Genomic DNA, 57,671 nt, shown 5'->3' with positions numbered 1-57,671 from the left:
CTTCTTTCTGGTCTTGTGTGTCAAAGAGCAGCTGGAAAGATTTGCGTTCCAGCGTCAGTCCGGCATGTAAAGGAACATCCTGGCTCAGCAAGACATTTTCTTTGATCTGCTCCAGTGCAATCGGTGGCAACTGGGCAATCTGCTGTGCCATTTTTAGTGCTGTTGGGAAGGTCTCCTGATCCTCAGTCATCTGTGAAACCAGTCCCATCCTTAAAGCTTCTTCAGCAGGGATCAGACAACCTGTCATAATCATGCGCATGGCTTGAAACTTGCCGACAGCGCGCACCAGTCGTTGCGTTCCACCGGCCCCGGGCATTAAGCCAACTTTGATTTCCGGTTGGCCAAACTGTGCACTTTTCCCGGCGATAATTATGTCGGCATGCATGGCCAGTTCACAGCCACCCCCTAAAGCAAAGCCATTGACTGCGGCGATCACCGGTTTGGGGCATTGTGCAATCTGCTGCCAGTAACGTTCGGTATGACGTAAATAAATCTCAATGGATTTGGCCTGTGCCATTTCATTGAGGTCTGCTCCAGCGGCAAATACGCTTTCACTTCCTGTTAAGACAATCACTCTGACTGCATCATTTAGGCTTTGTTCTGCAAAAGCTTGTGCCAATTGCTGGCGAACAGCGGTATTCAACGCATTTTTGACCTCTGGGCGATGGATCCGTATCACGGCAATGGCAGGATGCGATAAATCTATTTGTACGAATTGGCTATCCATTATTATAAAAATTCCGTATAGCAAAAATTATTTTCAATAAAAATTAATCTAGATTGCGGTTAGATACAACCTGTTTTTTGCAAATTGAGTCAGTTGAGAGAGAAAATATTGCAAATATTTGGAATTTTATTTTGCTTAACGAAATTTACCTTAATTTCTGTCTTGTTTTTTAATTTTTATATTGATATGGTATTTCGTATAACGAAACATAATATTATTTTGTTGGAGAGATGCAGGAGCGCATCGGAGACAACAATAAAGACATCACAAAGAATAAAGGAGTAAAAGATGATCCGTGATCCGCAGATGCTAGAGCAACTGTTAGCGACAATCCGAGACTTCGTCGACCATGAATTACGTCCGAACGAGCATATTGTGGAGGAATCTGAAGCGATTCCTGAGCCGATTGTGCAACAGATGCGTGAGATGGGACTATTTGGCCTGACCATCCCTGAAGAATATGGTGGTTTAGGTCTGACCATGGAAGAGGAAGTTTTGGTGGCACAGGAGCTGGGTCATACTTCAGCGGCGTTTCGCTCCCTGATTGGCACCAATAATGGTATCGGCTCAAGCGGCATTATTATTGATGGTACAGAAGCACAGAAACAAAAATATTTACCCCGTTATGCCAGTGGTGAAATTATCGGTTCTTTTTGTCTGACTGAACCGGATTCAGGTTCTGATGCCGCAGCATTAAAAACCACAGCTATTAAAGAGGGCGACTATTATGTCCTGAATGGCACCAAACGTTTTATCACCAATGCACCGCGTGCTGCGACCTTCACAGTCATGGCACGTACGAATCCTGAAATCAAGGGTGCAGCGGGGATTTCAGCTTTTCTGGTTGAGGCTGGAACGCCAGGTTTATCTTTAGGCAAAATCGATAAAAAAATGGGGCAGAAAGGCTCTTATACCTGTGACGTGATTTTTGATAATTGTCGCGTACATCAGGATCAACTGATTGGTGGAGTTGAGGGTGTGGGTTTTAAAACGGCCATGAAAGTGCTGGATAAAGGCCGTTTACATATTGCTGCCTACAGTGTGGGGATGGCAGAACGGATGCTGGATGATGCACTGCATTATGCCATTGAGCGTAAACAGTTCGGTCAGCCGATTGCCAATTTTCAGCTGATTCAAGCCATGCTGGCAGATTCTAAAACCGAGATTTATGCAGCGAAATGCATGGTGCTCGATGCGGCACGTCGCCGTGATGAGGGAGAAAGTATTGTAACTGAAGCCTCTTGTGCCAAGATGTTTGCCACTGAAATGTGTGGTCGCGTTGCAGATCGTTGTTTGCAAATTCATGGCGGTGCCGGATATATCAGTGAATACTCGATTGAACGTTTTTATCGGGACGTGCGTCTATTCCGTCTATACGAGGGTACTACGCAGATTCAGCAACTGATCATTGCCCGCGATATGATTAAAGCAGCTAGCGCTTAACTCTCCAAAAATTCGAGACATGAACAAGGAATAAAAAATGAAAGCAATAGAATTTAACTGGCAGGATCCTTTTTTACTTGAGCAACAACTAACCGAAGAAGAACGCATGATCCGGGATACGGCCTATGCGTATTGTCAGGATAAATTAATGCCGCGTGTTTTGGAGCAGTTCCGTCACGAAAAAACCGATGCCCGTATTTTCCGTGAAATGGGCGAATTGGGTTTGTTGGGTCCAACCATTCCGGAGCAGTATGGTGGCGCGGGTCTCAACTATGTCAGTTATGGTCTGATTGCCCGTGAAATTGAGCGTGTTGATTCTGGCTATCGTTCTATGGCTAGCGTACAAAGCTCTCTGGTGATGGTGCCAATCAATGAATTTGGGACAGAACAACAAAAGCAAAAATATTTACCGAAATTGGCGACAGGTGAATTTATTGGCTGCTTTGGTTTAACTGAACCGGATTACGGCTCAGATCCGGGCAGCATGATTACCCGTGCCAAAAAAGTCGATGGCGGTTATCGCCTGACCGGTGCAAAAATGTGGATTACCAACAGTCCAATTGCCGACGTATTTGTCGTCTGGGCTAAAGAAGTGTCTGCTGAAGGCAATGTCGGGCCAATTCGTGGTTTTATCCTGGAAAAAGGCTGGGAAGGATTATCGGCGCCGGCCATTCATGGCAAAGTGGGCTTACGTGCTTCGATTACCGGTGAAATTGTCATGGATAATGTGTTTGTACCGGAAGAAAATGCTTTCCCTGAGATTCGTGGACTAAAAGGTCCATTTACCTGTCTGAACAGTGCACGTTATGGCATTGCCTGGGGTGCCATGGGCGCGGCAGAGTTTTGCTGGCACACGGCGCATCAATACACCATGGATCGTAAACAGTTTGGTCGACCACTGGCGGCCAATCAGCTGATCCAGAAAAAACTAGCGGATATGCAGACGGAAATCGCCCTGGGCTTGCAGGTCGCACTGCGTTTTGGCCGGATGAAAGATGAAGGTATTGCTTCGGTTGAGGGAACATCACTGATCAAACGCAATAACTGTGGTAAGGCTTTGGATATTGCGCGTTTGGCTCGGGATATGATGGGAGGCAACGGGATCAGTGACGAGTTTGGTGTGGCGCGACATCTGGTGAATCTGGAAGTGGTGAATACTTATGAAGGTACACACGATATTCATGCCCTGATTTTAGGCCGGGCGCAAACGGGAATTGCTGCTTTCTGTAATTAAATTTTCTGAACTTTGCTTTTGCTCCAGAGAATATGCTTTGACCGGCGTATTCTCTTTTTTTTAGAATAAAATTTTGTTATACGAAATATTTGGTATGGCCAGTTTCTTTTATCAACTGGCTTTTTTTATTTTTTTAAATATTTGTATTTTAAATAATATTTATTTTTTAATGGATGTTTTTTAGGGGCTTTGGGGGTGAACTGAGTTTGTTTTAACCAGTATGGGATTGTTTCTTATAATACCCAGTAGGAGCATAAAATTTACAAAAAATGATGCTGGTGAAGATAAATATGTAACATTTAATTTCATAAATAAAGGTTATATTTAATTAATATTAATAAAATACAATAACTTATAAAATTAATATTTTTAATTATTTATTTCGTATAGTGAAACATTAATATTGATAATTGAAATTAATTTTCTTGTTCAGTATGTTTGAGACATACATAAGAAGATTGAATATTAATTCAGTAAATAAGGAAAAAGAGATGAAAGGATTGCAAGATAAAGTCATTATTGTAACCGGTGGTGCAGGTGGAATTGGTTCTGCAACATGCAAACGCTTAGCCCAGGAAGGGGCCAAAGTCGCAGTATTTGATATGAATATGGCTGCAGCAGAAGCCTTGGTGGCTGAAATCCAGAATGCACAGGGCCAGGCTTTAGCGGTGCAATGTGATATTACCAATCGTGAAATGGTGGATCAGGCTGTGGCCAAAACGCAAGCCGAGCTTGGGCCGGTAGATGGTCTGGTTAACAATGCCGGTTGGGATGTTTTCAAACCTTTCCTTAAAACCAATGCCAATGAATGGGATCGTTTGATCCAGATTAACCTGGTGGGCATGCTGAACATGCACCATGCCGTATTGCCGGGTATGGTTGAACGCAATGCGGGTCGTATTGTGAATATTGCTTCTGATGCCGCACGAGTCGGTTCTTCCGGCGAGGCTGTTTATGCGGCGTGTAAAGGCGGTTTGTTATCGTTCTCTAAAACACTGGCACGTGAGCATTCTCGTCATAACATCAACATCAACGTGATCTGCCCGGGGCCAACAGACACCGCACTGCTTGCAGGTGTTACGGAAGGTGCATCGAATCCAGAAAAACTACGTGAAGCCTTTATTCGTGCCATTCCTTTGGGCCGTTTGGGCCAGCCGGAAGATCTGGCTTCTTCGATTGCCTTTTTCCTGAGTGATGATGCCAGCTTTATCACCGGTCAGGTACTGAGTGTATCTGGTGGTTTGACCATGAATGGTTAAGCCCAGTCTGAATTAATTTACAAAAACTTAAAAACGATAAAATTACAGGAAGTGAACAACATGAATTTTGAAGACATTTTATATGAAGTAAAAAATGGCGTGGCATGGATCACCATTAACCGTCCAGAAAAAATGAATGCCTTCCGTGGCCAAACCTGTGATGAAATTATCAAAGCTTTGAATAAAGCCGGCTATGACCGTGATGTGGGCGCGATTGTATTGACTGGTGCGGGCGAAAAAGCCTTCTGTACCGGTGGAGATCAGTCTGCGCACAATGGTAACTATGATGGCCGTGGCACCATTGGCTTACCGATGGAAGAATTGCATACGGCGATTCGTGATGTACCTAAGCCAGTAATTGCGCGTGTACAAGGCTATGCGATCGGTGGCGGCAACGTACTGGCAACGATTTGTGATCTGACGATCTGTTCAGAAAAAGCGATTTTTGGTCAGGTGGGCCCGAAAATGGGTTCAGTAGATCCTGGTTATGGGACTGCATTCCTGGCGCGTGTGGTGGGCGAGAAGAAAGCACGTGAAATCTGGTATATGTGCCGCCGTTATTCCGGCCCAGAAGCCGTTGAAATCGGTTTGGCCAATAAATGCGTACCAGCTGATCAACTAGATGCTGAGGTTCAAGCATGGGGTGAAGAGCTCTGCCAACGCAGCCCAACTGCTTTGGCGATTGCGAAACGCAGCTTTAACATGGACACTGCACATCAGGCAGGTATTGCGGGCATGGGTATGTATGCCTTGAAACTCTACTACGACACTGAAGAGTCGCGTGAAGGCGTGAATGCCCTGAAAGAAAAACGCCAACCTGAATTCCGCAAATACTACAAATAATAAGGAGCCAGTCCATGAGTAAAAATCCTTATATTGATGAAGATTTAGAATTTCTTGCGGAAACAGCAGAAAAATTTGCCCAAAAATATGTGGCACCGGGCTTTTTAGAGCGTGATCAGACCCGTGTTTTAGACCGTGCTTTGATGAAGCAAATGGGAGAACTGGGTTTTATTGCGCCTGAGTTGCCGGAAGAATATGGCGGTCAAGGTTTGGGCTGCTTGGCAGCGGGTGTGATCCATGAAGCGATTGCCAAAGCGGATCTCAGTTTTTCCTATATCAATTTGCTGGCGTCTCTCAACGGACAGATTCTAGCTCAACATGGTCAGCCGGAAGTGGTTCGTCCATGGCTAGAAAAACTTACTGCGGGTGAGGCGATTTTCGCGATTGGATTGACCGAGCCACGTGGCGGTTCGGATGCAGCCAATTTGCGTTTGAAAATCGAACGTGATGGTGATGAATATGTCATCAATGGCGAAAAAACCTCGATTTCGGCTGCCGATCAGGCCGATGCTGCGGTGATTTTTGGCCGTACCGGTTCAATTGAATCCGGGGCACATGGGGTAACTGCATTGTTGGTACCGATGGATTTGCCTGGCATCACCACCACACGTTTCGACTGCCATGGTCAGCGTGCGATTGGTCGCGGTTCAATTTTCTTTGATAACGTGCGCGTGCCGGTGAATCATCGTCTGGGTGAAGAGAACAAAGGTTTTGTTCAGGTGATGCAGGGCTTTGACTTTTCACGTGCCTTGATCGGTTTGCAGGTGTTAGCCGTGGCACGTGTTTCACTGGATGAAACCTGGGCTTATGCGGCGCAGCGTGAAGCGTTTGGTAAGCCGTTAACAGCGTTTCAGGGTGTATCCCATCCTTTAGCCGATTATGAAACGCAGGTGGAAGCTGCTCGTTTATTGTGCCTACAGACCTTATGGTTAAAAGATCATGATCTGCCACATACTGCAGAAGCGGGCATGTGCAAATGGTGGGGGCCAAAACTGGCCTATGATGTGGTTCATCAGTGTTTACTCACGTTTGGTCATGCCGGTTATGATCGCGGGGTGATGGAACAGCGCCTACGTGATGTCATGGGCTTCCAGATTGGTGATGGAACTGCGCAGATTATGAAAACCATTATTGCGCGTGACAAGGCTGGTCGTAAGGCAGTACCTGCTTAATCAATATATTGCAACATGCATCGCATGCTCAGCCGTTCAAGGTAGAAAAGAACAGCTGAGCATTGTTTCGGTTTGCCGGATGGCAATCTATGGATGAGTGGATGCGAAAAGCAACAGGATAATTATAATTAGGAGTAATGGAATGGATTTCGATGCAGTACTATTGGCACCGCGCCGGGAACAAATGTTGCAACAGGGTTATTGGGTGAATAAAACCATTTTGCAATCTTTAAATGAGGCGGTACATCAACATCCCGACAAAATCGCCCTGGTCAGTTATAAGACTGAACAACAAACTGAAAAAAGCTTGACCTATCGGGAAATGCTGCATACAGCGAACCGGGTTGCTCTGGGCCTCAAACGTTTAGGTGTCCAAAAGCAGGACATAGTTTCTTGCCAGTTGCCCAACTGGTGGGAATTTACCATTTTGTATATTGCCTGTCGCCGTATTGGTGCCGTGTTAAATCCATTAATGCCAATTTTCCGTGAACGTGAACTTAGCTTTATGCTGAAGCATACGGAAAGTAAGGTGTTAATCGTGCCAAAAACCTTCCGTAAATTTGATCACGAGCAGCTTGCCTACCAGTTGCAAAAAAATATCGATACGCTTGAGCATATTGTGGTGATTGGGGGAGAGGGCGACAACAGTTTTGAAAAGCTGATGCTTAATCATGGACTGGATCAGGATCCACAAATCCTCAACACCTTGAATGATGTCAGCATCACGGCTGATGATATTGCGCAATTGATGTTTACCTCAGGAACTACGGGTGAACCGAAAGGTGTGATGCATACGGCCAATACCTTATTTGCCAATATCGTTCCCTATGCTAAACGTCTGCATTTGGGACCTGATGATGTGATCTTAATGGCTTCGCCGATGGCCCATCAAACCGGCTTTATGTATGGTCTGATTATGCCGGTCTTGTTGAAAGCCAAAGCGGTGTTGCAGGATGTATGGGACGTCAACAAAGCGATTGACCTAATTCATGAGCATCAGGTGAGCTTCACGATGGCTTCAACCCCCTTCTTGAATGATTTATCTATCGGAGTTGCTGAAACGCATCAAACAGTGGAAAGTTTAAAACTGTTCCTTTGCGCAGGTGCCCCGATTCCAAGTGCACTGGTACAAAAAGCCCGCCAGAATCTGGGCGTGAAAGTGATTTCCGCCTGGGGCATGACCGAGTGTGGTGCAGTGACCCTGACACGACCAGAAGATGATGATGAACGTTCGTTCAATACCGATGGGCTGCCATTACCGGGTGTTGAACTCAAAATCGTAGATGAGCATGGTCATACCTTACCAGCAAACCATTCTGGCAGCCTGATGATCCGCAGCTGTTCGAATTTTGGTGGTTATCTCAAGCGTCCACATTTGAATGAAACTGATGCCGATGGCTGGTTTGATACCGGTGATATTGCCACTCAGGATGAGCAGGGCTATATCCGGATTTGTGGTCGCAAAAAAGATGTGATTATCCGGGGCGGTGAAAATATTCCTGTGTCCGAGATCGAATCTCTGCTGTATAAACACCCGGATATCGCCATGGTCGCTTTAGTCCCTTACGCCGACGATCGTCTCGGTGAGCGAGCCTGTGCAGTGGTTAAACTGAAAGAGAGTAGTGTCAAATTGCAGTTATCGGACATAGTCAATTTCTTGAAAGCGCAGAATTTGGCCATTCAATATATTCCTGAGCGTCTGGAAGTCTGGGATGCCTTACCAATGACACCATCAGGTAAAATCCAGAAATTCAAAATCCGCGAGATCTTGGCTCAGCAGGCTGAACAGGCTGCTGTCTAAGCGAATCAAGCCTCTCAATTATTATTCAAGAGAATTCAACCCTGAAGTGTGTGCCTTGCACACGCTTTGGGTCAAATCATGTCTTGAAAAGTGCAAAAATAAAAAATAACGGCAGATAAACATTCCATCAGAATAAAAAAGTAGCCATCCTTTGGCTAGTCATTGCGGTGTACGAAGCAATGGCCTGTCGTGAAGGTGCAAGGGCGGTGAGTAAAAAAGAAATATGGAGCATGAAGCAATTTAAATGTCACTGAAGTCAAACCCCTTTGGTCAGGGGGAGGGGCTGTAATTCTTCACTGCATCGTCTCAGTTACAACAGTTACATATATTAAGTCCGTCAAGCAGTATGCCATCAGGCATTGAAGTCAATTTTTAAGGTTATATTCGTGCCGATGCTACTTACCAAGTAGAAGGAGCATCTACGCAATTTTTTATTCTGTGGCGGAGATCAGTACGAGCATCTGAAATTATTCATCGCTGAATATACTTGAAAAATGATGTTTTTGGTGATGATTAATACAAGAACTAAGTGTCTGATGATTTGGAATATATCTGATTTATAAATCGTTACATTTAACTTTTCACTCTAAATCCTTAAAAAAATTATGTATTTTAAGTAAATGAAAATATTGTAATTCATCTTTTGTGTTAAAGGCTTGTTGCTTTTTTATGCATTTGCTAAATTGCATCACATAACAACAATAACAAAGGAAGCTCTCACCATGACCTCACTCCATTCAACTGAATTTTCTCCTTTATTGGGTTTGCCGTTTTCGATTGCTCATGATGACCTCATTGCAGCGAAATCCAGCATCCAGTACTTCCGTTTTATTCAACAGTCTATGCGTCTGATTCAGCGTACCTATGCCAGTCTGCTTAAAACGGAACAGTTGGATAAAGCACAGCAACGTTTACAGCATCTACATCAGGCCATTCTGGATTTAACGGCACATCTCGATGGAGTCGAGAGCCAATGGTATCAGGACCTGATGAAATGGATGGATACCATCATGCGTGAAGCACATACCCATTTTTATATCCAGCATTATTTACTCAGTCTTGAGCAGGCTGCTGAGTCGAAATGTCCATTAGTGGTACAACAGTATGTGCAGCGCGGTTTGGATATCTTAATGACAGGTCTGGATGATCTGTACGCAAATCATGCACTGTTGCAGCAATATCTACAGTTGCATGGCTGGAAAACAGCCAGTGGCTTATAAGTAAACTGAGTTCAGGCCAGAGAAAATCCCACAATTCACCAACTGTGCCTAGTATCCATAAACCTGAAAAGTTATGATGCGATTTTCGAAGTTGTTGGATCACTGCAATGAAAATTGTCGCGGATGAAAATCTGGCTTTTACCGAATATTTCTTTTCAGCGTTTGGAGAAATCCAGCAACGTCCCGGACGAACCCTGACCCATGCGGATGTGCAAGATGCGCAGGCTTTACTGGTTCGTTCGGTAACACCCGTCAATCGTGCACTGATTCAGTATACGGCTTTACAGTTTGTGGGTAGTGCCACCATCGGTACGGATCATTTAGAGATTCCTGCTTTACAACAACAGCAGATTCAGTGGGCCAATGCTGCGGGTTGTAATGCACAGGCAGTTGCCGAATATGTCATTACGGCTTTAAACCATGTCCGCCCGGAATTATTAAAAAATAAACCTGCCTTTACTTTAGGAATTGTCGGCCTGGGCAACGTGGGAACACGTCTGGCAAAAATGGCACAGTTACTGGGCTGGAACGTGCTGGGCTATGACCCGTTGGTGTCGCGTGAACAGATCAATCAGGTTGAATTTGAACAGCTACTGACTGAAAGTGATGCGATTTCCATTCATGTGCCACTGACCAAAACAGGGCCTTATCCAACCTATCATTTATTCGATACTCAAACTTTGGCAAAAATTCCGGCACAGACCATTCTAATTAATAGTGCGCGTGGTTCGGTGATTGCTGAACAAGCCTTGTTAGACGATATTCAACGTACTCAGCGCACGGTGATTCTGGATGTGTTTGAACATGAACCGATCATTTCAGCACAGTTGCTTGATGCGGTTACGCTGGTCACACCGCATATTGCGGGCTACAGTCTGGAAGGCAAGGCACGCGGTACAGAAATGATTTATCAGGCCTTCTGTGCACATTTTGGCTTTAGGGCGGATAAGCATTTTGAAAGCCAGTTACCCGGCTGCAGCAATTTATTTACCGGACAGAATTTACATGATGTGCTGATTCAGCATTTACCTGAAATTTATGATATTGCCCGTGATGATGCAGCCCTGCGTGCCTGTTTAAAAGACGGTTTTGTAGAGCAGCCTGCTTTTGATCAGCTACGTAAGACATACCCGCTGCGCCGTGAGTGGTCTGCTTATGGAGGACCACAGGCATGATGGATTATCAACCGACCTGTGATCTGGCGGCTATGCAGGCACGGGCCAAAATGTATGCGCGGATTCGCCAGTTTTTTGCCGAGCGTAACGTGCTTGAAGTGGAAACTCCCATTTTATCGCAAGCGGGTGTGACGGATGTGCATTTGGCTTCGGTCGCAGCTCAGCGTCATGTGGCGGGGCAGTTGCAAACCCATTATTTACAGACTTCGCCAGAATTTGCAATGAAACGCTTGCTGGCTAGTGGCAGCGGGCCGATTTATCAAATCTGTAAAGTCTTTCGTGACGATGAGCATGGCCGCAAGCACAACAGTGAATTCAGTATGCTAGAGTGGTATCGTCCGGGTTTTAGCTTGAAAGAGCTGATGTTTGAAACGACGGATCTGCTATCTGTCTGTTTGCAAGAGCGCTTTAGTGAGTTGCGTCCGCTGGTGCTGAGTTATAAACACGCTTTCCAAGACCGTCTGGATCTCAACCCTTTACAGGCGACGTTAAAACAGCTTAAAGACACTGCAAATAGAGTCGGACTGAATTTGGATTTGGGTGAGGATCGTTTGGGTTATATTGATTTGTTATTTTCCCATTTTGTTGAGCCAAGTCTGGGGTTCGATACGCCGGTTTTTCTGACCGACTTTCCACCGGAATTGGCATCTTTGGCCAAAGTGAAGCAGGATGAAGATGGCGAGTGGGTGGCTGCCCGTTTCGAGCTGTATATTGAAGGCCTGGAGCTGGCAAATGCTTATGATGAGCTGGTCGATGCAGAGGTGTTGCGTCAGCGTTTTGAGCAGGATAACCAGAGCCGCGCTGACTTGGGCCTTACCATCATGCCTGTGGATGAATATCTATTGGCGGCCTTACCGCAAGTACCGGCAACCTCGGGCATTGCTTTGGGGCTGGATCGCTTGTTGATGGTGGCAATGCAACAATCACGTTTAGATAAAGTCATTACTTTCCCTGCACATTTAGCCTAAGCAGTTATGAACGTGCTTTTTAGTGACAAAAGATTGATTGTATTAAACAGGCAATTTGCAAAAAAACAAAATAAAGGGAGCAAACTGCTCCCTTGATCATCAGCTAGGATTACGCGTTTTTCGGCTCTGGTGGGGTTAGGCCAAATTGCAAATAGGCCTGGTTGGTGGCAATGCGGCCACGCGCGGTACGCATCACATAACCTTGCTGAATCAGATAGGGTTCAATCACGTCTTCTAGTGTCCCAGAATCTTCCGCCATAGCCGCAGCCAAAGCTTCAACCCCAGCGGGTCCACCATCAAAACGCTCCAGTAGCATACTCAGATAACGCCGGTCGAGCGTGTCGAGCCCAGATTTATCCACCTTTAACATATCCAGTGCACGTTGTGCCATGTCCTGGGTCACTTCTCCAGTACCTTTGACTTGTGCATAGTCTCGCACCCGACGTAGCAGGCGGTTAGCGATACGCGGTGTACCTCGCGAGCGACGTGCGACTTCCGTGGCACCTGCTGCGGTCATCGGCACATCCATCAGACTCGCAGAACGCGCGACAATATGGGTTAAATCTTCAACCGAATAAAACTCCAGTCGTTGCACAATCCCGAAACGATCCCGTAACGGAGAGGTCAGCAGACCGGCACGGGTGGTCGCAGCGACCAAAGTAAACGGGGGTAAATCCAGTTTAATCGAACGCGCTGCAGGACCTTCGCCGATCATGATGTCCAACTGGTAGTCTTCCATGGCTGGATACAGAATTTCTTCAATCACTGGTGAAAGGCGATGGATTTCATCAATAAACAGCACATCACCCTCTTCGAGATTGGTTAGCATGGCCGCTAGATCACCGGCACGCTCCAAAACGGGTCCTGAGGTGGATTTGAGATTTCCTCCCATTTCCCGCGCAATAATATTGGCTAGGGTGGTTTTACCCAGACCTGGCGGGCCAAAAATCAGGGTATGATCCAGTGCTTCACCACGGCCACGCGCTGCGCCAATAAAAATTTCCATCTGTTCACGTACCACCGGCTGACCAATATAGTCATCGAGTGAGGTCGGACGAATGGCACGATCAAAATGATCTTCTGGGCGTTCAATGCCCGTGATTAAACGGTCTTGCATAGAATACTTACTTCATCATCGATTTAAGCGCGGCACGAATAATATCGGCAGATTCGGTGAAATCGCCCTTCGCTGCAGCAACGGCTTTTTGTGCTTCGGCAGGTTTATAGCCCAAGGATTGTAACGCTGCTTCCGCTTCGGCAACGGCTGAATTGGCAGTAAACTGGATTTGTGCAATGGTATTGGTATTCTGATTGCTGCCATGAGAAAGCGCTTTAAAACGATCACGTAATTCAATCAACAGGCGTTCCGCGGTTTTTTTGCCGACCCCCGGGACTTTGATCAAGGTATTCACGTCATCATGTTCAATACTGTGAATCAGCAGATCCACACTCAAGGTAGATAAGATCCCAAGCGCCATTCTTGGACCTACACCATTGACTTTTAATAGGGTTCGGAAAATAGTTTTTTCTTGTGCATCGCTAAAGCCAAACAGCTGTTGTGCATCTTCACGGACCACTAAATGGGTCCACAAGGTGACTTTCTGGCCTTTTTGCAGCTGGCAAAAAGTCGATAGCGGCGTGTCAATTTCATAGCCGACGCCGTTGACGTTCAATAATACTGTCGGTGCTTCGAGTGCAAACACTTCACCGATTAAACAACCGATCATTTGATTTCGATCTTCCTAAAATTAGATAAATGCAACCCGACGTCCTTGCAGAACCTGAGCCAGTTCATAGGCTTGATGATCAGAAAATTTACTGATGATATCCAGCACTTGCATGATGTTCTGATAATGATTGTGCTGAAAATTGGCACCAAATTGCTGCAGGATGGACATGAGTCGCTGTTCTTTAAAGCTTAAAGACTTTTCTGGCAAGGTTAAAGGAATAAACGCATCTAAAATATGCTGCAAGCTCATATGTGCGACAATTTCCAGATCGGATTTCTGTCGATGCTCGAAAATTTTCTCTCGTGCCATATTTTTTGCACGCTGGATGCCAAGAGCAATATCGGGAGAGCAATACTGTAATAATCCCCCTTCGAGTCTCCCGGACAAAATTTCATAATGGTGTTTGGCAAATGCACTGGTGACTTCTTCAACGAGACGTTTCATGACCCGACCACGCAGTGCAGCAATTTTTTGCTGCCAGGTACTGTGTGGCAGATTTAATTCAGCAGGCAGACCATAATCACCGAGTAAATTCAGGAACACCGGTTCGACTTCCTCATAACTCAGCATATGCAGAATAATGCCATCTTCGAGATCAATCAGTGCATAACAAATATCATCCGCCGCTTCCAGTAGATAGGTCAAAGGATGGCGGCAGTAGTGATAGTCTCCAAGCTGAATTAAACCCAATTGTTCAGCAATTTGTTGCAAAGTCTCTTTTTCTGACTGATAGCAGCCAAATTTGGCCCGTTGATGGGACGGCCGATCACCTTGCGAGGCAATGGTTTTGGAGAGCCAAGGGTACTTGAGATAGGCGCCGAGCGTGGCATGGGTGAGACGCATGCCACCATCGTCTGGATGGTAATCAATTTTGGTGAGCAAGCGTAAGCCTTGTGCATTGCCTTCAAATTGGCGTACATCCGCTTCTTCTTCCGGGGAGAGTTCCTTCAGGAAATCACGGTGTGAAGCATCATCAAACCATTCACGAATGGCATACTCGCCGGCATGACCAAACGGAGGATTGCCAATATCATGCGCCAGACAGGCGGCCTGAATAATCGCCCCTACATCGGCCGGAGTAATCCACATCGGTAATTCGGTTTTGATTTTTTCCGCGGCCAGCATGCCGAGGGAACGACCAATACAGGACACTTCTAGAGAATGGGTGAGACGAGTATGAATGCCATCGTGCTGGGTTAAGGGGTGGACCTGGGTTTTACGGTTCAGTTGCCGGAAACTTTGCGAGAAAACAATACGATCATAATCTTTGTGAAAAGGGCTGCGTGCCAGTTCATTACTACTTTTTTTACTGCCTAGACGAACTGCAGAAAGCAGTTCCAACCAACGCATTTGGGTCATTTATATTTATTCAATCGAAATAAAATAGATCATGCCAAAATTTGATGACGATCTCTAGAGTGTAACGTCACAATATGTCGTGTAAAAGTAAACAAAAAGGTAAATGAGAATACTTTAAAAAATTCAATAAATTTATCTATTTACAGAAAGGATGGGATGGTTGATCATGACAGTCATCCTATCAATATGAGCAAGTATTGTGCGTCATTCTTATCATTTGGAAAAACATTTCCTTGAACGTGCAGGATGGTTACGTGCCGCAGTTTTAGGTGCAAATGACGGAATTATTTCCGTGACCAGTTTGGTAGTGGGGATGGCGGCGAGTGGTGCCAGCACACAAACCTTGTTAGTTACCTGCGTGGCCGGACTGATTTCTGGTGCTGCTTCCATGGCCGCTGGAGAATATATTTCCGTAAAGTCGCAGCAGGACATTGAAAAAAATGACCTGTTGATGGAAAGCCGTGCACTGGAACGGCATCCAGAAGAAGAATTACAGGAACTGACACATATTTATATCGAGCGTGGTCTGGAACCTGAGTTGGCGGCTGAAGTTGCCAAGCAGCTTACTGCGTATAACGCACTGGAAGCACATGCACGGGATGAAATCGGGATTATCGAACATACCGCAGCACAACCGTTACAGGCTGCAGGTTCCTCGGCCTTGGCGTTTACCGTGGGATCACTTTTTCCACTGGTGGCCATTTTACTGCTGCCGGAACAGGCACTGGAACAAAGCATCATGCTGGTGGGCGTGATTACCTTGGGGCTGATGGGGGCCTTGGCCAGCTATGTCGGCGGCGTCAGTGCCTGGCGTGGTGCGATCCGGGTGATGATTTGGGGGGTGATCGCCATGCTATTTAGTTACTGGGTGGGCTCTTTGTTTCAGGTTGCACCAGTATAATTTGAGCTAAATCTTTGTTTTTACTTGTTGGGTAGGAAAATGCCAGTTTTTTTCCTGCCCGAATCACTAGCTCAAAATGACCTTTCACAGTAGAATATGCGTTCTCTCTAAGTCACATTGCGGTAAGGTCCAAAAGACTTGCCCGTGGAGCCAAAATCAGCATGTTTATCGTGGCCGGTGCACCAGCACATTCTTCTTTTAAGAAAACTCAACTATTAACACGTTTAGCGTCAATTAGTTCTGTTCAATCAATAGAAAGCCAATGGGTTTATCTGTTTGATCAAGCGCTCAACGAGCAGCAATATCAATCTGCTTTACAGCTTTTGAACGATGGTACCGTTTTTGAACTGCGTCAGGCAGCGAGTGATGAAATCCAGATTCTGGTTACACCGCGTGTAGGTACGATTTCACCGTGGTCTTCTAAAGCGACCGATATCTTCCAAAACTGTAACACCCCCGTACACCGTTTGGAACGTGGCGTGTTGTATACGCTTAAAGGCGTGACTGAGCTTTCTAAAGAAGTTTTACTGGCTTTACACGACCGCATGACAGAAAACGTGTTTAACCAGATTGACGATGCCAAGGCCTTGTTCACTGAAACTGCACCGAAGCCTTTAAATGCGATTGATATTTTAGGTCAGGGCAAAGATGCTTTGGTGAAAGCCAATAATGAATTTGGCTTTGCTTTATCTGAAGAAGAAATTGATTATTTGACCCGTGCCTTTACTGAGCTGGGCCGTAACCCGAATGACATTGAATTGATGATGTTTGCGCAGGCCAACTCTGAGCACTGCCGTCACAAAATATTCGGTTCTGAATGGACCATCGATGGTGAAAAACAGCCACTATCTTTGTTCCAGATGATCAAAAATACCTACAAAGAATCACCAACAGATGTCTTGTCAGCCTATAAAGACAACGCATCCGTGATTGTTGGTTATGACACCCAGCGTTTCTATCCAAAACAGGATGAAAGCGGTCATTACGTGTATAAATACAAGAGCCAAGCGGCTCACATCCTGATGAAGGTGGAAACCCATAACCACCCAACAGCGATTTCCCCATTTGCGGGTGCAGCGACGGGTTCAGGCGGTGAAATCCGTGATGAAGGTGCAACCGGTCGTGGTGGTAAGCCAAAAGCTGGTTTAACCGGTTTTACCGTATCGAACCTGAATATTCCTGGTTTTGAACAGCCGTGGGAAGAAAATTACGGCAAGCCATCGCGTATGGCATCTCCGCTACAAATCATGATCGAAGGCCCATTGGGCGGTGCTGCGTTCAATAACGAATTTGGCCGCCCAAATCTGAATGGTTATTTCCGTACCTTTGAACAAAACGTCAATGGTGAAGTGAAAGGCTTCCACAAACCGATCATGATTGCCGGTGGTTACGGTAACATCCGTCCAGATCACGTGGAAAAAGATGCAATCCAGCCAGGTGACTTGCTGATCGTTCTGGGTGGTCCAGCCATGTTGATCGGTTTAGGTGGTGGTGCAGCGTCTTCTGTAGACAGCGGTACGATGGGTGAAAGCCTGGATTTCGCGTCAGTACAACGTGAAAACCCGGAAATGGAACGTCGTTGCCAAGAAGTCATTGATACCTGTTGGCGCATGGAAGACTTTAACCCAGTGGTTTCCATTCATGACGTGGGGGCCGGTGGTTTATCTAATGCAATGCCAGAACTGGTTAATGATCATGAACTTGGTGCGATCCTGAACCTGCGCAAGATTCCTTCGCTTGAGCCAGGCATGTCGCCAATGGAAATCTGGTCGAATGAAGCACAAGAACGTTATGTCTTGGCGATCCGTCCAGAATCGTTGGAACTGTTTGAATCGATCTGTGCGCGTGAACGTTGTCCGTTTGCGGTGTTGGGTGAGGCGACTGAAGCTCGTCAATTAACCGTACAAGATCCGTTGTTTAATAACAACCCGGTGGATATCCCGATGCAGGTCATGCTCGGTGGTACGCCACGCATGCAGCGTTCGTATGAAACTCAGCCACGTCAAGGCAATGACTTTGATGCAGCACAAGTGGATTTGAAAGATGCGATCTTCCGCGTGTTGAAAAACCCGACGGTTGCATCAAAATCCTTCTTGATCACCATTGGTGACCGTTCGATTACCGGTATGGTGGCACGTGACCAGTTTGTCGGCCGTTGGCAGGTACCAGTTGCCGATGCTGCTGTTACTACAACGAGCTTGCAAGGTTTCACTGGTGAAGCCATGGCGATGGGTGAACGTCCACCAGTGGCATTGTTGAATCCGGCTGCATCTGCACGTTTGGCCGTGGCAGAAGCGATTTCCAACATTATGTGTGCCAACATTGAACAGATCAGCGACATCAAATTGTCTGCGAACTGGATGGCAGCAGCCGGTCAGAAAGGTGAAGATCAGGCCTTGTTTGAAGGCGTGAAAGCCATCGGTATGGAAATGTGTCCAGCATTGGGTATCGCAATTCCAGTCGGTAAAGACTCTTTATCCATGCGTACCACCTGGACTGACAATGGCGAAGACAAATCAGTGACTTCGCCAATGACAGGTGTGATTACGGCATTTGCACCAGTCAATGACGTTCGTAAGACATTGACGCCTGAATTAAAAGCAGGCCAAGATTCAGTACTGGTTCGTATTGATCTATCGCGCGGTCAGTTCCGTTTGGGCGGTTCGATCCTGGCGCAAGTATATAAAGCGATTGGTACGACCACTCCGGATGTCGATAGTTTTGACGAATTCAAAGCGTTCTTTGCTTTAGTTCAAGACTGGAACAACCGTGGTCTGATCCAGGCCTACCATGACATCGGTGATGGTGGTTTGCTGGCGACTGTGGCGGAAATGATGTTTGCTTCCCGTCTAGGTGTAGCGCTTGAAGATCAATCTGTTGCTGGCCTGTTTGCTGAAGAAATTGGCGCTGTATTGCAAATCAAGGCAGCCGACTGGGATGCTTTACAAGCTGAAATTGCAGCGTCTGCACTTAATGGTGCAATTGCAGTCGTAGGTCGTGTGAATGACACAGATCAATTGTCTGTGAATGGTTTAGTGCTTGAGCGTGCTGAATTGCAACAAGCTTGGGCTGAAGTGTCGCACCAGATCCAGCGTTTACGTGATAATGTGGAAACTGCCGATCAAGAATTTGCTCTAATTGCAGACAAAAACCATAAAGGTCTGATCGCACAGCCAACGTTTGATCTGAATGAAGAAATCGAAGCACCATATCTAAATCTGCGCCGTCCAAACATGGCGGTATTGCGTGAACAGGGTATTAATGGTCATGTCGAAATGGCAGCCGCTTTCGATAAAGTCGGCTTCAATACTGTCGATGTGCATATGAGCGATTTGCTTGCTGGTCGTGTCAGTCTGGATGACTTCCAAGGTCTGGTAACCTGTGGTGGCTTCTCATATGGTGACGTACTCGGTGCAGGCGGTGGTTGGGCGAAATCGGTGCTGTTCAATGCCAAATTGCGTGACCAGTTTGAAAAATTCTTCAACCGTGAAGAAACTTTCTCTCTCGGTGTATGTAATGGTTGTCAAATGTTGTCACAGCTTGCACCGCTGATTCCAGGTGCTGAAGCATGGCCACGTTTCCATCGTAATACTTCAGAAGTATTCGAAGCGCGTGCTGTGAACGTCCGTGTTGAGAAATCAGTCTCGATCATGCTTGAAGGTATGGAAGGTTCGATTCTACCAATCGCCGTGGCGCATGGTGAAGGTCGTGTGGTTGCGCCAGAAGCTAATTTGGCGAGTTTGAACGCTGCGAACCAAGTGGTATTACGTTATGTAGATAGCCATGGCAATCCGACTCAACATTATCCGTTGAACCCGAATGGTTCTCCAGATGCGATTACTGGCGTGACGTCAAAAGATGGTCGTGCAACGATTATGATGCCACACCCTGAGCGTAACTTCCGCGCGATCCAGCATTCATGGAAACCAGAAGACTGGGATCAAGATGGTGCTTGGTTACGTATGTTCCGTAACGCACGTAAATTTATCGGTTAATTGTCCTGATAAAAAACAGAAAGCCACCTTCGGGTGGCTTTTTTGCTTTTAACATATCGAAGCAAGGATTAATTTTCTGTTACGGTTGGTGTGGTTTTTGCTTCGAACTTCATCATACTTTAAGCAAAGGTAAATTGGTAAACGCTAGAAGTCAGCGTATATTGGTTTCGTTGTAACTATGAATAAAAGCAAAAATTTCAATCAAGATAATAACAATGAGAGGACTGGAGTATGAAAAATAACAAAATATCCGATCAGCCCACGCGATGCTCCACAGGTTGGCTTTGGTTTGCTGGCGTGATCAGTGTGCAGGTTCTGTTGATTATTATGGGCTATTTGTTGAAATTTACCTGATCTTGATCGTTCTGACTGGTATTGAACGCGATTCTCCGTTATAGAACAGGGAAGATGATCATGGGAAAAATGAGATGTTGAAGCTGATTTACTATGTACCAGAATCTCATCTGGAGTCGACCAAACAGGCGATTTTTACTGCAGGTGCGGGCGGAATTGGCAATTATGAACAATGTGCCTGGCAGGTGTTGGGTGTGGGACAATTCAAACCGGTCAAGGGTGCCAATCCATTTATTGGTGAGTTAAATGCCTTAGAGCAAGTGCCGGAATGGCGCGTGGAAACGATCGTGTCTGAAGAGCATGCTTCATCTGTGGCAAAAGCACTCAAGGCAAGCCATCCTTATGAAGAGCCTGCCTTTGAATTTATCCAGTTACTGAGCGTAGATTGAGTGACTGATTTTAAATTTTCTGGATAAATAACTCACGTTCAAAACGGTACTGTGGATAGAACACTCCATCCGCGGCACGTTCACCGGCTGCAATTACCATCACTGGATATTGCTGGTCATTTAAGCCGATAATTTTACGCAACAGTGGTTCATCAAAACCTTCCATCATGCAGCTGTCAAAACCATAAGCGCGTAATGCTAAAACCAGGTTTTCACAGGCGAGGGCAGTGCTCTTGCTGGCCCAGAGTTTGGCATCAGCCGGGCTAAATGCTGAAACGGGCAGTTGTTTATCCAAGGTACGTGCTACAGAAAAGGCGACTTTCTTAAAGTGACCAAAACTGTTCAGGTAGCCGGTTTTATAGTTATATGGGATCAGGCGGTAATATTTTTTTACGGCAGCCGGTGCTTCGGGGAAAGGGAATTCACTGATGTTCTTTTTCGCCATTTCATCAATGCGGTCGGTACGCGCCACACAAACAATGAGTTCTGCCGCTGTTTGTGCTGCCAATTGGCCTAGGCAGGCTTTGACCAATTGCTTTTTCTTGTGCGCTGATTGCACCACATAAAAGGTCCATGGTTGTAAATTGGATGAATTCGGTGCAAGCAGGGCTAAATTCAGACACTCATCCAAAATATGCTCAGGAATCGGTTTTTCAGTAAATTTACGTACCGAACGACGGCTTTGGATCACTTTTTTAAAGTTATCGACATCGATATCTTGTGGGGCAGCTTCGTAATAACGTTCTTTAGCGGTATCGGAATTTGACATGGTAATCGACGTAAAATAGAGAGGATCAGTGATCTTAGCATCAAACCGGATTTCGATGGATGACTGAGATGGATGTTAATCATCCAGTCATTCTGTGGATTCTTCATTTAGTTAAATTGGCTGAAATCCGGCTTGCGTTTTTGCATAAAGGCTTGTACGGCTTCTCTCATTTCTGGCGATGAAACCCGTTGCATAAAAATCTCAGCTTCATGATCAATACAGGTCAAAATCTCTGCTAAATCATGTTTCATCAGCGCTTTGGTTTGTTTTAACGAGGCCAAGGGGAGTGAGGCCAGCTTCTGTGCTTTCATTTGCGCATAAGCGTAGACATCGCTTTCAATCGAATTGATCAGGCCGATTTGCATTGCCTTGGTGCTGTTAAATTTTTCTGCGGTAAACAGCAATTCTGCAGCTTGATGGTAACCGGCACGCTGTACCAGCAATTTGCTTGAAGCACCTTCTGGCGAGAGTCCCAAGCTGACAAAAGGTAGCTGGAACAACGCACTTTCATCGCTATAAGCTAAGTCTGTATGTAATAAAATGGTGACACCAATGCCAATAGCCACACCTCGTACGGCAGCAATGAGCGGTTTAGAAAAACGTGCAGCAGCTTTAAGTAACACAAAGGGAGGAGCATCTCCAGCTTTGCCTTGTAGCGGGGACTGAACGAATTTCATAAAGTCCTGCATATCATTGCCTGCGGTAAAATCAGCCGTTGCACCGCGCAAAATGACCACGCGAACCTCTTGGGATTGGTCAGCTTCATCAAGCGCCTGGGCAATCCATAAATACAGTTCGCCATACAGAGCATTTTTGCTTTCCGGCCGCTGGATGGCTAAAGTCAGAACCCCGTGAGCTAATTCCGCATGTAAATGTGGATGGGGCTGTTGAATACAGCGCAGTGTCATCGTACTATCCTTGCTTTCATCTATTGTTCAAATTATGCGACTCATTATGGCGCAGAATAAAAAATTCTGTAGTAACTGATGAGTTCATAAAAATTTTTCTAGCACTATGAAGCCAGCATTCGACTATCTCGTTTTTATTGGACGTTTTCAACCGTTCCATCTTGCTCATCTGCAAACGGTCCATTTGGCCTTGCAGCAAAGTCAGCAGGTGATTTTGGCTTTGGGTTCGGCACAGGCTGAACGCAATATCAAGAATCCATTTTCGGCCTCTGAACGTGAACAGATGATTCTGTCCAATTTCCCGATTGATGAACAGGAGCGTATCCGTTTTGTCCACGTCATTGATGTCTACAACGATGAAAAATGGGTAAAACAGGTGAAAGATCTGGTGGCTTGTATAGTAGAAACGGATGCCAAAATAGGCCTGATTGGACATTTTAAGGATGAATCTTCGTATTATCTCAATCTTTTTCCTGAATGGACCATGGTAGAACTCGACAGTTTGCATGGAGCAATTTCAGCCACGCCGATGCGGGAAGCCTATTACCGTGGTGAGATTCAAACGGAAGCATTTCCTGCAGGCACGATTCAGTTTTTACAGAATTTTCAAAAAACGCCCATTTACCAACAATTGCAGCACAAATACCGGACGCAAGATAAAAGCAATCTTGCTGAATCCTGAGTATGCTCATTAGTCGAGGCAAGATCTTGCACTGACTGGGGCGTGAGTGGGATGAAGCTCAGAATGAGATTAGCCATTACTTGTATGCTCAGTGTATTTAGCCTAAGCGTCATGATACAGGCGAATGCCCAAGCATGGACGCTGACCCCAAAAACCAGATAGGGTTTAATATTCGTTCTATAGGGTTTTCTCTGGTAAAAGGTCAGTTTGCCCAGTTTTAGTCGAATATGAAATTTGATCCTACCACGCCACAAAATGCCTCGGCTCAGTTGGTGCTGCAGATGAATAGCGTTTGCCTGAATAAATCGGGACTGAAAGATCTGTTGTTGGGAGAGGGGGTCTTTTTTGTAGAACAGTATCCAACAGCGAGGTTCAACAGCCGTGAATTTATTGTCTTAGGTAATCATCAATATGATATTAAAGGCGATCTCACTTTGCGAGGAATCACCCAACCGGTAACGCTGAAGACAAGGTTAAAACCTAATAGTAATGATCCACAACTGCTGGATGTGGACGTTAAAACTGTGGTGAAGCGTGGGGATTTCGGGATGAAAAAAGCCTTTGCAGGGATTGGGGAAAAGTAAATATACAAGTATCCGGGCAGTGGCAGGCCAAATAAGTCTTACTGGCTATTCTATCGCTAGAACGTTTATCACGATTTAGTCAATAAAAAAGTAGGCAGGTAAATATGATCTACCTGCCTATCTTTTCGTTTTTTGCAATGATCAATTTAGCTGGTTTGCAGCGATTTTAAATCTTCTAGCACTTGTTCGGCATGGCCAGCTGCTTTCACTTTACGATAGCTTTTGACCAGTTCATCTTTGTGGAAAATAAAGGTCGAACGTTCGATGCCCATGACCTGCTTGCCGTACATATTTTTTTCTTTAATTACATCGAAGTGCTTACATAACACTTCTTCTTTGTCGCTGATCAAATCAATACTGAGTGCCTGCTTTTCGGTAAAGTTCTGATGAGATTTCACCGAGTCACGTGATACCCCAATGATCGTAGCACCTAAAGCTGTAAACTGCTCTTTCATGCTCGTAAAATCAAGCGCCTGTGTAGTACAGCCCGGAGTGGAGTCTTTGGGATAAAAGTAGACAATCAGCCAGTCAGAGGCAATGTCATTTAAGTTGATTTCGCCGTTGGTTGCTGGAAAAATCTGATCCGGTAAGGTGATGTGTTCAGTCATCTGTTTGATCCTTTATGCGCCGACAGAATCGTTAAGTTCAAGAGGTAAAAAAGCATATTCGCCATGATACAGAATTTCACCTGAACGTACAGGAATCGCATTTTTAAATATTGGCCCATCAATCACTGTTGTGTGAAATTCGCCTCCTTCACCACAAGGATCAATGCCGCGCTGTTCCAGTTGCAGGATATATTCATGCGTCAGGATTTTCCCTAGATCATCTGCGGTCATGCCTAGCTTTAAATTCACTGTGACAATCACGCTTTTGAAACCGAGTTGGATAAATTCATCAATCACTTCACGATGTGGCCGTTGCCAGAGCGGCATACTGAGTTTAAGGCCCGCTTGCCGAGCCACACGCTCATGCCAGCAACCATGTTCAGGCATATCTAAATCGCCGGTGACTAAAACGTCTGCATCTTGTGTTTTGGCTTGAGTCAATAAATCCAGAAATTTGGCTTCATAATCATTCCAGCTCGATGATGCACTAATCACTGGAAGATTAAGGGCGTCGGCCTGTGCCTGAATAATCGCTCTGCTCATGGCATGTGAGCGGGAACGCAGACCGTTGTCTTCCAGCATAATGATCAGACCAAGGGCCTCACCCACTTGCATAGCCTTATATAGAGCCAATGTGCTGTCTTTACCACCACTGAACGACACAACGAATTTGTGCTGTTCAGCGTTAGTTTTCCATTCATGTTGCATGGTTGTTCAACTTTATAAATAAAAAGCCTGCAAAAGCAGGCTTTATGGAGCAAAAAAGATTATTTTTTCGCTTGCGCCGATTTCATGGCTTCTTCGCTTAAGGTTTTTAATTTGCCAGTCAGCTGTGGGCCAAAGCAGGCTTGTAAGTCACGGTTTTGTTTTTGCACAAATGCGAGCGTTGCCGGGCTTTTTTTCTGGTTGATGGCGCTTTGGATTTCCCATTTTTGTGCATTGGTCAATTTACCATCTGCTTCAACTGCACAGCTACAGTATTTGCTGGCTTCTGCAGCAGTCAGTTTTTTACCTTTGGCAGTTTCTTCTTTACAGACATTAATCAGTGCCGCTTTGACATTGGTACTTTTGTACGCTTCCTGAATTTTGTTGGTTTCTGCATGTGTTGTGCCAGCCATCAAAGCGGCAGCAGAAACCAGTGTGGATAAAATAATTTTTGCTTTTAACTGTTTCATAATGAAGTACCTGGTTATTGCGGTCTATAACGTGTCGGGTCCGGCACACCTGCATCTAGAAAACCTTGTTTACGTAGACGGCAGCTATCACACTTGCCACAAGCACGTCCTTGCTCGTCTGCCTGATAGCAGGAGACAGTTTGACTGTAGTCTACGCCATGTTCAATGCCTAAACGTATAATATTCGCTTTGGATAAATGTAACAAAGGTGTTTCAAACTTAAGTGGTTTGCCTTCTACACCGGCTTTAGTGGCCAACTGTGCCATACGGGCAAAGGCCTCAATAAATTCCGGACGACAGTCTGGATAACCTGAATAATCCACCGCGTTAATGCCAATCACAATGGCTTCTGCATCAAACACTTCTGCAGCTGCCAAGGCATAAGATAAGAAAATGGTATTGCGTGCCGGTACATAAGTGACCGGGATGCCTTCCTGTTCCTGTTCAGGCACATCAATATTATGGTCGGTCAGTGCAGAACCGCCCAAATTGCCTAGGTCAATATTAATAACGCGATGTTCAACACCTGCACGCTGCGTGAGGGCTTTTGCCGCATCCAGTTCGGTAGTGGAACGTTGACCATACATAAAACTGAGGGCGATACACTCATAACGTGCTTGCGCCCAAGCTAAACAGGTGGTTGAGTCTAAGCCGCCAGATAACAGAACAATGGCACGAGGGCGCATACGATACTCCAATGTTATAAGTGAGGAAGGATTAACGACCGGTTTCGTCATTCCACAATAATTTATGCAATTGTAGCTGGAAGCGAACAGGGAGATGGTCTTGTAAAATCCACTGAGCCAGATCACGTGCGAGTGCAGGCAGTTTTACCGCATTTTTTTCTACCGCAAAGGCAGGGGAGAACCACACCGTGGACACTTTATCCTGTAATTGGTGGTTCTGTACCTGCTGTTTCGACCATTCATAATCTTCGCGGTTACAGATTACGAATTTGATCTGGTCATGAGCGGTCAAATATTCAAGGTTACTGAGCAGATTGCGCTGTTCTTCACCGGAGGTCGGAGTTTTTAAATCCAGGACTTTGGATACACGCGGATCAACTTTTGATACATCCAGTGCCCCGCTGGTTTCGAGCGAAACTTGGCAACCCAGATCGCACAAGCGGCTTAACAATGGCAAGCAGTTGGGTTGTGCTAAAGGTTCACCGCCTGTCACACAAATATACGGGGTCTGATAAGACAAAGCTGTTTGAATAATGTCTTCCAAGGATTGCCGTTCACCACCTTCAAAGGAATAGGTGGTATCGCAATAACTACAGCGGAGTGGGCAACCGGTTAAACGGATAAAGACCGTCGGTAAGCCTGCAGTATTTGCTTCGCCTTGCAGAGAATAAAAAATCTCGGTAATACGCAAGCCCGCAGCCGGATCAGAAACAGGAATGGCACTAGAGCGTAAAGAAGTCATCATTCAAATACCGCAGAGTTAAAAAACAAAAATCCCTACGGTCATGACAACCGTAGAGACAAGGAGCGATTGAAGCTCCGAGGAACGATAAAGTTCCGCAACAGAATAAATTAGTCGTCGCGAAGCAAATCGTTCAAGCTGGTTTTAGCACGGGTTTGCGCATCTACTTTTTTCACGATGATCGCAGCATACAGGCTGTAAGTACCACATTTAGACGGAAGGCTACCCGCAACCACAACAGAACCCGCAGGTACACGGCCGTAATGGATTTCACCCGTAGCGCGGTCATAAATCTTGGTCGATTGACCAATGAACACGCCCATTGAAATCACAGAACCTTCTTCAACAATCACGCCTTCCACGATTTCAGAACGTGCACCGATGAAGCAGTTGTCTTCAATAATGGTTGGGTTGGCTTGAAGTGGTTCAAGAACACCACCAATACCTACACCACCAGACAGGTGTACATTTTTACCGATTTGTGCACATGAACCGACAGTTGCCCAGGTATCCACCATGGTGCCTTCATCTACATAAGCACCGATGTTGACATAAGATGGCATCAACACCACGTTTTTCGCCTGGTAGCTACCTTTACGTGCAACAGCGGGTGGTACAACACGCACACCAGCTGCTTTGAATTGTTCTTCAGTCCAGCCAGAGAATTTAGTGTCTACTTTGTCATAGAAGCGAAGGTCGCATGACTCGATTGGTTTGTTATCGTTCAGTTTGAAAGATAATAAAACTGCTTTTTTCAACCACTGGTGAACAACCCATTCACCATCGATTTTTTCAGCTACACGAAGCGTGCCATTGTCTAAACCAGCGATTGCTTGCTCAACTGCTTCACGGATTTCTGCAGGACAGTCTGCTGCAGTAAAGTTAGCGCGGTCTTCAAATGCTTGCTCAATAATAGTCGAAAGCTGAGACATGATGTTCCTTCCAGAAAAATTTCTAAGATTTTACACTATTTGAATCGGGATAGACCGAAAAAAACCGAAGACTTTATTAAAATTAAATCAGCTGAACAGGAGAGTGTATTTTACGGGCTGATCGGTTTTACAAAAACTTCTGTACAGACAAGAAAAGTTAAAAGGTGTAGCAAAAAATAACATAAAGCACCTGATTTCGTTCTAAAAACCATGAAAAAGCTGCTTTAGCATGACCTTTATACAATATGGAACTGAAAACGAAAAAATCATTTTTCGAGGAGAGTGAACATGAATGTTTTACGATTAGTTGCACTATCGACTGCCTTAGGCACCATGGCCATGACAGCCAATGCTGCTGATGAAGAGATTATCAAAGAAGACGGCTCTCAATTTTCATTTTTTAAGCCTGCTTCTGTACGTGCTGAAGTTGGGACCACTGGCTATGGTGGTGCCATTACCTATAATGCCAATCCTTATGTCGGGGTGACACTGGGTTATAACGGTGGTGATATCTCTTGGGATGACGATGTTGAATATGATGATGTCAACTATGATGTCGATATGGACAACAACCTGACCTACTTAAATGCTGAAATCCGTCCGTGGGCCAATGCCTTTTATATGGCTGCCGGTGTAGGTTATGTGGATCAGGAGTATGGTTTGCGTGCCCGTTCCGATGGTAATCCGATTAAAATTGATGGACAGACGACGACTTATAACTCGCTTTCTGCTGATGTCAGTTATGACAATCAAATCGCACCGTATCTAGGTTTGGGTTATTCACCAGCGCTCAATGATCGCTGGGGGGTATTTGGGGAAATCGGGGCTTACTATACGGGTAACCCAAGTGTGACCAATGTAAAAACCAATGGTACAAGTTATGCAGGTGGCGATCCGGTACTAGATAACCATTTAGATGAAATCCGAAATGATGACAAATATGAATGGTTGCCCGTAGCTAAACTCGGCATTAACTACCGTTTTTAAACTTGTGAATTAAAAAAGGGCCAGTGAATGGCCCTTTTGTGATGGGGGGAGTTGAATTAGTCTTCTGGATAAGCGACTTTTTTCAGTGCCTTGATATCAGCTTCTGGTGAGCATAAGGAAATAAACTCGTAGCCATAACCGCGTAACAAATGCCCTTTGCGCACCGCAATCCAGGTGGTATTAACGCCGAAAATATCGGTTTTGATTTGCTTTAAACGGTAATCACGTTCCGGATCATAGGCGACATCATTGACAATCCCTACGCCCATACCCAGTTCGACATAGGTCTTGATCACATCAGCATCCAATGCAGACATCACCAGATCCACATCAATTCCAGCATCTTCAAAGGCCTTGTCGATTTTCGAACGACCGGTGAAACCACCATGATAGGTAATAATCGGATAATGGGCCAAATCTTCTAAGGTAATGTTTGGTACTTGGGTCAGGGGATGACTCTGCGGAACAATAATACTATGTTGCCAGTTATAGTAAGGCACGCTGGCCAGATTTTCTTCTGTAGTTAAAGATTCAGTGGCAATACCAATATCCGCTTCGCCCTGCAGCAACATTTCTGCGATTTCAACCGGGCTGGCCTGTTGCAGGACTAAATGCACTTTAGGAAAGGCTTTCTTGAACTGGTTGACAATCGGCGGTAACACATAACGTGCCTGCGTATGCGTGGTGGCAATCGTTAAAGTCCCTTCATCCACCTTGTTGAAATCATCTGCCAGACGTTTGATGTTATCGGCATCAACCAGCATGCGCTCAACGATGCTGAGCAGGGCCTGGCCGGGTTCCGTCAGACCTAAAAGACGTTTACCTTTGCGGATAAACAGTTGTACCCCCAACTCATCCTCTAGATCTTTGATGTGTTTACTCACACCCGACTGAGAGGTATACAGTGCCGCGGAAGCTTCGGTTAAATTAAAGTTTTGTCGAACCGTTTCTCGGATAATTCTGAGTTGTTGAAAATTCATAATAAAGCATACCTTCTAAGTGGACAGGAACCGTCCTGTCCATAACTGCACTTAAGCGGCTTGATCCGCAAAGAGGTGCAGTGTAATTGCACTGACCCAGACTGTTTGGTTAGGTTTAAATTGGTGTAATTTTGCTTCTTCTGGGCTTAAAGAAATCTCAATTAAACGACCTTCACGATCCTGTAATTCTGCCACAACTTTTCCAGCAATCCACAATTCACGCAAGAATGTTGCTTGAATCGCATTCTGTTGTGGTTGTGCATGTAGATGTAATTCATCCGGACGGGCAAATGCAATGATCTTGCCTTGTGGAGCGTTTGCTTCCGTGGCGAACTGAATCCGGTCTTGCCCGAGCTGAAGCACCCCTTGATAATGTTCACCTTCAAAGCGATTGGCTTGTCCCAAAAAGTCAAAAACAAAGGGGGTCGCCGGTTTTTCATAGACTTCACGTGGCGAACCGATTTGTTCAATATTACCTTTATTCATCACCACGATCTGGTCAGCTACTTCGAGTGCTTCTTCCTGATCATGGGTGACAAAAATTGAGGTAATGTGCAGTTCATCATGCAAGGTACGTAACCAGCGGCGTAATTCCTTACGCACTTTGGCATCTAATGCACCAAAGGGTTCATCTAGCAATAATACGCGAGGTTCAACTGCGAGGGCACGCGCTAAGGCGATCCGCTGGCGTTGACCACCGGACAGTTGTGCTGGATAACGATCAGCCAGAAAACCGAGTTGTACTAGATCAAGCAGGCGTGTGACACGTTTCTTGATTTCTGCTTCTGAAGGACGGGTACTGCGTGGACGTACCCGTAGGCCAAAAGCCACATTGTCAAATACGGTCATGTGGCGGAACAGGGCATAGTGCTGAAAGACGAAACCGACTTGACGTTCGCGTACATGAACATCAGTAGCATCCTGACCTTCGAGCAGAACCTGGCCGCCATCTGCGGATTCCAAACCAGCAATAATTCGCAGTAGGGTGGTCTTTCCACAACCTGAAGGACCGAGTAAGGCAACCAGTTGGCCTTCCGGAAAATCCAGCGAAATGTTGTTAAGTGCATGGAATGCACCAAAGTGTTTTTCAATATTTTGAACTTGAATACTCATCAGGTCATTCCTTAAGAAACAGGGTTGTCATCGCTGCGTGGTGCTTGTCGATCCTGACGCAATTCCACCCAGGTTTTCAGAATCAGGGTAACAATCGCCAGTAAAGCCAGCAGGGAGGACACGGCAAAGGCCGCACTAAAGGTATATTCGTTGTAAAGAATTTCGACATGCAGCGGCAGGGTATTGGTTTCACCACGGATATGGCCGGAAACGACCGACACTGCACCGAACTCGCCCATGGCACGGGCATTACACAGGATCACGCCGTAAATCAGGCCCCACTTGATGTTTGGCAAGGTGACTTTCCAGAAGGTTTGCCAGCCTGAAGCTCCTAGTACAATCGCAGCTTCTTCCTCTTCAGTGCCTTGTGCCTCCATGAGCGGAATCAATTCACGTGCCACAAACGGTACAGTGATAAAAATAGTGGCCAGCACAATCGCAGGAACGGCATACAACACTTTGATGTCGTGATCCATGAACCATTCACCAAACCAGCCTTGTGTACCAAAGATCAGTACAATCATCAGGCCTGCAATGACTGGTGAAACCGAAAACGGCATGTCAATAATGGTGGTAAGAAGGGATTTGCCTCTAAAGTTGAATTTGGCCACACACCATGCTGCTGCCACACCAAACACTACGTTAAGGGGAACGGCAATTGCTGCTGTTAGTAAGGTCAGTTTGACGGCGGAGAGGGTATCCGGGTGAACCAGAGCTTGCAGATACACGCCCATCCCTTGTTTAAAGGCCTCTACAAATACTAGAATCAACGGCAGAATCAGGCAGCTCAGGAAGAAAATCAGTGCAATGCTGAGCAGGCTATATCGTACCCAGTTTGGTTCACGGGTCGCGTCGCGTGATTGCAGTTTGTCTGCCAGCGCATTGCTGTCGGTAGTGAAACTCATCGTGCAGTTCTCCCGGTACGGCGGCTTGCCCAAGCTTGCAGCAGGTTAATCAACAATAAAATGCCAAAGGAAAGCACGAGCATCACCACGGCAATCGTAGTTGCACCGGCATAGTCATATTCTTCCAGACGGGAAATGATCATCAGTGGTGCAATCTCGGTTTCAAAGGGCTGGTTGCCGGCAATAAAAATCACTGAACCATATTCACCAACCCCGCGGGCAAAAGCCAAGGCAAAGCCGGTCAACAAGGCAGGAAACAGGATGGGCAAAATAATCTTGCTGATAATCTGCAGGCGGTTGGCACCGAGCGCTGATGCGGCTTCTTCTAGTTCGGTTTCAATGTCACTCAGCACCGGTTGTACGGTGCGCACAACAAACGGCAGACCAATAAAGATCAAGGCCAAGGTAATCCCGATGGGGGTATAGGCCACCTGAATGCCCAGTGGTTCCAGATATTGACCGACCCATCCTGTTGGCGCATACAGGGAGGTCAAGGCGATACCGGCAACCGCAGTAGGTAGGGCAAAAGGTAAATCCACCAATGCATCGACCAGACGTTTACCTGGAAACCGGTAACGAACTAGACACCAGGCCAGTAACAGTCCAAACACCACGTTAATTACCGCTGCAATTAAGGCAGAACTAAAACTGAGCTGTAAGGATTTTAAAATTCGTTCAGAGCTAAGAATGTCCCATAAGCCGCTCCAGCCGATGCCAAGCGATTTGATCAATAAGGCAGATAACGGTAACAGGACAAGCAGGGATAAATACGCAAGGGTAAAGCCTAGAGAAAGACCAAATCCTGGCAGCACTCGGGATCGCTGCGACATGATGATTCCTCAATAAAAAGCACTGACCTCGCTAAAGGGTCAGTCAAATAAAACAGTGGGGCTTACAACAACTTAGACTGCAAATTTCAACAGGGGAGAGTTATCTTCTGTTTCTCTCCAATGCGGCAGCGTTTCGGGTAATAAATAGTCAAAAATCTGTGGGAAAGGTCCAAATCCTGAAGCTACATTAATGTGACCCACAGCCCCTAAATTGATAGGGTTGAGCTGCCAGACCTGAGCTAGACGTTGTGCATCTGTAAAGCTCAGCCAAGGATCGTTTTCACTGATCAGCATTTGGGTGGGAACATTAATATCTAATCGCTGGAACAAGGCTGAATAATCTTGCTGGCTGTCACGTGCAAAACCGGCTTCACCAAAACGGGCAGGATTGGCGGGGGCAACCAAAATTAGACGTTTCACTTTTGCCTGCAGTTCAGGATGCCAAGCCAGCGCAGCAACACTGGTCAAACAGCCAAAACTGTGGGCGATAATTTGCAGCGGTTGCTGGATCTGTTCCACCGTTGCGACCCAGCGGGCCACCCAGTTGTTTAACACAGGCTGGTTCCAGTCCTGTTGCTGAACACGGGAGCAGGAGGTCATTTGGCGTTGCAACCAAGATTGCCAGTGTTGATATTCACTGCCGCCAACGCCCGGAACGATCAAGTTATGAATCATGTCGCTACTCCCATATTCAGCATGTTTAACTTTTAACGGGTGTTGTTGGCTTTGACGATCTGGTCAAAGACACCACCAGTTTCGAAATGGACTTTTTGTACTTTCGACCAGCCACCAAATTCCTGGTTGACGGTCACCAATTTCAGCGGTTTAAAGGTGTTGCTGTATTTTTTCAGGATTGCAGCATTACGTGGACGGTAATAGTTACGTGCCACAGCTTCTTGTCCCTGAGGTGAATACAAGAAGTTCAGATAGCCTTTCGCCACGGCCAGATTGCCTTTTTTCGCTGCATTCTTTTCAACAATTGCCACCGGTGGTTCTGCCAGAATTGACAGGCTTGGTGTTACGATTTCAAACTTACCTGGCTGTTCACGCACCGCGAGAAAGGCTTCATTTTCCCAAGCAAGCAAGACGTCACCGATGCCACGTTCAGCAAAAGTGGTAGTTGCACCCCGTGCACCTGAGTCGAGAACCTTGGTTTGTTTGTAAATCTGACGTACGAATTCACGTGCTTTGGCATCACTACCGCCATTACGGTGTTTCGCCCATGCCCAGGCTGCCAGATAGTTCCAGCGCGCGCCACCTGAAGTTTTCGGGTTTGGAGTAATAATTTCTACGCCCGGTTTCACCAGATCACCCCAATCCTTAATCTGTTTTGGGTTGCCTTTACGCACCAAAAACACAATGGTTGAGGTATATGGTGTGGCATTTTGTGGTAATTTCTTTTGCCAGTTTGCTGGGAGCAGTTTGGCTTTTTCGGCAATCACATCAATATCTGCCGCCAATGCCAAAGTCACCACATCGGCATCCAGACCGTCAATCACGGCACGGGCTTGTTTGCCTGAACCACCATGTGACTGACGGAAATTGATTTGTTCACCGGTTCGTTTCTGCCAGTAAGCACCGAACTGTTTGTTGACGTCATCATACAGTTCACGGGTAGGGTCATAAGAGACGTTTAAGAAGTCTTTAGCTGCAAAAGAAAATGATGAAACAGAAACTAGAGCAGTCAGTAAGGCGATTTTCAATTTGGAAGTGTGCATCTGCTTTTTCCCTAAAATTTATGCGGTTTGGAAATATGGATGCAGCATAACCGCTGTCTTTATGCACAAAAAATAAGAAAAAATGCATTTTATATCTGCAAAAAAGAAATAATCTGCCAGATTTGCTTTTACACTAGCAACATCATCACCGCCTGAACCGAGTATGCAAGTTTTTCAAAATGCCCAGGAAATCCATGCTGTTTCTGTGCTGGATCGAGCCTTTCATTATGGAGATGGCTGTTTTACCACGGCTAGGATTCGGGCCAATCAGATCGAGTTACGGACACGTCATTGGTCGCGCTTGCAACAGGCCTGCCAGCAGTTGCTGCTGCAGGCTGACCTCAGTTTAATCGAACAAAGTCTAGCGCTGTTGCAACAACAGCACACAGCGTTGAACGGTACATTAAAAATCATGATTAGTCGGGGTGAGGGACAGCGTGGCTATGCTTTTCCTGATCATCCGGCTGATGTTTATGTATTTTATTATCCGCATGCCGTTGCTCATTTTCAGCCGGAATCTTTGCGGAGCGGAATCTTACAGCAGCGTATCGGTTTAACCATGCCAGCTTTGCTGGGGGTGAAAACCTTGAACCGGTTGGAGCAAGTCATGCTGAAGCATGAAGCACAACAACAGGGCTGGCCAGAGGCTCTGGTGTTTGATGTGCAGGATCGTCTGGTGGAGGGCGTAAGCAGTAATTGTTTTGTATGGCAAAACAATCGCTGGATCACGCCAGAACTTCGTTATAATGGCATCCACGGCGTGATGCGTGCCGAAATTTTGGCCCGTATGCAGGCGCGGGGTATTGCATGTGAACAACGCAGCGTTACCCTAGATGAGCTGTCACAGACCCAAAGCCTGTTTTTCTGTAATGCGCTTGGCCCGATGAAAATGGTGACCCAGTTGAATGACCGTTCTCTGCACCTTCAACCGTGTCTGGAACTTTTTCAGATTTTACAACTTGATCAGATTGATTAATTTATGCCTGTGTCTAAATCGAAAAAAAACGCAAAAAAAACACCTGCTATCCAGTTGAAAGCACCTTTACTGATTGTGGCTGCATTTGTGACCGTGATATTGATTGTGCTGTGGAGCAGTTTATTTAAATCCTACCCGGTTCAGGGCCAAAAACAGATGCTGGCGATTGCACAGGGAGATACTTATTCCGGGCTGATTGATCGTCTGAACAAGGAAAATAAAGTTCATTTTCCAATCCTACTCAAGCTGTACCAAAAGCTGGTCATTCGCGACACCCTTAAAGCCGGTGTCTATGAAATCCGTCAAGGCATGAGCGTCCGTCAGGTTTTAAGCCTGATTTCGAATGCAGAAAATGCACAAATGAACCGAATTCTGGTGATTGAAGGAACCACCTTCAAACAGCTCATCCATAGCCTGAAAAAAGATCCGTTGGTGAAAAACACCTTACTGGATTTACCTTATCCTGAAATGCTGAAAGAACTGGGAATTCCTTATACACATCCGGAAGGTCTATTTGCTCCAGATACCTATTTCTTTAGCAAAGGGGAAACGGATCGCAAGATCCTGACGGATCTGTATCAGCGTCAAATGAAAGCCCTAGATCAGGCATGGCAGAACCGTGCAGCAGACCTGCCGTATCAGGATAAATATCAAGCTCTGATCATGGCCTCGATCATTGAAAAAGAAACCAGTCTGGACAGTGAATTGCAACAGGTGTCTGGGGTATTTGTACGCCGTCTACAGCAGGGTATGCGTTTGCAAACCGATCCAACCGTGATTTATGGCATGGGTGATAAATATCAGGGCAATATCAGCCGTGAAGACCTGCGTACACCGACACCTTACAATACCTATACTCAAGCAGGTTTACCGCCGACACCGATTGCTTTGCCCAGTAAAAAAGCCATTGAGGCGGCCATGCATCCAGACAACTCCACTAATATTTATTTCGTAGCCACTGGCAATGGTGGGCATAAATTCAGTGCGACGCTGGAGCAGCATAACCGTGCTGTGCAGGAATATTTATCCGTGTTAAAAAATCGCTAGGAGCCAGTATGTTTATTAGTTTTGAAGGCACGGAAGGGGTCGGTAAAACCACTTTAATTCAAAAAATGTATCAGCATTTTTTAGCTCAGGGCCGGCAGGTGATTTTAACCCGAGAACCTGGGGGTACAGGACTGGCCGAGCAAATCCGTTCGCTGTTGTTAACGGTCAATGAGGCTGAAAAAATGTGTCCGGATACTGAGCTTTTGCTGATGTATGCGGCACGGGCACAACATATACAGCAGGTCATTTTACCTGCATTGACAGCCGGCCAGATCGTTTTATGCGACCGCTTTACGGACGCCAGTTATGCCTATCAGTGTGCAGGGCGTGGTTTAAGCAAGGCTAAGCTGAATTTGCTGAACAGCAACTTTGTTGCGCAAATGCCGGATCTGACATTCTGGTTGGATGCCCCGATTGAAATGGGTATGGCCCGTGCGCGTGCACGCGGTGAGCTGGACCGTTTTGAACAGGAAAAAGTCAGTTTCTTTGAACGGGTACGTGCCGGTTATGCCGAGCTTCATCAACAAGATCCCATGCGTATTCAGAAGCTTGATGCGACGCAGCCACCTGATGCAGTGTTTGCTCAGGCATTGTCTGGCCTGAAAGAAAAGGCTTAACCGAAGTTAAGCCATTTGTGTTTTTAGGGGGTGTTCACGAGTGGTTGATCCACTTTAAAGTCGGGTGGAGTCAACACCGTCTTACGGATTTCCGGTGCCAGATCCGGGTAATCTAACGTGTAATGCAAGCCGCGCGATTCCTTGCGGCTCATGGCACAGCGTACAATCATTTCTGACACCAGTACCAGATTACGTAACTCAATCAGATTTTTGCTGACCTGATAATCCTGATAATACTCGTTGATTTCACGCTTCAACATTTCAATGCGGTGCAGGGCACGTTCCAGACGTTTAGTGGTCCGTACGATACCGACATAGTTCCACATGGTCGCGCGTAGCTCATCCCAGTTTTGCAGAATGACCACATCTTCATCCGGATTGGTCACTTGAGAATCGTCCCAGGCAGGTACGCTTGGGCAGTCAAAAGTCGGGTTGAATTTGCGTTGGATATCCTGTGCTGCACTCATCCCATAGACAAAACATTCTAGCAGCGAGTTGCTGGCCATACGGTTGGCACCGTGCAGACCGGTATATGAGGTCTCACCAATCGCATATAACCCTGGAATATCGGTCTGGCTGTTTTCATCAACCACCACGCCACCACAGGTGTAGTGCGCCGCAGGAACCACCGGAATCATGTCTTTGGTAATATCGATACCGAGTTCAAGCAGGCGGGCATATAAGGTCGGGAAATGCTCGGTGATGAACTCTGCTGGTTTGTGGGTGATGTCCAGCCATACGTGGCGAATCCCCAGACGTTTGATTTCATAGTCGATGGCGCGTGCCACGATATCACGCGGTGCCAGTTCTGCACGCTCATCAAAACGCAGCATAAAGCGTTCGCCATCTGGCAGGCGTAAATAGGCTCCTTCACCACGCATCGCTTCCGTGATCAGGAAGGAACGTGCCTGCGGATGATAGAGACAGGTCGGGTGGAACTGGTTAAATTCCATATTGGCCACGCGGCAACCTGCACGCCATGCCATGGCAATCCCATCACCTGTGGCGATGTCTGGATTTGACGTGTAAAGATAGGCTTTCATGGCACCACCGCAAGCCAAGGCGGTAAATGGTGCGAGGAAAGTCTCGACTTCGCCATAATTTTCGTTCAGGGCATATAAACCCACGGCACGGTTTGCCTGATCTTTGAAACCCAATTTATGTGTGGTAATCAGGTCAATCGCAATATAGTTTTCAAAAATGGTGATGTTTTTCTGTTCACGTGCGCGTTGTACCAGCGTCGTTGAAATGGCTTTGCCGGTTGCATCCGCAGAGTGGATGATGCGGCGTTGCGAGTGACCCCCTTCGCGGGTGAGATGCAGTTGTGCATCTTCATCTAGCGTGAATTCCACACCATTTTGCAGTAAAAAGTCGACTGAAGGTTTACCACCTTCCACCGTGTGTCTAACGGCATCTAGTTCACACAGTTGTGCGCCTGCAATCATTGTGTCATCAATATGCTGTTGAATAGAGTCCGTTTCATCTAGAACCGCGGCTACACCACCTTGCGCATAAAACGTACTGGCTTCCGTCAGAGGAGCTTTGGCCAAAACGGCAATGTTGTAATGTTGAGGTAACGATAAAGCGAGGCTTAAACCTGCACCGCCACTTCCCACAATGATCACGTCAAAGTGATGCGTAGTGCTTAGATTAGACATATCCATCAGCTAGTTTGAAAAAAGTTTGATAATGACACCCCTTTTTGCCTAAAAAGGCAAGAGTAAATGTAGCGAGAAGTCCATCGGAATTTCTGTTTATTATGATTTTTGTAACGATTTTATTAACATCTTGTTTTATAGAAAATAATAAAACATAGTCATTACTATTCACAGAATAGCTGCTGAACAGTCTATTTTTTCCTCAAGTGAGATGAATATAGGTTTGGGCGAAATGAAACATCGGTATTTACAACAAGGTCTTTATGCGGTTGCGTTGACGATAGGCACCGTGCATACACAGGCAGCCAGTCCGGTTGATTTTTCCAATCTGGTGGAACAGGTCAGTCCTGCCGTGGTTAGTGTCAATGTCGTGAAAAAAATATCGCAGGAAGAATTATTGCAACAGCAGGTTCCTGAAATACTGCGCCGTTTTTTTGGTAATCAGGTGATCATTCCGCAGCAGCCGATGCCTCAGGAAAAAACCGCTTACGGTAGTGCTTTTTTTATCAGTAAAGATGGTTACCTGCTGACCAATCACCACGTGGTCGAAGATGCATCCCGTATCAGTATCATGCTGAATGACCGTCGGGAGATTGATGCCAAAGTTGTGGGAAGTGACCAGCGTACCGATGTGGCTTTACTCAAAGTCGAAGGCAATAATTTCCCGGAACTGCGCACGGGCGATGTCAATAAATTAAAAGTCGGTGAGCCAGTCTTGGCGATTGGTTCCCCGTTTGGTTTTGACTATTCGGCGTCGGCCGGCATTGTCAGTGCTAAATCCCGTAATATGTCGGGTGAAACCACCGTACCGTTTATTCAGACGGATGTAGCATTGAATCCGGGTAATTCAGGGGGGCCGCTCTTTAATCAGCGTGGGGAAGTGGTTGGGGTGAATTCCCGTATTTTTAGTGGCACGGGCGGCTATATGGGCTTGTCATTTTCCATCCCGATTGATGTGGCAATCGATGTAGCCGAGCAGCTAAAAACCAAAGGTAAAGTTACACGTTCCTACTTGGGGGTGAATCTGCAGGACATTGACCGTAATTTGGCAGAAGCTTATAAACTATCCAAACCTGAAGGTTCGCTCATTACGCAGGTGACACCAAATTCCCCAGCTGCACAAGCGGGATTAAGAGCAGGAGACGTGATCTTAAAATACAATGGTAATCCTATTTCACGGACCTCAGAGCTGCTCAATTACTTAAACCGTTCTGTTCCGAAGCAAAGTATCAGTCTGGAAATTTTACGTGATGATAAAATTCGCCAACTGTCGGCCACTTTGACTTCGGCACCCGATGAAACCCCAGCGACTGCAGGTTCAGCAAGCCAGAAACAGGGGCCAGTGCTTGGGATGACCATTCGTACGTTGAGTGAAGCGGAGCGGGCACAGTTGGAGGTGGAAGGGGGGATTGTGGTTCAGGAGGTGAGCCGGGGGGGATTGGCTGCGTTGTCTAGAATCATGCCGGGCGATGTTATTACCCATGTGAATGGTGCTGCCGTACGCAATACCCAAGAATTTGCCCGAATGGTTTCTGCACTGAACAAAAACACTGTGGCGCGTGTCTCTCTGATCCGACAGGGCTCTCGTGCGATTTTAGGCTTGCGCATGCAATAAGCCTGAATGAATTGCGGAAAACCACTCGTTGAGAGTGGTTTTTTGTTTTTTAATACTAGGGTTTCGCTATTTTTTTACATAAACTGCGGAGTCGAATCGGCGGCTGTTTTATTTGGGCTGTGAGATCTGTTCTTTCTACAATCAGGGAAATGTGAGTGTGAGTACGATTTTTGATCTTCAAATCACCGTGCAACCAGAACATATCGATGCTTTAGGGCATGTGAATAATGTGGTGTATATGCAGTGGATGCAGCAAGTGGCTGGAGCGCATATCAATCAGCTGGGTTTGGGGTTAAAACAGTATCTGGAATTAAAACATGCAATGGTGGCTGTGGAACATCATGTGCAGTACCGTAAGCCTGCTTTTGTTGGAGAGCGGTTGATTCTGCGAACCTGGCTGAGTGATTTAAATGCCTTATATTCAACCCGGCAGTATGTTTTTTATCGCCCGCAGGATCAGGCCGTTGTGTTTGTAGGGAATACCAAATGGGCTTGTGTCGAGATTGCGAGTGGACGTTCCAAACGTATGTCCCCCACCTTTATTCAGGCCTATCAGCCGCTTGTAGCTGAGCTAAACCCAATGGATTTTTCCCAGTGCTATCTGGCTGAAGCTAAATAAGCTGATGCTTTGCTATGTTTTTAAAAATCCGGCAGAAACATCCATCGCTACGATTATTTTGGATACTTTAAAAAAACCATCTGCTATAATCGCAGCCAATTTCTTTGTCAGCTTTTGCTATGTAGCAGTCCAGTTCTGCATAGCGCACGATATTCTTTAAGGTAGCCCATGGCGCAAGCTAAAAAATCTGTTGATATCAAAAATATACGTAACTTCTCGATCATTGCGCATATCGACCATGGAAAGTCGACACTTGCTGACCGCTTTATTCAAACCTGTGGTGGCTTGCAAGCTCGTGAGATGCAGGCACAGGTTCTGGACTCCATGGAGCTTGAACGCGAACGTGGCATTACCATTAAAGCTGCTTCCGTGACTTTGTATTATCAGCACCCGAATGGTCAGGAATATCAGCTGAACTTCATTGATACACCGGGACACGTAGACTTTTCCTATGAAGTTTCACGTTCATTAGCTGCTTGTGAAGGGGCTTTGCTCGTAGTCGATGCTGCGCAGGGTGTAGAAGCACAATCAGTGGCTAACTGCTATACCGCGATTGAGCAGGGACTTGAAGTTCTTCCTGTGCTCAACAAGATTGACTTGCCACAGGCAGAACCGGAACGTGTCATTCACGAGATTGAAGAAATCATCGGGATTGAAGCAACACATGCACCGACCTGTTCGGCAAAAACAGGTTTGGGTATTGATACCGTACTGGAAACGTTGGTGGATGTGATTCCGGCACCAGAAGGTGATCGTGAGGCTCCGTTGCAAGCCCTGATTGTAGATTCATGGTTTGATAACTACCTCGGGGTTGTCTCACTGGTACGGATCAAGCAGGGTCGTATCCGCAAGGGTGACAAAATGCTGGTGAAATCAACCGGTCAAACCCATTTGGTGACATCGGTAGGTATCTTTAATCCAAAACATACTGAAACAGACTTGCTCGAAGCTGGTGAAGTAGGCTTTGTGATTGCCGGGATTAAAGACATCTTTGGTGCGCCAGTCGGTGATACCATTACCTTGTCCACCACACCTGAAGTTGCGACATTGCCTGGTTTTAAAAAGGTTAAGCCGCAGGTCTATGCAGGCTTATTCCCAATTGATGCCAGTGATTTTGAACCGTTCCGTGAAGCGCTACAAAAACTGCAAATCAACGACTCGGCCTTGTTTTTTGAACCGGAAAGCTCTGATGCACTAGGCTTTGGCTTCCGTTGTGGTTTCTTGGGCATGTTGCACATGGAAATCGTTCAGGAACGTCTAGAGCGTGAATATGATCTGGATCTGATTACCTCAGCGCCTACGGTTGTGTATGAAGCCCTGACCAAAGCGGGTGAAACCATTTATATCGACAGCCCATCGAAAATGCCGGAAGGTGGTACGGTCGAAGATTTGCGCGAACCGATTGCCGAGTGTCATATTCTGGTGCCGCAGGAATATTTAGGTAACGTGATGACCTTATGTATCGAGCGTCGTGGCATACAGAAGGATATGAAGTTCTTGGGTAATCAGGTTTCGATTACCTTTGAAATTCCAATGGCAGAAGTGGTGATGGATTTCTTCGATCGATTGAAATCTTGTTCACGTGGTTTTGCTTCACTGGATTATAACTTTGTGCGTTTTGAAAGTTCGAATCTGGTGAAGGTGGATGTCCTGATCAATGGCGACAAAGTGGATGCCTTGGCGATGATCTGTCACCGCAATGATGCGCGTCACCGTGGTATTGCATTGGTTGAAAAAATGAAAGACCTGATTCCACGTCAGATGTTCGATGTAGCGATTCAGGCGGCGATTGGCGCACAGATTATTGCCCGTTCGACCGTAAAAGCGATGCGTAAAAACGTTCTGGCGAAATGTTATGGTGGGGACGTATCACGTAAGAAGAAATTGCTTTCGAAACAGAAAGAGGGTAAGAAACGCATGAAACAGGTGGGCAGTGTTGAAATCCCACAAGAAGCGTTCCTGGCTGTGTTGAAAGTAGAACGATAATAAATAGAGGTCATTTCGCCCATGGATTTTGATTTTAATTTAATCCTCGTACCTGCCACATTGCTGTTTTTCTTGTTGTGGTTGCTGGATAAGCTGGTGTTGAAACAGCGTAAAACCCGCGGACGAGGCAACGAAAATTTTATCATTACCTGGGCCTATGATTTCTGGCCGGTGCTGGCGGTCGTGCTGGTGCTGCGCTCATTTTTCTACGAGCCGTTTAATATCCCGTCGGATTCCATGGTTCCCACCTTGGAAACCGGTGATTTTATTTTGGTGAATAAATATAATTACGGGATTCGTTTGCCGATCGTCAATACCAAGGTGATTGAAGTGGGCGCTCCGGAGCGTGGTGATGTGGTGGTGTTCCGCTATCCACCGCAACCGAGCATCAGCTACATCAAGCGTATTGTGGGTTTGCCCGGGGATCATATCGTTTATGATCATGGTCAGCTGAGCATTAATGGCCAGAAAGTGCCTAAAGTGTCCGTTGAGTTTAGCCGTGTTAAAGATGCCTTGGATACACCAACCTCAATTTATCATAAAGAAACTTTAGGTCGGCATACCTTTACCATGCGTGAACTAGAAGGGGTAAATGTTGCACAACAGGCACCTTTCCTGAACACCATTGAAAATGGTAAATATTCCAGTGAAAATGGTTTGTATTGGGAAGTCAAGGTTCCGGCAGGCCACTATTTTGCTATGGGTGATAACCGTGACCAGAGTGCGGACAGCCGTTTCTGGGGATTTGTACCGGAACAAAATCTTACCGGTCGTGCCGTTTATATCTGGATGCATAAGGAACCAGGTTTTAAACTGCCTTCATTTAGCCGTAATGGCCAGATTGATTAAACTACGATGGATAATAAAAAATGCGTAAAGCTCAACAAGGTGTATCAGTTATAGGGGTTTTATTGGCGGTCATCCTGTTTGCTATTGTTGCTAAGGCAGCTTTAGCCATTTGGCCAACTTATTGGGATGATCGGGTGATCAATAAGGAAATTGAAGATGTATTGAAAAATAATCCGATTACCATGAAATCTTTTGAATTCGAGTCTAAAATGGATCAGCAATTAAGCATGAATAATATCCGTGACTTGAAGATTAAAGACATTACCCAAGTACAAAATGCGGGTGGTCTGGAAGTGAAGAAAAAATACGAAGTAAGAAAGCCTTTCTTGCTGAATATCGATTTAGTGTTAACGTTCGAGAAAGATTTTGATCAAAGGTTCGTCCAAAGTCAGAGTAAGTGATCCGCGCTTACCTAGCCGTATCGGTTATCAATTCAAGCAACCCGAGCTGCTCCAGCTTGCCCTGACACACCGATCGGTCAGTCACAAACACAACTATGAGCGCCTAGAGTTTCTAGGCGATTCATTATTAGGCATGATTATTGCCAATCACCTTTACCATGCTTACCCGCATGAAAATGAAGGTCGTTTGACCCGTATGCGGGCAACGCTGGTGCGGCAAGAAACTCTGGGTAAAATTGCAACCGATTTGAAACTTGGGCCGTGTTTAATACTCAGTACCGGTGAGTTGAAATCAGGTGGCCACCATCGTGAATCAATTCTCGCAGATACCGTGGAAGCAATTATTGGGGCCATTTATCTCGATTGTTATGATTTAAGTAGCTTGCAAAAAATTGTTCTAAAATGGTACGAGCCCTATTTAGAACATATTGAACCCACTGATCAATTGAAAGATCCAAAATCACGCTTGCAGGAATATCTGCAGGCACGTAAAAAGCCATTACCGATCTATGAAGTGGTGGATATTCAAGGTGATGCACCGAATCAACACTTTAAAGTTGAATGTCGAGTCGAAGGGCTTTCCATATTCAATGGTGAAGGTTCCAGCCGTCGGTTTGCTGAACAGACAGCAGCGGCGGAAATTTTAAAACTTTTGGAGCAGTAGTCTGCCATGTCAAATCATTCCGATCACATCGATGCTGATCACGAGCCGTCTAATGACAGCAATAACCTGATTAACCAGTTCTTTAGTGAACAGGGTACAGAAATCCCATCTGACTTTCGCAGTGGTTTCGTTGCGATTGTGGGACGTCCGAACGTAGGCAAGTCTACGTTAATGAACCATTTGTTGGGACAAAAACTTTCCATTACTTCACGTAAGCCTCAAACCACTCGACATAAAATTGTCGGGATTGATTCGCGTGAAAAATCTCAGGCGGTATTTGTTGATACCCCAGGGATGCACAAAAAAGAAGTACGTGCCATCAATAAGATGATGAACCGTGCAGCACATTCCGCACTGCGCGATGTGAATCTGGTTCTGTTTGTTGTGGATGCACAAAAATGGACGCAAAACGACGAACTGGTGTTAGAAAAACTGCGTAATGCGGAAATGCCGGTGATTCTAGTGATCAATAAACTGGATACCCTTGAGAATAAAAATATGGCACTCCCTTTGATTCAGGAACGTGCCAAGCTCATGAACTTCGCTGAGATCGTTCCGGTTTCTGCTTTGCGTGGCGCCAATCTTGATCACTTGCGCGACACGATTGAAAAATATTTGCCTTTCCAACCACCCTTATATTCATTTGATCAGATCACGGATCGTTCTGAGCGTTTCTTGGCTTCAGAGATCATTCGTGAAAAGATCATGCGTCAGTTAGGGGAAGAGTTACCGTATGATTTAACGGTGCAAATCGAATCGTTTAAGATTGAAGATGCTGTGTTGAATGAAAAAACCGGTCGCATGAAAGCACCCTGTACCTATATTGATGCCACGATCTTTGTTGATCGCCCGGGTCAGAAAGCGATTGTCATTGGTGAGAAGGGCGCGAAACTGAAACGTATCGGGATGGATGCACGTGCGGACATGGAAAAAATGTTCGAGCAGAAAATCATGCTGACACTCTGGGTGAAAGTCAAAGGTGGCTGGTCGGATGACGAGCGTGCCTTGAAAAGTTTAGGTTATAGTGATATCTAAACCTTAACAGAGTGGTGATCACATGAATATATTCAAAATCATGACTGTGCTCAGTTGTGTGATGCTGTTGCAGGGATGTATTTATAAAGTGGTCACCGTTCCAGTTGGAATTGTCTACAAAACCACCAAAGGTGTAGTCAAAGGGACTGCAATCGTGGTGGGTGCTGTCATCCCGGACGGAGAGGATGACGATGGAAAAAACAAAGAAGATGAAGATGCTCAGCAGGATGACTAAACGCAGATGATGCGCAATCAGAGCTTGCATGGTTATCTGATCCATTCCCGTAAATATCGTGAACGCAGTTATATTGTGCATCTGTTTACCCAGGAATACGGGCGAATCGATGGTGTACTCAGGCAGGTACCTCCACCGCAATACCAACCCATCCGGGTACAAGCCAGTGGTAAAAGTGAGCTGAAGAACTTTAGCCAGCTGGAAACCATGCATCAGCCAGTTTTTTTTGCGGGTGATGCCTTTTTTGCCGGATTTTATCTAAATGAACTTCTACTGCGTTTGTGTCCTCTAGAAGAACCCATGCCGGAAACATTTGCGCAATATCATGTTGCAGTCGCTCAGCTGCAACAATTGTCTACTCATACTCAACCAGATATTTTTTTACGTCAGATTTTACGGCGCTTTGAGCATGTATTGCTGCAAGAGCTCGGATATGCACTCGATTTTCAATATGATGCGCAGCGGGAACTGATCCAGCCTGAACGATATTATCAATTTCATCTGAGCGAAGGCTTTGTACCAGTTTATGCTCAGACACATGCTGCACTCTCGGGGCATTTAATCCAATCCATGCAAGATGCACTATCTGAGCCGGAATTTAACGCGCAGCAGCTGCAATTATTGGGTAAACTTTACCGGCAAATGATCACGTCACTTTTAGGCGACCGGCCTCTTAAAAGTCGACAGTTGTGGATTCAACATCTTCCCACTCAATCGTAACTGAGGAAATTTTTATGGCTGCATTGCTTGGTGTAAACATTGACCATGTTGCTACGCTTAGACAAGCGCGAGGCACTTGTTATCCGGATCCTGTACAGGCAGCATTGATTTGTGAGCAGGCCGGTGCACAAGGAATTACCTTACACTTGCGTGAAGACCGTCGCCATATCCAGGATGATGATGTACGCCGTATGCGTCCCGTTTTGAAGACCCGTATGAATCTTGAATTGGCCGTGACCGATGAGATGGTGGCTTTTGCAAAAGAAATTCAGCCTCAGCATGTGTGTTTTGTACCAGAACGCCGCCAGGAAGTGACGACCGAAGGTGGTTTGGATGTTTTGACCCATTTCGAAAAAGTGCACGCTGCAACACAGGCATTGACGGCTATCGGTTGCGATGTGTCTTTATTTATTGATGCGGATCTTGCCCAGATTGACGCTGCAGTTGCCTGTGGTGCACCAACCATTGAGATTCATACCGGTGCCTATGCTGATGCAGAAACACCAGAGGCACAACAGGCTGAGTTGCAGCGCATTATTCGTGGTGCTGAATACGCTGCGAGCAAAGGCTTGGTAGTGAATGCTGGACATGGTTTGAATCTGGACAATGTTGTACCGATTGCAGCGATTTCAGAGATTCATGAATTGAATATTGGTCACTCAATTATTGCCGATGCGGTATTTGTTGGGCTAGAGCAGGCAGTAAAACGCATGAAAGCGGCGATTGAAGCGGTGAGATAATTTGATGTCCACGATTGATTATGATGAATTGATGCAGCCGGTGATCGCTTTTTTAGGCTGTGAAACACCAAAAGCCTGGCTGGATGAAGCCCTGAACAATCTGGATTTGTTGATGCAGGATCATGCCAACTGCGAGAAAAAAGCCGCAGGCACAGCGATGAATTTGATGTTCCGTTACAGCTTCTTTACCGATTTGCAGGTTAAATTGGCGCAACTGGTTCGTGAAGAAATGCTGCATTATGAGCAGGTTCTGGAATTCATGGCGAAACGCGGTCAGGAGTGGAAAGGTTTAAGTGCAGGACGTTATGCGGGTGGCTTGCGTAAAGAAATCCGCACCTATGAGCCCGAGGCATTAATTGATGTGCTGATTATTGGTGCTTTTGTCGAAGCGCGTTCCTGTGAGCGTTTTTATGCCTTGGCACCCTTAGTGGATGAAGAGCTTGGACGCTATTATCGTTATTTGCTCAAGTCTGAATCACGTCATTATGAAGATTATCTGGCGCTTGCGATGGATGTCGCGAAGACGGCCAAACTAAAAAATCCGGAAGAGGATATTCAGCAACGTATCGCGCATATCCGTGAAGTGGAAAAACAGCTGATCTTGTCTGAAGATGATATGTTCCGTTTTCATAGTGGCGTACCGGTTCAGGCAGCTTAAACGACATAATCTTCTTAAAACTCAATCCTCTATTCGATAGGGGATTTTTTATATTTAAAAAGACAGAAAATAAAAAAGCCCGCTTTAATGCTGCGGGCTTTCTTGAATTTGGCTCTCCCACCTGGGCTCGAACCAGGGACCTGCGGATTAACAGTCCGTCGCTCTACCGACTGAGCTATGGGAGAATCTGCATGCGATTATAAGCAGATTTTACCTATGGTCAAGTGATTCTGCATAGAATTCAGAAAATTGATGACTGTCTGATTCTTATTTAAACAAATGGGGCGAATTAGATTGAAAGCCTTGCCTGAAACGCACTGAAAGGCTAGATTAATTTGAATAAAGTGTTTGAATTTAGCTCAAACCGTGTGGATTTAACCAACTTGCCAGCACTGAAATGGCTAAAATGGAGACAGCGTATGCAAACGCTTACGATTGCTGAAATCTTTTCTGATTTTTCTTTTTATCAAGATCATTATCTTTCGATTATCGCTCAGCCCGAGCAATATTTTACTCCAGTACAGGGAGCATTTATTCAAGTGTGGCCTGTGGGTAGACAGCCGTTGTATTTAGGTGATCTGTTACAGTTGTGGTTTTCCGAAAAGTGGCTGATCCAGTCACCTTGCCAATTATTACTTGAAGCCCGTAGCAATGGACGTAAACAGCCGCTACAGCGTGAAAAGGATCTGTACTTATATGAACTGAGTGGTAGTGCCTTATCTGGGCGTAATCACTGCAAAGTCTGGTCGCGTTCCGAGCAGAAAACCTTGTCCGTCTCTCTGGACAGCGTCTTTAAATATTATTGCCTGTATCGGGGCACGTCACGTCCAGAAGTTCCTGAGCGAAATTTGCGAGATGCGTTAAAGTCATCACTTTGATCACATCAGTCTATTGACTGTTTTCAGACCTATTGCTGCGGTAATCTTGCTAATGATCACCTGGCTCTGGATTTATAGATCTCATCCTTCGTTGGTTTTGATAACAGAAATTTTGATTTGCTAAATCGAAGATAAGTACTGGTATTTTATGTGCAATTTTGGATATGGTGCTAGATACGGGTTATTGAAAATGGACGTTCAAGCATGTTCTGGAAAATTGCACTGGCCATGCTCGCCTTTGCTGCGAATTCAGTGCTGTGCCGCCTAGCCTTAGTCGGGCAGCATATCGATCCCATGAGTTTCACCAGCCTTCGGGTGAGCAGTGGAGCTGTGGTTTTAATGCTGCTATTTTTGAGCAGGCCGCATCGCCATAAAATTGAATGGAATTGGCTGCATGCTGTTTTCCTCGCGGTATATATGCTGGCGTTTTCGATTGCCTATCTGAAAATAGATGCAGGTGTGGGCGCTTTATTGTTGTTTGGAACAGTACAACTCAGCATGGTGCTTTATGCAGTCTGGCGAGGGGAGCGGGTCAGCCTGCCCCGTGGAATCGGATTGGTATTGGCCTTTGCCGGGATCGTGTTTTTGCTCTTGCCCGGTGCTCAGGCACCTGATTTGAAGTATTCCCTAGTGATGATTCTCTCTGGTTTAGCCTGGGGAGCCTATAGTGTTGTGGGACAACGTAATCAGGATCCACTGAGCAGTAGTCTGGCAAATTTCCTGCTTGCAGTACCCTTGGTGCTGATCAGTACTGTTTTATTGAATATGGACCGTTATTTTGACGTCCAGGGTATTGTGCTGGCTATCCTGTCGGGTGGTTTGGCATCGAGTGGTGCTTATGTGCTGTGGTATGCGATTGTGAAAAAAATTGACCGGGTGACAGCGAGCACTGTGCAGCTGAGTGTACCTTGTCTGGCGATTTTGGGTGGAACCTGGTTGATTGGAGAGTCAGTGAACCTCAGGATGATCGTGGCAACCCTGATGGTGTTATTGGGTATTTGGTTGGTGATTCTCACTCTTGCTAAGCCTACTCGGGTTTGATGAGAGAGGAGGGTATTGAAGCCGCAATAAAAAAACCGCCAACGAATGGCGGTTTTTTTAAAGCAATATGTATAAATTATTTTGCCGCTTTTTCTGCTTCGATTGAAGCAATCGCTGCGTCTACGCCTTCGATCGAATCAGCCGCTTTCTTGATACGAGCAAGCGCATCAACCAAAACTTCGTCAGCAGTTGCATAAGAAATACGCATAAATCCGCCTAGACCGAATGCATCACCAGGAACAACCGCAACACCCGTTTCTTCCAATAACCATTCAGAGAATTCTGTGCAAGATTTTAAACCTTTGGCACGGATTAATGGACGGATGTTGGCATAGGCATAGAAAGCACCATCTGCAGGTAAGCAAGAGATACCTTTGATGTCGTTCAAGCCATTGACAACCAAGTCATGACGGCGTTTGAAGGCTTCGATCATTGGTTGAAGTACGTCTTGTGGACCATTCAATGCCGCTTCAGCAGCCACTTGTGAGATCGAAGTCGGGTTCGAAGTCGATTGCGACTGGATTTTTTTCATCGCGCCAATCAGTTTTGCAGGGCCTGCTGCATAGCCGATACGCCAGCCAGTCATTGCATAGGCTTTAGATACACCATTTAACACGATGGTGCGGTCATAAAGATCTGGTGCAACAGTCGCGATGTTGTAGAACTCATCTTCCCAACGGATTGGTTCATACATGTCGTCAGAAGCGATGAGAACTTCTGGGTATTTACGAAGCACTTCAGCCAAAGCAAGAAGCTCTTCTTTGGTATAGATCATGCCTGTTGGGTTTGATGGGCTGTTTAATACCAAAAGACGTGTTTTATCGGTGATTGCTGCTTCCAATTGTGCAGGTGTGATTTTGAAGCGTTGTTCTTCACCACATTTTACGATTACTGGAACGCCTTCAGCGATGATCACCATATCTGGATAGCTTACCCAGTAAGGTGCAGGAATAATTACTTCGTCACCTTTGTTTAATAACGCAAGTGCCAAGTTAAAGAATGACTGTTTACCACCACAAGAAACCAAAATCTGGTTTGGTTGGTAGTCAAGGTTATTATCGCGTTTGAATTTTGCAATAATTGCTTTTTTTAAGCTTGGAGTACCATCGACAGCAGTGTATTTGGTGAAGCCTTTGTTAATCGCTTCAATTGCTGCATCTTTGATGTGTTGAGGCGTGTCAAAATCAGGTTCGCCTGCACCCAAACCAATTACGTTTTTACCTGCCGCTTTTAATTCAGCAGCTTTGTTAGTAACAGCAAGTGTTGGGGACGGTTTGATGGCATTTACACGATCAGAGAGACGTACGTCCACGGCGGTATTCCTTCTTATAGGGATAAAAAAATAAAAAGCAGATTATTTTAGCCTAAAAATGACAGCTTGTTGGGTGAATATCACAACAAATTAATAAAAAAACAGCAATTCCCAGCAGCTTTAGTCGAATGGACGGCACTGGATTCCTTTGAGTCACTGCTCGCAGCTCAAGGCAAAATCCCGTACAATACGCTGAAGCGTGTTAGAGTCAGTATTATGAGTACTCCGAATTCCCCAGCAAAGAAGCCATTAGTTAAGCTTCCTTTTCCGATCAAACAAGAACAGGAAGCCAATGCTGACAGTACTTTAGAAGACGTGCGTCCTAAACCTCAGCGCTATGCTGATCGAACCTGGATGCCTCCGCGTGGTACCCGTAGATCGATGGGTAAACGTTAATTAAAAAAATCGCAAGACAACCGCTTGCGATTTTTTTATGTCTGAGAGCTTAGCTTGATCATTCCTCTGCAGAGGCTTTAAGTCACGAGTCACAGCTTGAGCCGATCAAGTATTCAGATGACCAGTATTTTACCTACCATTAAAAATGCACCCCTTCGGGTGCATTCCTGTAAGTTAACAGTGTTCAACGATAAGCGGGATGTACAATTTCGCGCTGGCCTTGCCACAATTCAATAAATTCCTGCTCATCAAATTCATACAATTCCATCAGCGCGATAATAGTACCGACAAAGATCATCGGACCTTCTGAATTGTCCTGAAAATGAAAAATCTTGGATAAATGGTTCATGGTGTCACTGATTTCAAACTCACGACCACGTCCATAACGATCTTCAGGATACATCGGTTCTTGTAGGACCTGCAGAGCGATCTGTTTTTGTGCTTTAGTTAGACGGGTGTCCTCCAGCGCTTGTTCATAACTGCTATAGCCATAATTGGGATAGAAAATAATTTTGTCTTGTAAAAATGCCTTGACCCAATCCTGGCGTAGGGTTGGAAATAGCTGTTTGGCCTTTTGTTCCACATAGGGTTGAAAGGATTGCGGCAAAATGACGTTAGCACTGATCCCTTTAAAAAACGGAGCAATATCCTTGATTTGGTAACCGGCAATTCCACAGCCGATTGGGGTTAAAAAGTATTTCATTTTTGGATGATTTTTGGCATAGACCTTAAAATCTTCCACATAATGTTCAATTTGTGACAACGGCATTTGTTGCAAATGCTCATTTAACGTGGGGATCGCAAAACTTTGTCCTGCCCAGCCGCGACCCACACCCATCACTGCGCCAAAATATTTATGCGCTGTGCGTGCGGCTCCTCCAGCATGCTGGCCGGCAAGGTTACTGCCAAATACAAAAACGGTGTCTTCCGGTAAACTGGTGATGATGCTTTCATCATGATATTGGTAAGGCATGGCATTATATTTTTCATAGAGTTTCTTGCATGTTGCAATTGATTTGCATAAGGGTCAAGTGAAAACTATGTCGGCTTTTGATGCTTAAGATGGGGCGTGGGGTTGGGCTGGAAAAAGGAGAGCGTTATTGTTATTTCCAGCAAGATAAAAGCCCTTTTGACTTGGATTTTACCTTTATCATCTCCATATTGATTAACCTAATTTGATTCTGACTGATGGATGAGGAATAGATCCGTCATTCATCAGGATGAATCTCCATTGCAGAGGGCCGCAAAGCACGTGAACGACGCACAACCGTTTCAATTGGTGACCAGTTATCAGCCAGCAGGGGATCAGCCTCAGGCGATTGAAAAATTAGTCGATGGGATCGAGCAGGGTTACCGTAACCAGTTACTGCTTGGAGTGACAGGATCGGGTAAAACCTACACCATGGCCAATGTCATTGCACAATTACAACGTCCAACCATTGTCATGGCGCATAACAAAACCTTGGCCGCCCAGCTTTATGGTGAATTCAAAGCCTTCTTTCCGAACAATGCGGTCGAGTATTTTGTCAGTTATTATGACTATTACCAGCCGGAAGCTTATGTGCCATCGTCGGACACCTTTATTGAAAAAGATGCGGCGATCAATGATCACATTGACCAGATGCGTCTTTCGGCGACGCGTGCCTTGTTGGAGCGTCGTGATGCAATTATTGTTGCGTCTGTTTCAGCGATTTACGGTCTGGGTGATCCTGAAGCCTATATGAAAATGCTCCTGCATGTGGTGCAGGGAGATCGGATCAATCGTGATGAGCTGATTCGTCGTTTGGTCGAAATGCAATACACTCGCAATGAGCTGGAATTCCTGCGTGGTACTTATCGTATTCGTGGTGAAATTCTGGATGTTTTCCCAGCGGAATCAGATCAGTATGCGATCCGGATCGAACTGTTTGATGATGAAGTCGATTCCATTCGCTGGTTTGATCCGTTGACTGGGAAAATGTTGCGTAAAGTGCCGCGGGTAACGATTTATCCGAAAAGTCACTATGTCACGCCCAAAGATCACTTACAGAAAGCGATTGGTACGATTAAAGAAGAATTGGCTGAGCGTCTGGAATTTTTCCGAGCCAATGACAAACTGCTTGAAGCACAGCGCATTGAACAGCGTACCCGTTATGATCTGGAAATGATGCAGCAACTCGGCTATACTAACGGCATTGAAAACTACTCGCGCCATTTATCTGGCCGTCCGGCAGGTGAAGCACCACCGACTTTGTTTGATTATATCCCGGAAGATGCCTTACTGATTATTGATGAGTCGCATGTGACAGTCCCGCAGATTGGTGCAATGTATAAGGGTGACCGTTCACGTAAAGAAAATCTGGTGAATTACGGTTTCCGTTTGCCGAGCGCATTGGATAACCGGCCAATGAAATTTGAAGAGTGGGAACGGATTGTCCCGACCACCATTTATGTCAGTGCGACACCGGCCAAGTATGAACTGGAAAAATCGGAACAGATCGTTGAGCAGGTGGTGCGTCCGACCGGTTTGATTGACCCTGAAATTGAAGTCCGCCCCGTACTGACCCAAGTAGATGATGTGCTGTCGGAAATCAACCTGCGTAAAAATCTGAATGAGCGGGTATTGGTCACCACCTTAACCAAACGCATGGCTGAAGATCTCACGGCCTATCTCAAAGAATATGGTATCAAGGTGGCGTACCTGCATTCGGACATTGATACTGTGGAGCGAGTCAAGATTATCCATGAATTGCGTACCGGGGTATTTGATGTGCTGGTCGGGATTAACTTGTTGCGTGAGGGGCTGGATATGCCGGAAGTTTCTCTCGTTGCCATTCTGGATGCTGATAAAGAAGGCTTCTTGCGCTCGGAACGCTCTCTGATTCAGACCATTGGTCGTGCTGCCCGTAACTTGAAAGGCAAAGCAATTTTATATGCGGATCGCATCACCGATTCGATGCAAAAAGCCATGGATGAAACCAGCCGCCGTCGTCAGAAGCAGATCGAGTTTAACCAGTTACATGGCATTATCCCCCGCAGTGCTGTGCGTCAGGTGATCAAAGAGATCGATACCGGTGAGGTGCTCAGTGATGAACAGATCGAGGATAAACTGACAGAACAGGCGTTGGCTTTGACTGCGGATGAACGACATCTGTTATCTGATCCCAAATTGCTGGCTAAGCATATGGCGAAACTGGAAAAAGAAATGCTGAAAGCCTCTAAAGAGCTGCAATTTGAACAGGCTGCGCGTTTGAGAGATGAAATCTTGCGCTTAAAAGCACAGATGTTGCAGTGAAAGGGTGGGGTTCACGCAGCTTTCACAGTTGATGCACTACATAATGCTACACACAATAGGTGATTTTCCATTAAGGTAACAGAATCAATGGAATCGGTAGCGCAAAATTTCAGGAGTATGGTGATGAAGATAAAGAAGTCGATCCCACAAGCTGGCTGGAAAATGACAAAACTTGCCGTGGGTGGCGTGCTATTGGCGGGATTGGCCATCGGAACACTAGCATATGCTAAACCTCAACCTTTAACTTCGGTGGAAAAGGTTGAGCTGGATAAATATCTGGGGGGTTGGTATGAGGTGGCACGTAAGCCCTTGTATTTCCAAAATCAGTGTGATCACAATGTCAGTGCAACCTATACTCTAAATGAAAATGGCAATATCAATGTAGATAACCGCTGCTATAAAAAAGATGGCAGTTTACAGCAGGCGCTTGGTGAAGCCTTTATCAGCAATCCCCCTTTTAACAGTCAATTAAAGGTGAGCTTTTTACCGGAAGCGATTCGCTGGATTCCCGTGGCACGTGGTGACTACTGGATTTTAAAACTGGATGAGGATTATCAAACTGTGTTGGTCGGTGAACCACAACGTAAATATCTCTGGGTCTTGTCGCGCACCCAGCATCCAGATGAAGCCGTGGTGCAAGAATATCTGGATTATGCTAAATCTGTAGGGTACAACCTGAATGATGTGATTCGCACCAAGCAAGTGAAAAAATAACTTTATTCAGTCTTCACACTTCAAAGAACCATGCTGATCAGCATGGTTTTGTTTTTTTGGGATATGGATGAAGTTGTGTGACTCAATTCCTGTGGTAAAGCTTCTCTTTTGATTGTGAGCTTGGTTTTATGCCTCTATAAACATAATTTATTGTCTTGGGTTTAAAATTTATTGAATGAAATCATGATTCAATCGATCAAACTCACGGTAATGAGGTCGATTTTGTAATTCACTGAGCCTAAACCGTAAAATCACGCAAAAAATTGATGGTATTTTGTAAGGTTATAATGAATATTTATGAAATTATCCGCTCCCTTCACAGCTTTTGATTCAATCTTCAGAATAATTCCATTACAATTGACGGGTTTTAAAATTCACGCCTAGATAGAATTAATTAGAGGACGTATCTGTGAGCAAAGACACTATCATCGCCCTACATGCAGAACACCAAGGTCGTTGGAAAAACCGTGAAGAAATCGCGGAACGTATGATTGCTTTGATCGGTCAGTTATACCGTGAAAAAAATATTGTGACTTCTGTTTACGGTCGTTCTTTAGTCAATCGTTCAGTCATCCAGATTTTGAAAGCTCACCGTCGTACCCGTATGATGGATGTTGAACTTTCAGTTGTTCACACTTTCCCAATTCTTGAGGCGTTGGCAAAAGTTGAAAACATCGGTTCTGCTGAAATCGATTTGGGTAAACTTGCAGTTGAATATAAAGAACAAGGTGGTGATGTAGACGCGTTTGTTGCAAAAGCGGTTGAATCGCTAAAAGGCAACGCGACTGCTGTTGAGCCTAAAGATGTCGTACTTTACGGTTTTGGCCGCATCGGTCGTATCTTGGCGCGTTTGATCATTGGTCAATCTGGTTTGGGCCGTGGCTTAAGCTTGAAAGCGATCGTTGTTCGTAAAACTGCAGATGGCGATTTGGAAAAGCGTGCATCGCTGCTTCGTCGTGACTCGATCCATGGTCCATTTGCCGGCACGATTTCTGTTGATGAAGAAAATGAAGCCATCATTGCCAATGGTAACTTTATCAAAGTGATCTATGCATCTAATCCTGCAGAAGTTGATTACACTGCTTATGGTATCAACAATGCCTTGGTGATCGACAACACGGGTAAATGGCGTGATGCTGAAGGTCTTGCGCAACACTTGAAATGCCCAGGTGCTGCACGTGTGATTTTGACTGCACCAGGCAAAGGTGAAATGAAAAACGTGGTGTATGGCGTAAACAACGCAGACATCCTTGATGAAGATACCATCATCTCTGCTGCGAGCTGTACCACCAATGCGATTACCCCAGTATTGAAAGTATTGGATGACAAATACAAAGTGATCAACGGTCACGTTGAAACTGTTCACTCATTCACCAATGACCAGAACCTGATCGATAATTACCACAAAGCGGACCGTCGTGGCCGTGCTGCAACCTTGAACATGGTTATCACTGAAACAGGTGCAGCGAAAGCAGTTGCGAAAGCGCTTCCTGCATTGAAAGGTAAATTGACAGGTAACTCTGTACGTGTTCCTACACCAAACGTTTCTCTTGCGATCTTGAATTTGACGCTCGAGAAAGACGTAGACCGTGAAGAAGTGAACGAATATATCCGTCAAATTTCGATCCACTCAAACCTACAAGGTCAAATCGGTTATACCAACTCAAGTGAAGTGGTATCTTCTGACTTTATCGGTTCACGTACTGCGGGTGTATTCGATGCACAGGCAACGATTACTTCTGGCAACCGTTTAACTGCTTATGTTTGGTACGATAACGAAGTGGGTTATAGCTGCCAAGTATTGCGTATCGCTGAACAAATGGGCGGCGTAAGCTATCCAAAAGTTCCTGCTGAAACAAATGCATAATTTGTAATTCAGCGACAAAAAGCCCGGTTCCAACCGTAATGCCAGTCAGTTAAGCAACATTTAGCAAAATGCTGTAAAAATGAGTGTATATAAATACGCTCATTTTTTTTTATGACTTTATCTGAGAATTTAGATTTAACCCTTCAGCACTCCATGCCATCACTCGCTGATTTTAGTGAG

The 57,671-nt window shown here is 45.7% G+C and carries 57 protein-coding genes and 1 tRNA gene (1 of these 58 running past the window's edge); 36 read left to right on the top strand and 22 right to left on the bottom strand.

What is annotated here, in order from left to right:
• Window positions 1–727, bottom strand: the 5' portion of a protein-coding gene (locus PAE54_RS07730) for an enoyl-CoA hydratase (RefSeq protein ID WP_326518997.1). Its footprint begins 50 nt before the window's first position; 727 of the gene's 777 nt are visible here — the first part of the coding sequence; it begins with the start codon at window positions 725–727; its stop codon lies beyond the left edge, outside the window.
• Window positions 728–1,015: 288 nt separating this feature from the next.
• Here PAE54_RS07730 and PAE54_RS07725 point away from each other — a divergent pair, with 288 nt between their 5' ends.
• The 9 genes from PAE54_RS07725 (at window position 1,016) to epmA (ending at window position 11,842) form a co-directional block, all read left to right on the top strand.
• A complete protein-coding gene (locus PAE54_RS07725) occupies window positions 1,016–2,170 on the top strand; it encodes an acyl-CoA dehydrogenase family protein (RefSeq protein ID WP_273778800.1) in 1,155 nt (384 codons plus the stop codon).
• Between the two features lie 37 nt (window positions 2,171–2,207).
• On the top strand, window positions 2,208–3,404 hold the full coding sequence (locus PAE54_RS07720) for an acyl-CoA dehydrogenase (protein WP_326518996.1): 1,197 nt from the start codon (window positions 2,208–2,210) through the stop codon (window positions 3,402–3,404).
• A 491-nt stretch (window positions 3,405–3,895) separates the two neighbouring features.
• Window positions 3,896–4,663 carry a 2-hydroxycyclohexanecarboxyl-CoA dehydrogenase gene (badH, locus tag PAE54_RS07715; protein WP_326518995.1) on the top strand — a complete coding sequence of 256 codons (768 nt, stop codon included), beginning with the start codon at window positions 3,896–3,898 and terminating at the stop codon, window positions 4,661–4,663.
• Between the two features lie 60 nt (window positions 4,664–4,723).
• Window positions 4,724–5,506 (top strand): 2-ketocyclohexanecarboxyl-CoA hydrolase, encoded by a 783-nt coding sequence (badI, locus tag PAE54_RS07710; RefSeq protein WP_326518994.1) that lies wholly within the window; start codon window positions 4,724–4,726, stop codon window positions 5,504–5,506.
• A gap of 14 nt (window positions 5,507–5,520) precedes the next feature.
• Window positions 5,521–6,678 carry a cyclohexanecarboxyl-CoA dehydrogenase gene (gene aliB, locus PAE54_RS07705; RefSeq protein ID WP_326518993.1) on the top strand — a complete coding sequence of 386 codons (1,158 nt, stop codon included), beginning with the start codon at window positions 5,521–5,523 and terminating at the stop codon, window positions 6,676–6,678.
• A 142-nt stretch (window positions 6,679–6,820) separates the two neighbouring features.
• Window positions 6,821–8,479: a cyclohexanecarboxylate-CoA ligase gene (gene aliA / locus PAE54_RS07700; protein WP_326518992.1), complete on the top strand. Its 1,659-nt coding sequence runs from the start codon at window positions 6,821–6,823 to the stop codon at window positions 8,477–8,479.
• Window positions 8,480–9,201: 722 nt separating this feature from the next.
• Entirely contained in the window at window positions 9,202–9,699 is a 498-nt protein-coding gene (locus PAE54_RS07695) for a hypothetical protein (protein ID WP_273778816.1), read from the top strand.
• Window positions 9,700–9,806: 107 nt separating this feature from the next.
• Window positions 9,807–10,874 carry a 4-phosphoerythronate dehydrogenase gene (locus PAE54_RS07690; RefSeq protein ID WP_326518991.1) on the top strand — a complete coding sequence of 356 codons (1,068 nt, stop codon included), beginning with the start codon at window positions 9,807–9,809 and terminating at the stop codon, window positions 10,872–10,874.
• Window positions 10,871–11,842 carry an EF-P lysine aminoacylase EpmA gene (gene epmA / locus PAE54_RS07685; RefSeq protein WP_326518990.1) on the top strand — a complete coding sequence of 324 codons (972 nt, stop codon included), beginning with the start codon at window positions 10,871–10,873 and terminating at the stop codon, window positions 11,840–11,842. Before PAE54_RS07690 ends, epmA begins: the two co-directional genes overlap by 4 nt.
• 109 nt (window positions 11,843–11,951) lie before the next feature.
• Here the strand turns inward: epmA and ruvB are convergent, their stop codons facing one another.
• The 3 genes from ruvB to PAE54_RS07670 are packed head-to-tail and all read right to left on the bottom strand — an operon-like array spanning window position 11,952 to window position 14,931.
• Window positions 11,952–12,959, bottom strand: a complete 1,008-nt coding sequence (gene ruvB / locus PAE54_RS07680) for a Holliday junction branch migration DNA helicase RuvB (RefSeq protein WP_326518989.1) — start codon at window positions 12,957–12,959, stop codon at window positions 11,952–11,954.
• A gap of 7 nt (window positions 12,960–12,966) precedes the next feature.
• Complete coding sequence (gene ruvA, locus PAE54_RS07675; RefSeq protein WP_326518988.1) at window positions 12,967–13,569, bottom strand: Holliday junction branch migration protein RuvA; 603 nt, start codon at window positions 13,567–13,569, stop codon at window positions 12,967–12,969.
• Window positions 13,570–13,590: 21 nt separating this feature from the next.
• On the bottom strand, window positions 13,591–14,931 hold the full coding sequence (locus PAE54_RS07670) for a deoxyguanosinetriphosphate triphosphohydrolase (protein WP_273778824.1): 1,341 nt from the start codon (window positions 14,929–14,931) through the stop codon (window positions 13,591–13,593).
• Between the two features lie 199 nt (window positions 14,932–15,130).
• Between PAE54_RS07670 and PAE54_RS07665 the strand changes: the two genes are divergently transcribed.
• The 4 genes from PAE54_RS07665 (at window position 15,131) to PAE54_RS07655 (ending at window position 20,570) form a co-directional block, all read left to right on the top strand.
• A complete protein-coding gene (locus tag PAE54_RS07665) occupies window positions 15,131–15,832 on the top strand; it encodes a VIT1/CCC1 transporter family protein (RefSeq protein WP_326518987.1) in 702 nt (233 codons plus the stop codon).
• A 161-nt stretch (window positions 15,833–15,993) separates the two neighbouring features.
• A complete protein-coding gene (purL, locus tag PAE54_RS07660; RefSeq protein ID WP_326518986.1) occupies window positions 15,994–19,827 on the top strand; it encodes a phosphoribosylformylglycinamidine synthase in 3,834 nt (1,277 codons plus the stop codon).
• Window positions 19,828–20,058: 231 nt separating this feature from the next.
• Entirely contained in the window at window positions 20,059–20,181 is a 123-nt protein-coding gene (locus PAE54_RS12450) for a KGW motif small protein (RefSeq protein WP_442784389.1), read from the top strand.
• 74 nt (window positions 20,182–20,255) lie between these two features.
• The gene (locus PAE54_RS07655) at window positions 20,256–20,570 is read left to right on the top strand and encodes a YqfO family protein (protein ID WP_326518985.1); all 315 of its coding nucleotides are present in this window, start codon (window positions 20,256–20,258) and stop codon (window positions 20,568–20,570) included.
• Between the two features lie 10 nt (window positions 20,571–20,580).
• On the opposite strand, the gene PAE54_RS07650 is transcribed toward PAE54_RS07655, so the two are convergent.
• Together PAE54_RS07650 and PAE54_RS07645 are read right to left on the bottom strand one after the other, a co-directional pair.
• The gene (locus PAE54_RS07650) at window positions 20,581–21,339 is read right to left on the bottom strand and encodes a nitroreductase family protein (protein WP_326518984.1); all 759 of its coding nucleotides are present in this window, start codon (window positions 21,337–21,339) and stop codon (window positions 20,581–20,583) included.
• A gap of 107 nt (window positions 21,340–21,446) precedes the next feature.
• Window positions 21,447–22,247 carry an enoyl-CoA hydratase gene (locus PAE54_RS07645; protein WP_326518983.1) on the bottom strand — a complete coding sequence of 267 codons (801 nt, stop codon included), beginning with the start codon at window positions 22,245–22,247 and terminating at the stop codon, window positions 21,447–21,449.
• Window positions 22,248–22,353: 106 nt separating this feature from the next.
• On the opposite strand from PAE54_RS07645, the gene PAE54_RS07640 reads away from it, so the two are divergent.
• Both PAE54_RS07640 and PAE54_RS07635 read left to right on the top strand, forming a co-directional pair.
• Window positions 22,354–22,929, top strand: a complete 576-nt coding sequence (locus PAE54_RS07640) for a nicotinate-nicotinamide nucleotide adenylyltransferase (protein WP_326518982.1) — start codon at window positions 22,354–22,356, stop codon at window positions 22,927–22,929.
• Window positions 22,930–23,156: 227 nt separating this feature from the next.
• On the top strand, window positions 23,157–23,513 hold the full coding sequence (locus PAE54_RS07635; RefSeq protein ID WP_326518981.1) for a YceI family protein: 357 nt from the start codon (window positions 23,157–23,159) through the stop codon (window positions 23,511–23,513).
• A 146-nt stretch (window positions 23,514–23,659) separates the two neighbouring features.
• Here the strand turns inward: PAE54_RS07635 and PAE54_RS07630 are convergent, their stop codons facing one another.
• The 6 genes from PAE54_RS07630 to dapD form a co-directional block, all read right to left on the bottom strand.
• Window positions 23,660–24,121, bottom strand: coding sequence for a peroxiredoxin (locus tag PAE54_RS07630; RefSeq protein ID WP_326518980.1), 462 nt, complete (start codon window positions 24,119–24,121; stop codon window positions 23,660–23,662).
• 12 nt (window positions 24,122–24,133) lie between these two features.
• On the bottom strand, window positions 24,134–24,829 hold the full coding sequence (locus tag PAE54_RS07625) for a Dph6-related ATP pyrophosphatase (protein WP_326518979.1): 696 nt from the start codon (window positions 24,827–24,829) through the stop codon (window positions 24,134–24,136).
• Between the two features lie 59 nt (window positions 24,830–24,888).
• The gene (locus tag PAE54_RS07620; RefSeq protein ID WP_326518978.1) at window positions 24,889–25,296 is read right to left on the bottom strand and encodes a hypothetical protein; all 408 of its coding nucleotides are present in this window, start codon (window positions 25,294–25,296) and stop codon (window positions 24,889–24,891) included.
• Window positions 25,297–25,310: 14 nt separating this feature from the next.
• Window positions 25,311–25,982, bottom strand: a complete 672-nt coding sequence (queC, locus tag PAE54_RS07615; protein WP_326518977.1) for a 7-cyano-7-deazaguanine synthase QueC — start codon at window positions 25,980–25,982, stop codon at window positions 25,311–25,313.
• A 31-nt stretch (window positions 25,983–26,013) separates the two neighbouring features.
• Window positions 26,014–26,724 carry a 7-carboxy-7-deazaguanine synthase QueE gene (gene queE, locus PAE54_RS07610; RefSeq protein WP_326519001.1) on the bottom strand — a complete coding sequence of 237 codons (711 nt, stop codon included), beginning with the start codon at window positions 26,722–26,724 and terminating at the stop codon, window positions 26,014–26,016.
• A gap of 110 nt (window positions 26,725–26,834) precedes the next feature.
• The gene (gene dapD, locus PAE54_RS07605; RefSeq protein ID WP_273778841.1) at window positions 26,835–27,656 is read right to left on the bottom strand and encodes a 2,3,4,5-tetrahydropyridine-2,6-dicarboxylate N-succinyltransferase; all 822 of its coding nucleotides are present in this window, start codon (window positions 27,654–27,656) and stop codon (window positions 26,835–26,837) included.
• 288 nt (window positions 27,657–27,944) lie between these two features.
• Here dapD and carO point away from each other — a divergent pair, with 288 nt between their 5' ends.
• On the top strand, window positions 27,945–28,643 hold the full coding sequence (gene carO / locus PAE54_RS07600; protein WP_273778842.1) for an ornithine uptake porin CarO: 699 nt from the start codon (window positions 27,945–27,947) through the stop codon (window positions 28,641–28,643).
• 56 nt (window positions 28,644–28,699) lie between these two features.
• Here carO and PAE54_RS07595 read toward each other — a convergent pair whose 3' ends face one another.
• The 6 genes from PAE54_RS07595 to PAE54_RS07570 all read right to left on the bottom strand — a co-directional run bounded on the left by PAE54_RS07595 (window position 28,700) and on the right by PAE54_RS07570 (window position 34,189).
• The gene (locus tag PAE54_RS07595; RefSeq protein WP_273778843.1) at window positions 28,700–29,623 is read right to left on the bottom strand and encodes a CysB family HTH-type transcriptional regulator; all 924 of its coding nucleotides are present in this window, start codon (window positions 29,621–29,623) and stop codon (window positions 28,700–28,702) included.
• Between the two features lie 51 nt (window positions 29,624–29,674).
• On the bottom strand, window positions 29,675–30,736 hold the full coding sequence (locus PAE54_RS07590) for a sulfate/molybdate ABC transporter ATP-binding protein (RefSeq protein WP_273778844.1): 1,062 nt from the start codon (window positions 30,734–30,736) through the stop codon (window positions 29,675–29,677).
• An 11-nt stretch (window positions 30,737–30,747) separates the two neighbouring features.
• The gene (gene cysW, locus PAE54_RS07585; RefSeq protein ID WP_273778845.1) at window positions 30,748–31,641 is read right to left on the bottom strand and encodes a sulfate ABC transporter permease subunit CysW; all 894 of its coding nucleotides are present in this window, start codon (window positions 31,639–31,641) and stop codon (window positions 30,748–30,750) included.
• On the bottom strand, window positions 31,638–32,471 hold the full coding sequence (cysT, locus tag PAE54_RS07580) for a sulfate ABC transporter permease subunit CysT (protein WP_273778846.1): 834 nt from the start codon (window positions 32,469–32,471) through the stop codon (window positions 31,638–31,640). The genes cysW and cysT overlap by 4 nt, the downstream gene beginning before the upstream one ends.
• Window positions 32,472–32,543: 72 nt before the next feature.
• Window positions 32,544–33,146, bottom strand: coding sequence for an alpha/beta hydrolase (locus PAE54_RS07575; protein ID WP_273778847.1), 603 nt, complete (start codon window positions 33,144–33,146; stop codon window positions 32,544–32,546).
• A 32-nt stretch (window positions 33,147–33,178) separates the two neighbouring features.
• Complete coding sequence (locus PAE54_RS07570) at window positions 33,179–34,189, bottom strand: sulfate ABC transporter substrate-binding protein (RefSeq protein ID WP_273778848.1); 1,011 nt, start codon at window positions 34,187–34,189, stop codon at window positions 33,179–33,181.
• Between the two features lie 163 nt (window positions 34,190–34,352).
• Here PAE54_RS07570 and pabC point away from each other — a divergent pair, with 163 nt between their 5' ends.
• From pabC to tmk, 3 genes are read left to right on the top strand one after another with little or no spacing between them, the layout of a single operon-like run.
• A complete protein-coding gene (pabC, locus tag PAE54_RS07565; protein WP_326518976.1) occupies window positions 34,353–35,165 on the top strand; it encodes an aminodeoxychorismate lyase in 813 nt (270 codons plus the stop codon).
• A 3-nt stretch (window positions 35,166–35,168) separates the two neighbouring features.
• The gene (gene mltG, locus PAE54_RS07560; protein ID WP_326518975.1) at window positions 35,169–36,212 is read left to right on the top strand and encodes an endolytic transglycosylase MltG; all 1,044 of its coding nucleotides are present in this window, start codon (window positions 35,169–35,171) and stop codon (window positions 36,210–36,212) included.
• An 8-nt stretch (window positions 36,213–36,220) separates the two neighbouring features.
• Window positions 36,221–36,829: a dTMP kinase gene (tmk, locus tag PAE54_RS07555; RefSeq protein WP_273778851.1), complete on the top strand. Its 609-nt coding sequence runs from the start codon at window positions 36,221–36,223 to the stop codon at window positions 36,827–36,829.
• Between the two features lie 23 nt (window positions 36,830–36,852).
• Here tmk and nadB read toward each other — a convergent pair whose 3' ends face one another.
• Complete coding sequence (gene nadB, locus PAE54_RS07550; RefSeq protein WP_326518974.1) at window positions 36,853–38,493, bottom strand: L-aspartate oxidase; 1,641 nt, start codon at window positions 38,491–38,493, stop codon at window positions 36,853–36,855.
• A 226-nt stretch (window positions 38,494–38,719) separates the two neighbouring features.
• Here nadB and PAE54_RS07545 point away from each other — a divergent pair, with 226 nt between their 5' ends.
• From PAE54_RS07545 to PAE54_RS07495, 11 genes are all read left to right on the top strand, one after another.
• Complete coding sequence (locus tag PAE54_RS07545; protein ID WP_326518973.1) at window positions 38,720–40,102, top strand: Do family serine endopeptidase; 1,383 nt, start codon at window positions 38,720–38,722, stop codon at window positions 40,100–40,102.
• Window positions 40,103–40,259: 157 nt separating this feature from the next.
• Window positions 40,260–40,721: an acyl-CoA thioesterase gene (locus tag PAE54_RS07540; RefSeq protein WP_326518972.1), complete on the top strand. Its 462-nt coding sequence runs from the start codon at window positions 40,260–40,262 to the stop codon at window positions 40,719–40,721.
• Between the two features lie 168 nt (window positions 40,722–40,889).
• Window positions 40,890–42,707: a translation elongation factor 4 gene (gene lepA / locus PAE54_RS07535; RefSeq protein ID WP_326518971.1), complete on the top strand. Its 1,818-nt coding sequence runs from the start codon at window positions 40,890–40,892 to the stop codon at window positions 42,705–42,707.
• Between the two features lie 21 nt (window positions 42,708–42,728).
• A complete protein-coding gene (gene lepB / locus PAE54_RS07530) occupies window positions 42,729–43,556 on the top strand; it encodes a signal peptidase I (RefSeq protein ID WP_273778857.1) in 828 nt (275 codons plus the stop codon).
• Window positions 43,557–43,576: 20 nt separating this feature from the next.
• A complete protein-coding gene (locus PAE54_RS07525; RefSeq protein ID WP_326518970.1) occupies window positions 43,577–43,957 on the top strand; it encodes a DUF4845 domain-containing protein in 381 nt (126 codons plus the stop codon).
• Window positions 43,923–44,621 carry a ribonuclease III gene (gene rnc / locus PAE54_RS07520; RefSeq protein ID WP_326518969.1) on the top strand — a complete coding sequence of 233 codons (699 nt, stop codon included), beginning with the start codon at window positions 43,923–43,925 and terminating at the stop codon, window positions 44,619–44,621. Before PAE54_RS07525 ends, rnc begins: the two co-directional genes overlap by 35 nt.
• Before the next feature lie 6 nt (window positions 44,622–44,627).
• Window positions 44,628–45,656 (top strand): GTPase Era, encoded by a 1,029-nt coding sequence (era, locus tag PAE54_RS07515; RefSeq protein WP_326518968.1) that lies wholly within the window; start codon window positions 44,628–44,630, stop codon window positions 45,654–45,656.
• A 22-nt stretch (window positions 45,657–45,678) separates the two neighbouring features.
• A complete protein-coding gene (locus PAE54_RS07510) occupies window positions 45,679–45,891 on the top strand; it encodes an NF038104 family lipoprotein (RefSeq protein WP_326518967.1) in 213 nt (70 codons plus the stop codon).
• A 6-nt stretch (window positions 45,892–45,897) separates the two neighbouring features.
• Entirely contained in the window at window positions 45,898–46,611 is a 714-nt protein-coding gene (gene recO, locus PAE54_RS07505) for a DNA repair protein RecO (protein ID WP_326518966.1), read from the top strand.
• A 14-nt stretch (window positions 46,612–46,625) separates the two neighbouring features.
• A complete protein-coding gene (pdxJ, locus tag PAE54_RS07500) occupies window positions 46,626–47,351 on the top strand; it encodes a pyridoxine 5'-phosphate synthase (RefSeq protein WP_326518965.1) in 726 nt (241 codons plus the stop codon).
• 4 nt (window positions 47,352–47,355) lie between these two features.
• Window positions 47,356–48,009, top strand: coding sequence for a MiaE family protein (locus PAE54_RS07495; RefSeq protein ID WP_326518964.1), 654 nt, complete (start codon window positions 47,356–47,358; stop codon window positions 48,007–48,009).
• 109 nt (window positions 48,010–48,118) lie between these two features.
• On the opposite strand, the gene PAE54_RS07490 is transcribed toward PAE54_RS07495, so the two are convergent.
• Window positions 48,119–48,194 (bottom strand) — tRNA-Asn (locus tag PAE54_RS07490).
• A 234-nt stretch (window positions 48,195–48,428) separates the two neighbouring features.
• On the opposite strand from PAE54_RS07490, the gene PAE54_RS07485 reads away from it, so the two are divergent.
• Together PAE54_RS07485 and PAE54_RS07480 are read left to right on the top strand one after the other, a co-directional pair.
• Complete coding sequence (locus PAE54_RS07485) at window positions 48,429–48,887, top strand: hypothetical protein (protein WP_273779426.1); 459 nt, start codon at window positions 48,429–48,431, stop codon at window positions 48,885–48,887.
• A gap of 204 nt (window positions 48,888–49,091) precedes the next feature.
• The gene (locus PAE54_RS07480) at window positions 49,092–49,928 is read left to right on the top strand and encodes a DMT family transporter (protein WP_326518963.1); all 837 of its coding nucleotides are present in this window, start codon (window positions 49,092–49,094) and stop codon (window positions 49,926–49,928) included.
• A gap of 76 nt (window positions 49,929–50,004) precedes the next feature.
• Here the strand turns inward: PAE54_RS07480 and PAE54_RS07475 are convergent, their stop codons facing one another.
• Window positions 50,005–51,240 (bottom strand): pyridoxal phosphate-dependent aminotransferase, encoded by a 1,236-nt coding sequence (locus PAE54_RS07475; RefSeq protein ID WP_273778870.1) that lies wholly within the window; start codon window positions 51,238–51,240, stop codon window positions 50,005–50,007.
• 216 nt (window positions 51,241–51,456) lie between these two features.
• Between PAE54_RS07475 and PAE54_RS07470 the strand changes: the two genes are divergently transcribed.
• Complete coding sequence (locus tag PAE54_RS07470; protein WP_326519000.1) at window positions 51,457–51,636, top strand: hypothetical protein; 180 nt, start codon at window positions 51,457–51,459, stop codon at window positions 51,634–51,636.
• Between the two features lie 184 nt (window positions 51,637–51,820).
• Here the strand turns inward: PAE54_RS07470 and PAE54_RS07465 are convergent, their stop codons facing one another.
• Window positions 51,821–52,609, bottom strand: coding sequence for an A1S_2505 family phage non-structural protein (locus PAE54_RS07465; protein ID WP_326518962.1), 789 nt, complete (start codon window positions 52,607–52,609; stop codon window positions 51,821–51,823).
• A gap of 279 nt (window positions 52,610–52,888) precedes the next feature.
• Between PAE54_RS07465 and uvrB the strand changes: the two genes are divergently transcribed.
• From uvrB to PAE54_RS07450, 3 genes are all read left to right on the top strand, one after another.
• On the top strand, window positions 52,889–54,910 hold the full coding sequence (uvrB, locus tag PAE54_RS07460) for an excinuclease ABC subunit UvrB (protein WP_326518961.1): 2,022 nt from the start codon (window positions 52,889–52,891) through the stop codon (window positions 54,908–54,910).
• 123 nt (window positions 54,911–55,033) lie between these two features.
• Window positions 55,034–55,624 (top strand): lipocalin family protein, encoded by a 591-nt coding sequence (locus PAE54_RS07455; protein WP_326518960.1) that lies wholly within the window; start codon window positions 55,034–55,036, stop codon window positions 55,622–55,624.
• A 409-nt stretch (window positions 55,625–56,033) separates the two neighbouring features.
• A complete protein-coding gene (locus PAE54_RS07450) occupies window positions 56,034–57,491 on the top strand; it encodes a glyceraldehyde-3-phosphate dehydrogenase (RefSeq protein ID WP_273778875.1) in 1,458 nt (485 codons plus the stop codon).
• The last annotated feature ends 180 nt before the right edge of the window (window positions 57,492–57,671 follow it).

It is taken from the genome of Acinetobacter minutum (assembly GCF_035916735.1).
GTDB lineage: Bacteria > Pseudomonadota > Gammaproteobacteria > Pseudomonadales > Moraxellaceae > Acinetobacter.
The sequence above is the reverse complement of the archived record's forward strand: the minus strand, read 5'-3'. Positions and strand labels throughout refer to the sequence as shown.

Bases quoted from the DNA above. Each gene is read 5' to 3' on its own strand.
- cysW (WP_273778845.1), bottom strand. From the start codon at position 31,641: ATGAGTTTCACTACCGACAGCAATGCGCTGGCAGACAAACTGCAATCA.
- ruvB (WP_326518989.1), bottom strand. From the start codon at position 12,959: ATGCAAGACCGTTTAATCACGGGCATTGAACGCCCAGAAGATCATTTT.
- PAE54_RS07695 (WP_273778816.1), top strand. From the start codon at position 9,202: ATGACCTCACTCCATTCAACTGAATTTTCTCCTTTATTGGGTTTGCCG.
- queC (WP_326518977.1), bottom strand. From the start codon at position 25,982: ATGCGCCCTCGTGCCATTGTTCTGTTATCTGGCGGCTTAGACTCAACC.
- PAE54_RS07650 (WP_326518984.1), bottom strand. From the start codon at position 21,339: ATGTCAAATTCCGATACCGCTAAAGAACGTTATTACGAAGCTGCCCCA.
- PAE54_RS07620 (WP_326518978.1), bottom strand. From the start codon at position 25,296: ATGAAACAGTTAAAAGCAAAAATTATTTTATCCACACTGGTTTCTGCT.
- PAE54_RS07595 (WP_273778843.1), bottom strand. From the start codon at position 29,623: ATGAATTTTCAACAACTCAGAATTATCCGAGAAACGGTTCGACAAAAC.
- PAE54_RS07470 (WP_326519000.1), top strand. From the start codon at position 51,457: ATGAGTACTCCGAATTCCCCAGCAAAGAAGCCATTAGTTAAGCTTCCT.
- PAE54_RS07495 (WP_326518964.1), top strand. From the start codon at position 47,356: ATGTCCACGATTGATTATGATGAATTGATGCAGCCGGTGATCGCTTTT.
- PAE54_RS07670 (WP_273778824.1), bottom strand. From the start codon at position 14,931: ATGACCCAAATGCGTTGGTTGGAACTGCTTTCTGCAGTTCGTCTAGGC.
- PAE54_RS07485 (WP_273779426.1), top strand. From the start codon at position 48,429: ATGCAAACGCTTACGATTGCTGAAATCTTTTCTGATTTTTCTTTTTAT.
- queE (WP_326519001.1), bottom strand. From the start codon at position 26,724: ATGACTTCTTTACGCTCTAGTGCCATTCCTGTTTCTGATCCGGCTGCG.
- PAE54_RS12450 (WP_442784389.1), top strand. From the start codon at position 20,059: ATGAAAAATAACAAAATATCCGATCAGCCCACGCGATGCTCCACAGGT.
- PAE54_RS07640 (WP_326518982.1), top strand. From the start codon at position 22,354: ATGAAGCCAGCATTCGACTATCTCGTTTTTATTGGACGTTTTCAACCG.
- PAE54_RS07570 (WP_273778848.1), bottom strand. From the start codon at position 34,189: ATGCACACTTCCAAATTGAAAATCGCCTTACTGACTGCTCTAGTTTCT.
- badI (WP_326518994.1), top strand. From the start codon at position 4,724: ATGAATTTTGAAGACATTTTATATGAAGTAAAAAATGGCGTGGCATGG.
- PAE54_RS07720 (WP_326518996.1), top strand. From the start codon at position 2,208: ATGAAAGCAATAGAATTTAACTGGCAGGATCCTTTTTTACTTGAGCAA.
- PAE54_RS07725 (WP_273778800.1), top strand. From the start codon at position 1,016: ATGATCCGTGATCCGCAGATGCTAGAGCAACTGTTAGCGACAATCCGA.
- pabC (WP_326518976.1), top strand. From the start codon at position 34,353: ATGCAAGTTTTTCAAAATGCCCAGGAAATCCATGCTGTTTCTGTGCTG.
- recO (WP_326518966.1), top strand. From the start codon at position 45,898: ATGATGCGCAATCAGAGCTTGCATGGTTATCTGATCCATTCCCGTAAA.
- PAE54_RS07455 (WP_326518960.1), top strand. From the start codon at position 55,034: ATGAAGATAAAGAAGTCGATCCCACAAGCTGGCTGGAAAATGACAAAA.
- dapD (WP_273778841.1), bottom strand. From the start codon at position 27,656: ATGTCTCAGCTTTCGACTATTATTGAGCAAGCATTTGAAGACCGCGCT.
- badH (WP_326518995.1), top strand. From the start codon at position 3,896: ATGAAAGGATTGCAAGATAAAGTCATTATTGTAACCGGTGGTGCAGGT.
- PAE54_RS07510 (WP_326518967.1), top strand. From the start codon at position 45,679: ATGAATATATTCAAAATCATGACTGTGCTCAGTTGTGTGATGCTGTTG.
- purL (WP_326518986.1), top strand. From the start codon at position 15,994: ATGTTTATCGTGGCCGGTGCACCAGCACATTCTTCTTTTAAGAAAACT.
- aliA (WP_326518992.1), top strand. From the start codon at position 6,821: ATGGATTTCGATGCAGTACTATTGGCACCGCGCCGGGAACAAATGTTG.
- PAE54_RS07645 (WP_326518983.1), bottom strand. From the start codon at position 22,247: ATGACACTGCGCTGTATTCAACAGCCCCATCCACATTTACATGCGGAA.
- lepB (WP_273778857.1), top strand. From the start codon at position 42,729: ATGGATTTTGATTTTAATTTAATCCTCGTACCTGCCACATTGCTGTTT.
- epmA (WP_326518990.1), top strand. From the start codon at position 10,871: ATGATGGATTATCAACCGACCTGTGATCTGGCGGCTATGCAGGCACGG.
- PAE54_RS07480 (WP_326518963.1), top strand. From the start codon at position 49,092: ATGTTCTGGAAAATTGCACTGGCCATGCTCGCCTTTGCTGCGAATTCA.
- PAE54_RS07655 (WP_326518985.1), top strand. From the start codon at position 20,256: ATGTTGAAGCTGATTTACTATGTACCAGAATCTCATCTGGAGTCGACC.
- mltG (WP_326518975.1), top strand. From the start codon at position 35,169: ATGCCTGTGTCTAAATCGAAAAAAAACGCAAAAAAAACACCTGCTATC.
- PAE54_RS07635 (WP_326518981.1), top strand. From the start codon at position 23,157: ATGAAATTTGATCCTACCACGCCACAAAATGCCTCGGCTCAGTTGGTG.
- PAE54_RS07465 (WP_326518962.1), bottom strand. From the start codon at position 52,609: ATGCCTTACCAATATCATGATGAAAGCATCATCACCAGTTTACCGGAA.
- PAE54_RS07590 (WP_273778844.1), bottom strand. From the start codon at position 30,736: ATGAGTATTCAAGTTCAAAATATTGAAAAACACTTTGGTGCATTCCAT.
- PAE54_RS07545 (WP_326518973.1), top strand. From the start codon at position 38,720: ATGAAACATCGGTATTTACAACAAGGTCTTTATGCGGTTGCGTTGACG.
- aliB (WP_326518993.1), top strand. From the start codon at position 5,521: ATGAGTAAAAATCCTTATATTGATGAAGATTTAGAATTTCTTGCGGAA.
- cysT (WP_273778846.1), bottom strand. From the start codon at position 32,471: ATGTCGCAGCGATCCCGAGTGCTGCCAGGATTTGGTCTTTCTCTAGGC.
- PAE54_RS07690 (WP_326518991.1), top strand. From the start codon at position 9,807: ATGAAAATTGTCGCGGATGAAAATCTGGCTTTTACCGAATATTTCTTT.
- PAE54_RS07525 (WP_326518970.1), top strand. From the start codon at position 43,577: ATGCGTAAAGCTCAACAAGGTGTATCAGTTATAGGGGTTTTATTGGCG.
- PAE54_RS07575 (WP_273778847.1), bottom strand. From the start codon at position 33,146: ATGATTCATAACTTGATCGTTCCGGGCGTTGGCGGCAGTGAATATCAA.
- carO (WP_273778842.1), top strand. From the start codon at position 27,945: ATGAATGTTTTACGATTAGTTGCACTATCGACTGCCTTAGGCACCATG.
- PAE54_RS07630 (WP_326518980.1), bottom strand. From the start codon at position 24,121: ATGACTGAACACATCACCTTACCGGATCAGATTTTTCCAGCAACCAAC.
- ruvA (WP_326518988.1), bottom strand. From the start codon at position 13,569: ATGATCGGTTGTTTAATCGGTGAAGTGTTTGCACTCGAAGCACCGACA.
- era (WP_326518968.1), top strand. From the start codon at position 44,628: ATGTCAAATCATTCCGATCACATCGATGCTGATCACGAGCCGTCTAAT.
- tmk (WP_273778851.1), top strand. From the start codon at position 36,221: ATGTTTATTAGTTTTGAAGGCACGGAAGGGGTCGGTAAAACCACTTTA.
- lepA (WP_326518971.1), top strand. From the start codon at position 40,890: ATGGCGCAAGCTAAAAAATCTGTTGATATCAAAAATATACGTAACTTC.
- nadB (WP_326518974.1), bottom strand. From the start codon at position 38,493: ATGGATATGTCTAATCTAAGCACTACGCATCACTTTGACGTGATCATT.
- pdxJ (WP_326518965.1), top strand. From the start codon at position 46,626: ATGGCTGCATTGCTTGGTGTAAACATTGACCATGTTGCTACGCTTAGA.
- PAE54_RS07625 (WP_326518979.1), bottom strand. From the start codon at position 24,829: ATGCAACATGAATGGAAAACTAACGCTGAACAGCACAAATTCGTTGTG.